The organism is Streptomyces sp. NPDC102437, from assembly GCF_044765565.1.
Taxonomy (GTDB): Bacteria; Actinomycetota; Actinomycetes; order Streptomycetales; family Streptomycetaceae; genus Streptomyces.
The window spans coordinates 1-44,996 of the sequence record NZ_JBIWKI010000045.1 but is presented as its reverse complement, the minus strand read 5'-3'; the positions used below and the strand labels follow the sequence as shown (position 1 = coordinate 44,996).

The window sequence follows — 44,996 nt, the reverse complement described above, 5'->3', positions numbered from 1 at the left end:
GCGGCGAAAGCCGGCGGACGTGAGGTGCCCGGCCTGGTCCTGGACATCGACGCCACGCTGATCACCTGCCATTCAGAAAAGGACCAGGCCGCACCCACCTATAAGGGCGGCTTCGGCTTCCACCCCCTGCTCTGTTTCCTGGCCAACACCGGCGAGGGCATGTCCGGGCGCCTTCGGCCCGGGAACGCCGGAGCCAACACCTCAGCGGATCACATCGCCGTGCTGGACGACGCTCTCGCACAGATCCCCGACGCCCACCGGCACGGCACCGACATCCTCGTCCGCACCGACAGCGCCGGATCCGCAAAGTCTTTCCTCACCCACGTCCGAGACCTGCGAACACGCGGAATCCGCACCTTCTTCTCGGCCGGATACGCCATCACCGAGCCGGTCCGCCGCGCGATCCGGGCCCTGCCCGAGCAGGTCTGGCACCCCGCCCTGGACCAGAACGGCACCCTCCGCGAGTCCGCCGAGATCGCCGAACTGACCGGCATGGTCGACCTTGCCGACTATCCGGACGGCACCCGCATCATCGTCCGCCGCGAACGTCCCCACCCCGGGGCCCAGCTCTCGCTGTTCGACCAGGACGAGGGCATGCGGCACCAGGTCTTCCTCACCGACACGCCGTTCACCTCCGGCTCGGCCCAGTTCCTGGAAGTCCGCCACCGCCAACACGCCGCCGTCGAGGACCACATCCGGTGCGGCAAGACCACCGGCTTCGGGCGCTTCCCCTCCCGCCGCTTCCCGGTCAACGCCGCCTGGCTCGAACTCAGCCTCGCGGCGATCGACCTCCTCGCCTGGACCCGCGTCCTCCTGCTGGACGGCGAACTCGCGGCTGCCGAACCCAAGAAACTCCGCTACCGGATCCTGCACGTCGCCGCCCGCATCACCCGGGGAGGCCGCCGCCTCCGCCTTCGGATATCGGCGACGTGGCCCTGGCGACATGAACTCGTAGCCGCATTCCACCGCCTGGCCGCACTGCCCCGCCCTGCCAGCTGACTCGCGGTTCCTGCCCACCTTCGACTCAAGGACCTTGGAGAACCCGACCCCGCGTCGGGCCCTCACCATGCCCACCGGCCGACACGGCCTGAAACAACCTCGCCCAGCCGCCCAGCAGACCCAACTGAAACGCCGAGGCTAACTGTCACCCAGGGAGCTGTCACGACTCTTTTCGGGCTTTTTGGTGGCTCCAGAACCTTGATGCCACTTCGCGAAGAAGCGTGACGAAAATCAGCCATAGTCCTGCAATGTAATGCCATCATGTGAACAAACTGCGTAGGTTCTGGGCTCGGTTCGGGATGTCCTGTGAAGCCCGACCGCAGAGTTCGTCCACTGGAACCGGAGGGGGAAATCGCATGGCTGACATCGACCTCGGCGTGGCGTCCGACTGGGACGAGGGGGACACCCACGGCCGCGTCAAGCTGCGGCAGAACCAGGTCTACCCGACCTCGCCGAAGAAGGACGTGCTCATCAGCTCCCCGGTGAGCATCGAGCTGTCCGTGAACACGAACCACTCCTCCTCGCAGGAGGCGGACAAAATCTACTTCACGACCCACCACGGCTCCACGAAGAAGATCATCGCGGTGCTCGACTCCGACGGCAACCTGCACATCGCCGGCCGACTGATCACCGAGCAGAAGGACCTCGGCTACTAGGCGGTTCCCTTCGGATCACCTCGCCGACCAAATGAAGATGGCGGCGATGCGGAGTCCGTCGAGGTAGATGGTGGCGGTCTCGTCGCATCGGGTGGCGAGGCCGCGCCACTGCTTGATCTTGTTCATGCAGCGCTCGACGGTGTTGCGCTGTTTGTAGGCGTCGCGGTCGAAGGCCGGCGGACGGCCACCGTGGCTGCCGCGGCGTTTGCGGTTCGCGGCCTGGTCGGCCGGGGAAGCCCCGCCCGTGAGTCCGTGACAGCTCTTCTCGCGCTGGGTCGGACGTGTTCGGCGATCACATTGCGCGACGCAGCCCTCGTCGCCGCCATCCCCCACGCAGAGCACCACGCCCTCATCGGGCACCAAAATGAGCTGGCCAACCACGCGCACCGACTGCTCAGCACCAGTACAGAGCGATACAAACGCGACAGCGCACTGGAGGCGCTGAACGCCTGGGGCCACGACACCAGCACCCTGGAAAACGCGAACGAGGTCGCCGCCCATGAACTTCGCACCCGCATGGCGGATCACGATCTGTGGTGGGCGAGCAACGGGACAGGCGACTGCGCCGAAGCCCCACTGTTCTGACGCAGAGAGGCCCAGTTCTCCACGCGTTAGTCGTCACTCAACGTATGCGCTTCACGGAAAAGTGAGCCTGAACCCGAGACATGACGTCGCGGGACGGGAGGAGTGTGTCCGAGATGCGGGTCAACGGGGCAAGGGGCATCACGCCAGGCTTCCCGTGAGGGCCGGGGCCGTCACGCCGTCAGACGGTCACCGCGATCGCGTACGCCGTCACCGCGATCAGCCCGGCCCAGATCACCACGACCAGCACCCGCCCCAGCAGCAGCCGGTCCGGCTGCTGGTAGATCCAAAACGGCTGTGCCACGACCGGTCGCCGGGGCTGCTCCACCGGCTCCGTCTCGGCCAGTTCCTGCGCCAGTCGGCGCAGCCGGGCGGCGAACTGTTCGGTCAGCTGCGGGTCCTGCTCGGACTCCGCGTCCCGCAGCTGCCGCATCAGCACGCCGAGCTCGCCCAGGGAGCCGGGCGGCACCGGGTGTGCGAGCAGTTGGTACAGCGTCTTGCCGAGTGCGCCCAGGTCGGAAGTGCGCGCCGGGGCGATCGTGCCGAAGCCGAGGATCTTCACGGCTCCGGTCGGGGTGAGCAGCAGGCGGGCGGGATCGATCCCGCTGTGCGTCATCCCGGCTTGGTGCGCGACCAGCAGGGCTTCCGCGACCTGGGCCCCGAAGTCGGCGAGCTGGGCCGGCCGGAACCAGCCGTCCAGCAGGTGGGCGTCCAGGGTGTACCCGGCGAGCCGCTCCATGGCGAGGAACGGCCTCCCCTCGTGCTCACCCACCGCGAGCACCGTGACGATCCCCGGGTGCCGCAACCTGACGGCCGGCCCCGGCACCTCGGCCAGCATCTTCACCACCACAGGCCGCCCCGACTCGGTGTCCTGCGCGAACCAGACCTCCCCCCAGCCAGCCCCGATCCGGTATCGCCCACCGACCACAGCGCCGATCTCCATGCTGCCCCCAACCCCTCGACCTGTCGCCGGGGAGTCCGCGCGAAGACCGTGGTGATCAGTGTGCCGCAACAGGTGCTGGACTTAACGCCCTCTGAAGGCTCCGAAGACCGCGCGAGACCGAGTGGGGCCCGGCACCGTGTGGTATCGGGCCCCACTCTTACGGTCGATCAGGACCGGGCGATCAGCCAGGCGATGACCAGGCCGGTCGCGAAGTCGCCGAGCCTGTACGCCACGCCGCACATGAAACTTGTGTGGACGCTCTGTCCACGGCTGACCAGCCATTTCCGCAGGTGGCGGGCAACTGGCCCCCGTCCTCTGTCCACGCTGAAACTGTGCTCGGGAGGTGGTTTCGCGTTACTCTGCATTCGGAGTCCTTCCGTCTTGCTGATGCTTGGACGCCGCGCAAGGAGCCCCCTCGACCCATGGCCTAGGAAACCGCGTCGAGGAAGCGGGGCTCCTTTTGCATTGATGAAGAGTGTAGTTGGACGGTGCGTCAGACCAGCGTCCTCTCAAGGGGACTTGACAGCACCCGGGGGAAATTCAGGACATTCTAGTACAGCGTTGGCTGAATTCCCTGGAACTGGGGATCGCCAGATCTTCCGAGAACTTCCGGGACTCACCGAAGCCCCAAGATTCGGCAGTGACGGTCATCACGTTTCCGTGCTGCTCTCACGAAGGGCGTGTCGTGGTACACGTCGGCCCTACCAGCCGAGGTGCTGGTGGGGCCGAAGTGGCTTGAGCAGGTCGGAGGAGTGCCTGCTCAAGCTCGGGTCCTGCGGTCTGGCGCCCGGGCTTGCGGTGGGTCATGCGGCTTCGCACGGCCTGGCCGGGGAGTGGGCGCGGGGACACCGGGGCTCCCTGGCCGGCCGTACGTTTCAATCGTGGAGCATGGGTAAGTTTGTCCGGGCTGCCACTTCCCCCGGGGGCGGCTTCGGGGAGTTCGACTTCGGCGCCGATGCCTGCCGCTCGGAGGCCAGCGGCAATCTCCTCGGCCCCGGCAACTGACCTTCGGACTACTGGGGGCACTTGGCGGTGAGCAAGGCGGGGGCTGCGGCTGCCATGTCGGTCAGGGTGGTGCACACCGGTACGCCGTGACGGCGGGCCACGAGATCAGGTACCTGTTGCGCTCCGGGTTGGGGCAGTCGGGCGGGCAGCCCAGCACTGCCCTGCCTGTCGGAGCGTCCAGGCCGAATTCCACGTTGGTGATCACGCCCGGCATGGTGCGCAGGTCGCGGGGGATCCAGAACGGGACCTGGACCAAGCCGAGTCCGAAAGCCGATCCAGACATCCACAACGGAGCTTTACTTTCTCTTTGCTTCGTGTGGGGGGTAATCCGAGCCAAGCTCACGGCGGCCGGGGGTACCTGGTTGGGCGCGATCGAACGTCAGCGGGCGCACTGCAGTTGCTGCCCGCCCCTTCTGATTCCTTGAAATCGGCGCCCCGGCGCCAATCCGGCTGCGGGTCGTCACTTGCCGATATCGGTCAGGAATCGGTCGATTCATCGTCAATCGTCTTGCTTCGCCACCGGGCGAGCTCGTGGCGGGCCTTCAGAGTGGCTGGGTGGTCGGGGCCCTGTACACGTAGCCGGTCGGCCAGCAGCTCCTCGAACGCGGCGGCAGCGCCCGCCGCGTCCCCCGCCTCACCCCGGAAGTAGGCGACGTTGTGCCGGGCGTCCATGGCGCCGGGATGGTCGGGCCCCAGCACACGCATCATGTCAGCCAGCAGCTCCTCGAACGCGGCCGCAGCACCCGCCGCGTCCCCCGCCTCACCCGACCAGTAGGCGAGACCATGGCGGGAGCTCAGAGTGGCTGGGTGGTCGGGGCCCTGTACGCGTAGCTGGTTGGCCAGCAGCTCCTCGAACGCGACGGCAGCGCCCGCCGCGTCCCCCGCCTCTCCCCACCACCGGGCGAGGTCTTTGCGGGCGCTCAGGGTGTCGGGGTGGTCGGGGCCCAGCACCCGCAGCCGGTCGGCCAGCAGCCCCTCGAACGCGGCGGCAGCACCCGCCGCGTCCCCCGCCTCACCCCACCACGCGGCGAGGTTGTGGCGAGCGCTCAGGGTGTCGGGGTGGTCGGGGCCCAACACGCGCAGCCGGTCGGCCAGCAGCCCCTCGAACGTGGCCGCGCCCCCAGCCGTGCACCCTGCCCTTACTCGCCACCGGGCGAGCTCGTGGCGGGCCGTCAGGGTGGCTGGGTGGTCCGGGCCCTGTACACGTAGGCGGTCGGCCAGCAGCTCCTCGAACGCGGCCGCAGCGCCCGCCGCGTCCCCCGTCGCACCCCGAAAGTAGGCGACGTTATGCCGGGCGTTCAGGGTGTCGGGGTGGTCGGGTCCCAGCACACGTAGCCGGTCGGCCAGCAGCTCCTCGAACGCGGCCGCAGCGCCCGCCGCGTCCCCCGCCTCACCGCGCCAGTAGGCAAGGTTGTGGCGGACGTTCAGGGTGTCGGGGTGGTTCGGACCCAGCACCCGCATCACGTCAGCCAGCGAGTCTTGCAACGCGGCGGCAGCACCCGCCGCGTCCCCCGCCTCGCCTCGGCACCGGGCGAGGTTGTTGCGGGCGGCCAGGGCGTATGGATGGTCGGGTCTGAGGTGGTGGGAGGTCGCCTCGGACAGGCGAGAGAAGTGGGCGGTGGCGGCGGTGGCCTGGCCGGCTTGGCTGAGGCTTTGGCCGGCGCGGAAGAGCACCCGGTGCGGTGCGGGCTGGTACAGAGCGTCTTCTGCGATGTGAATGAGGGCGTCTGTGTTGGCGCGCAGCGCCTGGGTGAGGAGGGTGTCTCGCTCGACGGCCGGCCATGCGGCGGTCAGGGCGTCAGCTGCAGTGTGGGCGAGAGGGGTGAGTTGGTTGGGGGCTACGGTGTCGCGGGTGGCGCGTTGGACGAGCTGGTGGACTCGGGCGGCCTGATGGAGGGTGTTGGGAGTGTGGTCAATCAGGCTGAGACGGTGCAGGGCTGACAGGGCGCCGACTGCGTCCTCGACTGTCACCTCAGCCGGTTCACGATCGACGGCAGCGCGGTGAGCGGTGAGATAGGCACGAGCGGGTTCGCTGGTGAGGACAGTGCGGGGGACGCCGTTGGCGTCGAGCATCGCGGCGAGCTGGAGCATAGGACGGGCCAGGCCTGCTGGGCGGAGCTGGTCGGCGCGTTCGATGGATAGGGACCAGGTGGCGGCCACGGTGGCGGTCTGGTCGTCGGGCAGTGCGCCGGGTTCTGGCAGCAGGTCGGTCAGCTTCCTGATCCGATCGGCCAGCAGCTCCCGGTAGGAGGCACAGGTCAGGTCCGCATCGATGGTGTGGGCGGCGGCCTGGGCCAGCGCGAGAGGCAAGTATCCGAGCTCGGAGGCCAGGCTGCTGATCTGGTCGGCCGGCTCGTGGCGGTCGTGCGCGGCGAGTACGGCGGTGAAGTAGGCGGCGGCTTCCTGGGGTGTGAACAGGCCCACGGTCACCCGGCGCCGTCCTGCTCCGGTCAGGGCGGCCTCGCGGCGCCGTGTGGTGACCAGGGCGCGGCCGTGGCGGCTGGTGGGCGGCCACCAGCCGCGCATATCGGCGGGATCCGCGACGTCGTCGAGTACGACCAGCCACCGGCAGGGTTTCTGGTCGGCTTTGGGTTCCAGCCAGGCCAGGAACGCTCGCGCGGCCTGCTCCGGGTCGCCGGGGTCGGCGGCAAGGACCTCTACGCCGGCCTGCGCGTATCCGGCCGTGATCGCTGAGCGGCTGCTCGCGGTGATCCATACCAGTACGTCGACCTCGCCGTTTTCCCATGTGGTGCGGGCGTAGTTGGCGGCCAGCTGGGTTTTGCCCACTCCACCGGTCCCGGTCAGGACCTGGGTGAGCACTGCGGTGCCCCCGCGGTCGACCGCTGCTCGCAACTGGTCGACTTCGGCCCGGTGCTGGAAGGACTGGGCGCGCGGCGGGAGCAAGCCAACTTGGTGTGGCCATGCGGCGCGTGTGCGAGGAGCGGCCTGCTGCACCAAGGTGAAGCGGTCGACCGCCAAGTACCCGGTGTTGGCCAGGCCGCCCTCACTGGCGGTGGCGTCTCCCGTATGACGCACGTGTACCGGGCCGGTGGTGCTTGGGGCCGGTCCGGTGTAGCCGGTCGCCACCGTGGCGCCGTCGCTAGCGTTGGCAGTGCCAGTGCCCACGGCGGTGACCGACGGCTCGCTCTTTGCGTCCGCGGCCCCGGGATCAACGTTGGGCTCCCTGTCCGGGGCAGGGCGGCGCTTGGGCCATCGCACCATCGGACAGAAACCTCCCACGTACTCTGACCATTCCAGCCCGGTCAGCTGAAGTCGATACCCGTGCTCGCGCTGCTGTCGGGCCCGTCCGCGATGGCGTCCCCCGTTCGCTCCGCCCGAACCGGACCATGCCCGGCCCCCTGCGGGCCGCGTACACCGCTGGACGCCCGGCCACCCCCGGTGGCTCTGGCCTTTCCGGTGTCGACCGCCGCGGCTCCGGGCTGCAGGCCGGCCGGGGACGGCACCAGCGCCCACGCCAGGGCGGCGATACCGGTAGCGCCCTGGACCGAAGCGGCGACCAACTGCCCAGTGTCCGGGTTGTCGAGCAGCCAGAAGAACGGTGTCGACACGGACAGCATCACCGCTGCCACCAGGACCATGATTTTCCTACGTCGTGACACCCCCACACTCCCTTCCCGGCAGCCAGCGACTGCCTGCCCTGGCAGGATCGGACGAACTTCACAGGTAGCACAGGACGGCTCTGCGTATCCACCGGTTCCCGTGCACTGACCCACCGTTCACACAACGCCCGGCACGGGCCGATCACCAACACCGCTGGGCAGCGCGGCGACTCCCCGCAGTTCGAGCCGGTCCTGGACAAGATCTGCGTCGCCCGCATGGGTTCGGGCCGGCCGCGGACCCGGCCCGACCGGGTCCGCGCCGACAAGGCGTACGCCTCCTGAAGAAACCGTGCCTGCCTGCGCAAGCGTGGCATCTGCTGCACCGTCCCGGACAAGGCGACCAGGCCCGCAACCGCAAGAAGCGCGGCTCGCGCGGCGGCCGCCCACCGACGACAAGATCGACTACCGGGCTCGGCACGCGTCGAGTGCGGTATCAATCGGGTGAGGTCGACTCGGGGCGCCCTGCTGGTGTCTCCACCAGTGGTTTCCCCGAGCCGCCTCCCGAACCCGGCGTGCCCGTCTCCGGGCACCGGGCTCTCCACAAATCCCGTTTCGGGGTGCTCAGTTGCTCATGCCGTAATGGGCCACGGAGCAGGAATGAGTTTTCCCCGGTATCGGTATCTGGCCGTGCTTACCTTTGCCGGGTTCAACAGTTCCGCTTCCTCCGTGACAGGCCACCAGCCCCCGTCGTAAGGGCCTTCCCCCGAACCGAACTGCCCCCAGCTTCAACCGGATTGCTACGACAATCCGGCGGTGAAGGTCTCTCACCTCACTCGATCCCATGGCGCCTCGTGGCGCACCCACGAGATACGACAAACTCGCGGTCTGCTGTGAGGCCACCGTCCTTAGCGTGGCCATCAACGAGTGGCTGTGCCCAGCACTTTCAACCAAGGTGCGGAGGCCATCAGCGGTGGCCCAGCACGTTAACCACCCTTCCGCTGGGGTCGCGGACGAAGAACCGCCGCACGCCCCACTCCTCATCCTGCAAGGGGTGCACGATCTCCGCGCCGCTGTCCCGCATGACCGCATAAGCCGCATCCACGTCGTCCACCTCGACACTCATGTCGGGGGTGACGGGCGCGGTCTTGTCACTGGTCATGACGCTGATTTGCGCTGCCGGGGTGAACGCGGAGGCGAACGGGGTGATCCAGCCGTGGTTCGTTTGGAGCCTCGGGGGCGTCTCTACAAGTACCGTGATCTCGAGCTGCACGTTGAGAGCGGTCTGTGGCGAACGGGTGCGTTTCAGCCAGGCCGCCGGGACGGCGGCGTGAGGAGTACGGCGTCGCCGCGTGCGCCCTCTGTGGCCACGGGCTCAATCAGTCCGGCCTCCCACTCGCGGGTTGACCGGTGTGAGAACTCCGAGTCGGTCCTCGATCGCCTGGGCCGCACCCAGGCACAGGTCCTCCCGGAACGCGCGCCCGACGATCTGTACTCCGCAGGGGAGCCCGTCGACCATCCCGGTCGGTACGGCCACACCGGGCACGCCCACGAAGCTGGTCACGGTGCACAGGCGCATTCCCGACCCGACACGGTCCCTACCTGACCTGTCACGCGACTCCAGCCCCGGCTCGACCGGTGGCTCGGTGAAGACCGGGCCGAGCAACAGCGGGTATTCGTCGAGGAATTCGGCCCACGAACGGCGGATGTTCATCCAGGTGCCCATCAACTTCATGAACTGCTCCGCGCTTACGGGCGGGGTCTGCTCCATCGCCATCTCGATAAAGCGGTCCCCGCCCTTGCCGAGCAGCCCGCGCACCACCGGCCAGGTCGGGGCGAACTCGGTCACAGTGATCCGGCCGTACGCCTCAAGGGCCTCGTCCATCCGCGGTACGTCGTGCTCCTCGCGCACGTCGTATCCGGCGTCGCGGAGCGCGTCGGCCGCGGACGCGATGGCTCCGCGAATCGCAGGGTGGACGCCGTGCCCGCCAGGGTCCGCCACGACCGCGACCTTCACGCGTCCGGGGAGCGGTTCGCCGTAGGCGGGCACCGGTACGGCCCGTGGGTCTCGCGGATCGGTCCCAGCCAGCGCCTCGTAAGCCAGCCGTAGGTCGCCCACGCTCCGGGCCAGCGGGCCGTCGGTGACCAGCATCTGGGACGCCGGGCCCGGGTCGTCCGGGCCGAGAACGCGATGGTCGGCGGGAAACCGGCCTGTGGACGGCTTCAGCCCGGCCACACCGCAGAACTGGGCCGGGATGCGCACTGACCCGCCAGAGTCGTTGCCGAGCCCGAGCGCTGCCATGCCCGTGGCAACGGCCACCGCGTCGCCTCCGCTGGAGCCGCCAGGGGTCCGGCTGCTGTCCCACGGGTTGACCGTGTCGCCGAACAGTTCGCTGCGCGTGTGCATCCCCGCCAGGATCAGGGTGGGGATGTTGCTGTGCCCGATGGGGATGGCTCCGGCTGCGCGCAGCCGTGCCACCGGGGGTGCGTCGGCCGACGCCACCAGATCGCGGAAGCGCCCCGTGCCGAACGTGGTCGGCACGCCTTCGACGGCGGTGCTCTCCTTCACCGTGAAGGGCACCCCCGCGAGGGGCCCCAGCGCTTCACCGGCGGCCCGCCGACGGTCTGTTCGTGTCGCGGCCTCGCGTGCCCGCTCCGCTAGGAGCTGCGTGACCGCGTTCACCTGCGGGTTGACCTCGGCGATGCGATCCAGGTGACTGTCGACCAGTTCGACGGCTGAGATCTCTGCGCTGCGTACAGCCTCCGCCTGCGCGGCGGCCGGCATCTTCCACAGGGCGTCCTGCATGGCTTCACCTTCCTCGTCCACGTTCCGATGCGCTTGCATCGGAACCGTACCCGGGAACCGATACGTGCGCATCGGATAAACTGCGCTGCGAAGCGGAGCGCTGTGAAACTGAGAGGCGATCGGACATGCCCAGGCAGGTGGACCACGTGAGCCGACGCCGTCTCATCGCCGAGGCCGTATGCCACCTCGCCGACGAAGGCGGACTGGAGGGCGTGACCCTTCGCGATGTCGCTGCCCGCGCGCAGGTGTCGATGGGCGCAGTTCAGCGGTGCTTCCGCACCAAGGAAGAGATGCTGGTGTTCGCTCTCGGGTACATCAGCGAGCGGATCAGCGAGCGTGTACAGGCCCGACTCCTCAGGAGCCCGGCCCAGTCGGCCAGCACCGCCCTGGGCCACGCGGCCGCCGAGATCTCACTGCTCCGGGAAGAGCGCCGCGCCGAGGCCAGGGTCTGGCTCGCCTTCGTCGCGCAGGCGGCTGTGAACAAGGCGCTCGCCAGGACGTTGACGGCGAACTACGCGCACCTGCAGGAGGCGTTCACCCGCCTCATCTCGGAAGCCGGCGAGGGCGCCGACTGCGCCGTGCGCCTCGATCCGCAGCTCGAGGCCCGCACCCTCCTCGCCCTCGCGGACGGCCTCACCGCGCATGCCCTCATCGGCCACCTCACCCCGCACGAAGCACACGACGTCCTCCACACGCACCTGGCCCGCCTCTGGGAGTAACCGGTCACGCGCACCCCTACCCCGGTGCAGAAACGCCCCACAGCAGTTCAAGGGCAGCCTTGCCGTTCTCGTCGTCCGCGACCGAAGCCAGCGGCCGGCCTACCCGTCACGGACATGTCTGCCACGCAAAGCGCCAGATCAGAACCCATGACGAGCCACCGAGCCATCCACAAGCCACTGCTTGCCTGTTCTCCACGGCTTTCCCGGCGAGGACGCAGGTGGCTCAGGGCTGACGGATCGTGATGCCGCGGATCCAGTCGCCTTCGATGAGCGGCCGGCGACTGGTGTGGCGGACTGGTCGGCCTCGGAGTCGGTGGCGAGGTTTCGGTAGGTGTCCAGGCACACGTGCCGGCTGTCGGGGTAGCGGGCAGCGAGAACAGACTTGCCGCAGCCCGGCGGTCCGATCGTCCAGCCCTTCCCAAGCGATCCTGAGTTTCTCGGTCAGCCACCCGGTGTCGTCGTCCGCAACGGGATCGAGGCGGCTCTCGATCGCGGTCAGGCGGCCGGCGTCCGGGAGGCTCGCGGCGAGGTAGGCGTCGGCACGTAGGAGCTCGTCGGCGGTGAACTCTTTCCTCAGCCGTGGTTCCACTCCGGCCTTGAGGGTGCCGCCGTAGCAGGCCATGCTGCGGATATCCACGGCCAGACGGGCGAGCTGCCAGTCGCTCCAGCCATCCTTGGCCCTGTGCTCGCGGAAGCTCATCGGCGGCCGCCCTTACGCAGGGTGATCCTCTCCGTTCAGGCGGCCCTGGCGGAGGCTCTGTCAGGCCTTCGTGGAAGACTGCGGCGCATGTCTCTCGCCGACCTCACCTTTGACCAGTGGCGGGTCATTCGACCTCTCGACCGCCCGCCAAGTCGCACAAGAGGCAGCTGATCGGGCAGGCGGCCTCGTGGCTTCCGTTGAGGCCGTCGAGCACCTCGACTCCCGGATGCACCGCGTCCTGATCAAACGGAATGCACAGGAATTCGCACTGGTGCCGGGTGGCACAGTGACGCTCGGATTCGATCTCGACACCTGGCGACCGACGTCCGAGCAGGCCGCCGACTACCAGGAGAGCCTGGAACAGGGCTTCGGGTATGGCCCCGATCTGCGGGCCCACCTTGCTCATTTGCTCAGCCCGCGCCGGCACGTCACCGTGGCGACGGTGCTCATGGCGGTGGAAGGCGAGAACCTGACCGAGCCTCCCACCGAAATGCCGGCTGTGCTCGCGGCTCGCGGCCTGCGGATGCCGAGCTCCGATGAGTGGGAACACGCCTGCGGGGCCGGTGCGAACACCCTGTTCCGATGGGGCAATGACTGTCCTCTCGACCGGACCCCCCCGACGATCACACCGGTCCACAGCATCGACCGAACGCGCTGGGCCTGCACATCGCCTACGACACGTACCGGACCGAGCTGACGAGCGATGTCACCGCGGTGCACGGCGGCGACGGCGGCGAGGCGGCGTGCGGCAGCTACGGCCACATGCTCGGGTGGCTGCCCCTGGCCACGGCCAACCGCAACCCCTTCTTCGCCGAGTTCGCGTACGGGCCGGATGGCGAAGACATGTACGAGGACTTCTCCACCCGGCCGATATTCGAGCTCTGATCGTCCAGAGCCCGCCCTGCGACCTCAGCCCGTCGCGGTATTCATGAGCGTCGTGCCACCTCGGCCGCATAGGCGTTCCTGTTGGCGCCTGCCGACCAGAACTGACCGCTCGCGATGCTGATACCCAGGAGCCATGGAGGACAGCGGGGGGCATCTGAGCGGCGAGGTCACTTCCTCGGCCTGGTGCTGTCCGAGGAGCTCGCCGTCCGTGACGACCGCCGTTTCCGCCAGGGCCTGCGACTGTCCCGGCTGCCGCACCACAAGACGCTCGATGAGTACGACTTTTCCTTCCAGCCGAACCTCGACCCGCGGAAGGTCAAGCGCCTCGCCACCCTCTCGTTCGTCGACGGCAGGACGAAGGGCGCGTGCTGCGCGTGGATCCGTTCCATGTCGGTACGGCTGCATACCGCCCTCTTCGGCACCTCCGCGCGCTTCCGCGGTCTTGAGCTGGATGTTCAGAGAAGGGATATTCTTGCTTCGGCCGGAGGCCGGACGAGAATCCCGGCCCGATTACGGCGGGCCGGGATTCTCTGGCATGCGCATCAGGCGGTTGCAGCTTTTAGTAACCGCCGAATTCGCCACCCTCGCCCTTCTCGTCGTGGTGGCGCTTGATGACGCGGAAGCTGGCGACGACTCCGTGCTTGACCTTCACTCCGTCACCCGTCTTCTCGTGGTGCTTCTTCTCGTGGTGCTCGCCCTTCTCGCAGTTCTCGTCCTCGTCGTCCTTGCCGGGGCGGATGTTGTTGGCGGAGCTGTAGCGGCCGACGGTGGCGATGGGCGCGCCGTTGTCGCACACGGCTCCGCGGAAGACCTCAACTTCGTTGCGGCTGTCGTTGCGGATGTTCAAGCTCTTGGCACCCAGGCCGCTGACGACGGTGATGCAGCCGTCGGGGCGACCGGCGTATTCGCGCTCGTTGATGTGGATCCGGCCCTCCTCGTGATGGCGCTTGCCCCCGCGCTCGTTGCCCCCGCGCTCGTTGCCGCCGCGCTCGTTTCCTTCGTTGCCCTTGCCCGTGTTGCCGCCCTCGCCACCCATGGGGGCCTGGGCGGGCAGGGCGACCGGGGCCACCTGGGCCTGGGGGGCGGAGACCGCGGAGGCGTAGGTGATACCGGTCGCGGTCAGTGCCGCGGCGGCCGCGACGGCCGTGGCGATCGCGTGGGAACGGGTCATGATCATGTCGCTTGTTCTCCTTCTCGGGCTCAGAGACAGTCTCGCTGTGACAGCCAGCGCATGATCGAACGTACTAACACCCCCCATTGCTGTCATATCAGGCAAATTGGGATCCCTGTTTTGCTGGGCCGATCGGGTCTGCAGAACTTCCTCACGCTGCTCCGACGATGAACTGATCCACCGTCAAACTTGCCTTGAGCGTGGGTGATTGGAAGACAATTAGCCCTTGCAGGTGATCTTCTGACGTCTAATCACCCGCTGGCAGCGCGAAATGTCGGCAAGTCGCTGCTTGACATGTGGCCTGTCTAGGTTCCAAGGAGACCTGCCGGCATACGGTTCCGGGTCCGGACTGGTAATCCCGTGGCGGGATGCACCTGTCGCGTATGGGCCGTGGGGCCGGATCTACGACCTGTTTCGCCGGTGGCAGCGGAACGGCACCTGGCAGCAGATCCTCACCCGGCTCCAGTCCCTGGCCGACGCGAAGGCGGCTGTCCACGGATGTGGTCGCACCGCTCTGCGGGTGAACGAACAACGAGATCGGGGCCGGTACGGAAACGGGCACCGGAGCGGGGCGGCGAACACATGATCAGCGAAGCCACGTTGGGATGAAAAAGGGTTCTCCGGGTGGCGTGGTCGGCGTGTGGCCGACAGCCTGTTGGCGTCCGTCCGGCAGGTCGCGGGATGCCGGGAGGCCGCCGCTGCGACGACGGACCGACCGGGGCTCCCGTCGCGTACGGGATTCGTGACCGTTCCGGCGCTCGGGCCGGCAGAGGGTGAGGAAGATCGTGACAGCTACCCCTCAGGACACGGGCCGGGCTCCCGTTTTCCCGATGGACAGGACCTGTCCCTACGGAATGCCTCCCGGATACACGGCGCTGCGCGAGCGGAGGCCGCTCTCGCGGGTGGCTCTGAGCGACGGGCGAGAGGTGTGGCTCGTGTCCGGGAACTACGAGGGGAGAGCTCTGTTGTGTGATCCCCGGCTGTCGTCCAACACCAGCCGTCCGGGCTTTCCTCGTCTGGCCGGGCAGGAGGTGCCAGAGCTCCCGCTGATCGGCACGGATGACCCCGTACACGCGGAGCAGCGCCGCTTGTTGGCGTCCAGCTTCGGTATCCGCCGGATCGCCCCTGCGCCCGCAGATCGAGCGCACCGCGGAGGAACTGATCGACGTCATGCTCGCCCGGGGTGCCAGCGCCGAGCTCGTCGGAGCCTACTCACTTCCCCTGGCGTGCGACGCGTCCTTCGCATTCCTCGGTGTACCGCGCGAGGAACGGCACCTGCTCAAAGATTTGGTGCGGAGCACGCTTGTGGGCTCTCCGGAGAACAAGACACACGCCTCTGGGCAGGCCTTCACCGGCATTCAGGACTATCTGCGGGAGTTGATCGCGCGAAAGGAGCAGAATCCCGGTGACGGGCTGATCGATGAACTCCTCACGAGCCACCCGCTCCGTGACGAGGCAGACCGGGACGAACTGGTGCTGCTCTGCACTGTTCTTGCGACCGGCGGGAACGAAACCACTTCGGCGACCATCGCCACCGCAGTCTTCGCCTTGTTCGAACACCCTGAACAGGCGGAGATGTTGAAGGGGGATTCCAGCCTGACGGTGGCTGCGGTCGAGGAGCTGACCCGGTTCATCTCGGCTGGTGACGCGCTTCTGCGAGCGGCCGTCGCGGACATCGAGATCGCCGGGCACACCATCAGGGCCGGAGACGGTGTGATCATCTCCACGATGCTGATGAACCGGGACCCGGGGGCGTGGGACGGTCCCGATGTCCTGGACATCCGACGCAGGGCCACCCGACATGTCGCCTTCGGTTACGGCATCCACCAGTGCGTGGGGCAGAACTTGGCCCGCGCGGTGATGGAGATCGCGCTGAACACGTTGCTGAGGCGCGTCCCCGCCCTCCGTCTGGCCGTCCCCGTCGACCAGGTGCGGAGCACCACTGCCACCACGCAGGAAGGCGTCGCCGAGCTGCCGGTCATCTGGTAGTGCGAGTCCAGGGAAATAAGGAAGGAAAGGAAGGAGAGACGCGAACGGATGCGTATCGACATCGACACCGACCGGTGCATCGGGGCGGCCAGGTGTGTGCAACACGCTCCCGGTGTCTTCACCCAGGACGACGACGGCGTGGTCGAGCTACTGCCGGACCACGGCGAGGAGGGGGAGGACCCACTGATCCAGGAGGCCGCGTTCGCCTGCCCGGTGCAGGCGATCGCATTGAGCCGGCGCTGAGGGTGCTCGCGAGGCCAGGAGGCCGAGGGATCTGGCCTGCCACGCCGCGCTGGGGCGAAAAGAGCCAGAGCCGGCTGGCAGGTGCCGCACCCCGCGGCGAGCAGGCGGCAGGTACCCCCGGCCCCCTCCACCATGCCTGCGCATCCGCGAAGGCATGGTGGAGATCGCCGTCTGGGGCACCGACCCCGCCCCGTCTATCCAGGAGCGACGGCCGTGGCGCCCTCGCTCCGGCACGCAGCTGCGCACCCCCAAAATCGACGCGCTGCGCTCGTGGTAGCCGACCAGGACGACGTCGCGCCCCCGGCGGCGGATCTCGCTCAGGAGCGGAAACGGGCCGTACTCCAGGAGTTCCCCAGGTGAGGTTGAGATCGGTGGGGCCGGCGCTGAAGCCGTCCGCGATCAGAACCGGGCGGTTGAGCCGGCGGTCGCCTCCCCTCGGTAGACCCAGTCGGTGGCGAAGGGGAGGTCCCAGGTGTCGTCGGGCGTGGGCGCGGTGCGGTCGGTCGTGCGCGGACCGGGCGCCAGGACGATCGGGAGACCGGACTCGAAGGCTTCGGCGGCCATGCCTCGGTGCAGCGGATACGGTCGGCGATCAGCTCGCTGCCCGAGGAGCCAAGGCGGATATCGAAGCGGAGAGTCCGGACCGTCTTGTGGCGGGCAGCCAGAACGCGCACAGCGGCAGGATGGCTCCTGTCTGAAAGGCGATCGCTCGTTCGTGGTAGCTCGGCATGAAATGACGGCTTCGTGACGAGTGTTCCATCGTCCATTGCGGACGGCCGAGCAGGGCAGCCCTCACGAAGGAAGTTGACCATGAGTTTCATTCAGACCGGCAAGATCAATCTCAGCTCGGACAACCCGATCGAGACGAGCGGCGGGAACACCTCGACCTTCACTCGCGTCACGTTTCCGACACCGTTCCCGGCAGGGGCGAACGTGGTCGTCCTCCCACTGACCCAGACATTCAACGGCCCGGAGACGCCGGGGATCCGGATCCACGACGTCACCAACACGGGCTTCCTCATCCGCCTGAACGAGGTGTACGCCGGCGCCACCAAGAGCGACGGCAAGCACACCACCGAGACCATCGGCTGGCTCGCCGCCACCGTCTGATCCCTCAGGCACGTGAAAGGGGCGATGGGGCCACCATGCGTGGGCCCCACCGCCCCTCCCTGTAATCGCGCCACCGGCCGAGAGGGTCTCCAGCGCGGCACGTTCCTTGTCGTCCGCGCTGAGCTTCCACCGCAGCTTCGTGGCGGTCCAGTCAGCTAGACAGGTGCACTTCGCGGACTCGGCCGGCGGCATCCACTCCGACGGGTCCGTGTCCGTCTCGGACCGGTTCGTCTTCGCGGTGCGGGACGCCACCATCGAGCTGAACCATCTCTACGGCTACAAGAACGGCGACTGGACCTACTCCCGCTGAGCGGCGACGGGGAAGCCCCGGAGTTGGATGGCGATCTCGTATAACCCGAACGGACATTGCCATACGTCCGGCAGGGGGGAAGGGCATGCCGACCCCGGAGGCCGGGTGCCCGTTACGGGGCCACCAAGAAGGCAATGGGGAACGAGGTATCCAGAGTTCCGGCGCAAGTCTCCGGGCTGCTCGTCGGTGTGTCGGTTGCTTCCGCTCTGTCCGTTGGACGATCCTCCGTCAGGGGATCGGCGGCAGCGAATGGAGCCCTTGGTGGGCTGGAGAAGGCGTCAACCGGGCTGGTCCCCCCGTACGCGGACGACTGCGGCGGCGCTGATCGGCTGTGTCCTGCTGGGGCCAGCCTGCTCGCCCACGCCCGATTCGGTTCCCGGTGCGGGCACGACGGCCGGGGCGTCCCGCCCGGCCGCCCACGGGAAGGACCCGGGGCAGTGCCGGCGCACCCTGGTCGGCGTGGCGCATCCTGATGACGACCTGTTCTTTCTGAATCCGGAGATCAGACAGACCATCCGCGCCGGGTGCCCGGTCGACACGGTGTATCTGACCGCCGGCGACGACGGCAAGAAGGACCGGGTCAAGGCGCTGGAGTACGTGGACCGCAGGGAGTACGGGGTGCGGGCGGCCTACGCGGAGATGGCGGAGGCGGCCAACCGCTGGGAGCGGTCGGATGTGCGGGCGGACAGCGTCCGGGTCAGGTCCTACCGGCTCGCCGACGACGCCAGAAACACCGATGTGCGGCTGACGTTCCTGGACCTCCACGACGGACTGCCGCACGGTCAGGAGGCGAACAGCCTGCTGAGGCTGTTCGACCGGGGCAAGCAGAGCATCGAGCCGTTCCAGAGCACCGCGAGCTACACGGAGGACCGGCTGCTCGCGGTGGTGTCCGCACTGGTCCGGCTGAGCCGGGCAGGGCGCATCCTGACGATGGATCACGACAATGCTTCGTTCGCCTTCGGGCTCGGCGGCGGTGTCGACCACGCCGACCACGGGGTCGGCGCCCGGTACTTCCGCAGGGTGGGCTACGCGCTCGGGGTTCCCGTGTCGGCCTACCTCGGCTACACCATGTCGCCGCTCACACCGAATCTCACCCCCGGAGCCTCGGCCGAGAAGGACGAGGTGGCACGCTGGTATCTCGCCCACCGGAAGTGCCGGGCCACCGGGACGTGCGCGAACGCCACCGCCTACGCAGGCCCGCTCCAGAAGGACTGGAGCCTGTGGATCCACCGGCAGTACCAGCAGATCCACCGGCCTCCACGCGCCGGGGAGATCCTCGGTGACATCGGCCGGACGACGTACTTCACCGGGAGGGATCCGTCACAGTGCCTCCACGCCACCACCGGGTCGGCGAACTCTGGTACGGCCGACATCCGCGGCTGTGACGGATCAGCCGCGCAGAAGTGGGACATGAGGAAGGACGGGACGATCAGGCCCCGACTCGACCGCGACTCCTGTCTGACCGCGAACTCGACAGTCGTCGGACTTGAGTGGTGCGGGGGAGGCCGCGGGAGCCAGCGCTGGGCCCGCGAGCCGTGGCAGAGCACGACCTGGAAGCGTGACGCCTGGCGGATCACGGGCGGTGACCATCGCTGTCTCTTCCAGGACGACCGCGAACTCCCCACCCGCTGGGACGACCGCGACCGGCAGAACCCCGAGTTGAAGCTCTCCGACTGCGGCACACAGCCCCGGCCCGAACTCTACTGGCGTTGGAGCGGCTGAGTTCCCGTAACCTCGGTCGGCACCTCACCGAAACGCGTCAGGGCCAGTGCTCCCACCGCCACCACCGCCACGAAACACGCGACCGCCGGCCACTGAGGCCCTCGCATGGCCGGTCGCCCAGCCGGGCGAGGGCCGACTGCGCCGGCACGGCCGGTTTCACGCGGCACCGTGCCCGCCGTCGCCACCGTGGCCGGACCGCGCTGAAAGCTCGGCCCGGCCCCGCGGAGCCGGTCCTCGACCAGGGAGGTGACGGTGAGACAGGTGGCGAGCGACTCGCCCACCGCGTGGATGGGAATGGACCGCAGGGCGACCGTCTGGAGCGGGATGTCCGCGGCTGCCGAGAGCAAGTCCGACGACGTAGCGCCACTGTCTCGGAGCGTGCAGCAGCAGCGCGGGGTCGACGCCGGAGCCGATGCCCGGTTCCGCGGCACTGGCCGCGACGGCCTGGAAGACGGAAGCTGAGCCGAAGCAGACTGCGGGAGCGAGTGCGCACACCGTCCGCAGTGACACAAGGACGCAGTGACGCAAGAGCGCAAGGACGCAAGGAAGGCCGGCTTGAAGGGCGGGCAAGGGATCATTGCTGTATCCGTATCCGGAGGTCAGTGCCCCGTCGTCAGCGGCCGGGGAGCACGTCGACCGAGCCGATATACTCCTGGCTCGCCACGTCCGGAAGCCGGACGGCCTGCGCCCAGGAGTAGATCAGCAGGCTGAACACGGCGGTGATCGCCACGTCCCACCACAGGGGAATGACGCCGGTCGCACCACAGGACACCTTCGACGCCGGTCCCCCGCTGCAGTAGCCACCCTGCCAGGAGATCAGGCCCAGCCCCACCAGATACACCGGCAGCCACTGGGCGGACCGCCAATCCAGATGCGGGACCCTCGGGTTGAGCCTGAGCAGTGCCGAGCCGCCCAGCAGCAGATATCCGAGGACGATCGCCAGGCCGAGCCGCCACAGGGTGTCCCAGCCGACCCAGTAGATGATCAGGTTGGAGACGATGAAGGCGACGGGAGACCAGAACAGACCGCCGGGGAGACGGTATGGACGGTACCGGTCCGGGTCCTGCTTGCGTAGACACCCGAGGGCGAGCGGCGCGCCCGCGTACATCAGCACGCTCGCGGAGGTGACGAAACCGACCAGCTTCTGCCAGGCGGGAAAGGGCAGGAAGACGATGAGCCCGACGAAGAACGCGAAGAGCAGACTGAACCAGGGAACCCCGCGCGCCGTCGTCCGTTCGAAGACCGCGGGCACGTAGCCGTTGCGGGACAGGCCGTACGAGACCCGGGAGGCGGCGGTCGTGTAGATCAGGCCGGTTCCGGTGGGGGACACGACCGCGTCGATGTAGATCAGTGCGGCGAGCCAGCGGAGCCCGGCGGACAGGGCGATTCCGGCGAACGGCCCCGCCTTGTCGGTAAAGGTCAGATCGGCCCAGCCGTGGGCGAAGGCGCTCTGTGGCAGGGCCCCGATGAAGACCACCTGAAGGGACAGATAGACAAGTGCGCCTATGAGGATCGAGCCGATCACTGCCCGCGGGATGTCCCGCGCCGGATTGCGGCTCTCCCCGGCCAACTGGTCCGCCTGTTCGAATCCGAGGAATGCGAAGATGATTCCACTGGTGCTGACGGCGGAGAGCACACCCTCGACGCCGAACGGGGCGAAGCCCTGGTGGCCGAAATTGCTCCCGTGGAAGGTGGTCCCCGCCAGCACGGCGATGGTGAGCACGGCGATGGGGGCGGCGACGAAGAACGCGGTCAGCAGGACCGCGATCCAGTTCTGGACGTGTTGCCGATAGACCGGCAACTCCAGGGCCAGGGCCGTCAGCACCAGCGTCAGCCCGGCCAGGGCTAGATTGAGAATCCAGGCGGCGCGTTTGCGCCGCCGCATGGTGATCGCCAGAAACATGGAGAGCACACCGGAGAAGAACCCGGCGGTCAGCAGATAGGGCGTGAAGAACTCGTCGTCGTTGTGCCGCCGGATGTCGTTCCCGAAAGACACCCACACGGCGCCGAGGAAGTTGAAGAAGGCAGCGGCCCGCAAATACCAGACCGCTGAGAGATATCCGCGCCGTGACCACTCACTGTGATCCGCACCGGGCTGCGGACTCCGTCGGACGCGCCCCATGCGAGCGACCCTAGAGGCTGAGGGGCCCTTGGAGGCGCTCAGCGGAGTGCGGTGAACGGGTGAACTCGCCAAAGGACCTTGACACGTTCAATGCCGCGTACCGGGCGGACAAGGCGGCAAAAGCCGTACACATCGGCGCGGAGCGTCGCGGACCGCGGTGGGCGGGGACGACCGACACTCCCCCGCCGTCCCCCCCGGCACGTCATCGACGACACCGCCCACAACGGCCCCGCGCAGCCGGTTGTCGGCCCCGAAACAGCCGTTCTCCGCCGGATCACCCCCCGGCGGCCGCGCCACGCCCGTGTGAGCCCGGTCAGTCGAACGCGCGCAGCACCAGGCGCGCAACTTCTGTGATCCCCCGCCCGATCCCCCTGAGCAGTCCCGTCTCCACCGCCACCTCGGCGGCATCCGCAGCCGCGTCCGCGCGGTCCTGCCCGGAACGGCACCGCGAACAAGAACGAGGCCAACTGCGCTTTTGCACACCGCACTTCTTGCACATCGCCATGCCCGCATTCTCCCCTGGCCGGGCTGCGGGCCTGCCGCCCCGTCACCGCGTACTCTTCGGCGCAGGCCACGGCAGGCCAGCGTCACCAGGTCCTCCTCCGGTGCGACGGTTTACTCGAACGGCACCGGGCCGCCGGCGCAACGAGGGGTGGAGGCCTGCAGCCACGGCGGCCTGAATGGCCCCAGGGCGTGGGCGACGTCGAGCAGTCGGGACGCCTGTGCCCGGCTCATGCCGGACGCACCCCTCTTGGAGCTCCCGCCCCGCTGACCACGTATTTTTCACTCAGTGACCAGCCAATCCTCACTGCTTGTCCAGCACCAGCGCCCGGCCATCACTGCTCAACGCCCCATAGAAACACCCGAACCGGCCCGGGCCGGCCCACAGCACCCAAGGTCGAACACCGGACTGAGAATCATCCCGGACGCGGAAGCGGGAACTCGCACGCATCCGGCGACGCGGACCCGCTCGAGTGAACGCAGCGCATTCGTGGCGTGGCGTTAAGTCTTCTGCTGACCACGGCAATGGACTGCCACCGCATGGCGGTGAACGACCCATGCGCCAAGCCACTGCAGAGCAAGGGAAGACATGTCGGACCACTGGCTGGTCTCTCGGCCAGATAGTCGTAGCCGGAGCTGCTCGGAAGCGGTTCGGTCCCCGCCCGGCACGGCCAGGCCCACAGCCGGGCGCACCAACATCGGCTTCGCCGCCTAGGAGCCCCCCTGTATGCCCACTTGAGCACCCGTCAGTTGCCCCGGTCCCATCCGGAGCGATTTGCGTTCGCCGCCCGGGGAGGCGTGCGGGCGCGCGGCCGGGTTCGGCGGGAGACAAGTCTTAGCCGCGGCGTTGCAGGATGTAGAGGTCCCAGGAGTCGGGGTCGCCGACGTAGACGAAGAGCTTCGGATGCTCGGGGTTCCCGAACACGTGCCAGGTGTCCATGGAGCAGTCGTCGACGGACACGTCCACCTCCTGGGACCAGGGTCCGGCACCCGGGTCGTACCCCCAGGTTCCGGTTCCGGTGCACTTGTGTACCTCGGAATCGAAGCCGAACGTCTCGACGCGGGTCGCCGTGGCCTTGCCGTCTGCTGTGAGGATGAGCGTGCCTCCCTTCCCGTCGGACCATGTCCCGGCGACCCGTTCCGCGCTCAGCTGCGGAGGCTCGTACCCGATCCCGAAGTACTGGCCGATGATGGCGAGCGTGCCGGCGGTGACGACAGCGAGCGTCCCGTACAACGCCACCCGCCCGAACATCGCGCCACCGGAGAGCTGCGGGCGGTCCGGCAGCAGTAGCCTGCGGGCGACCAGCGTCGTGGCGGCGAGCGCCGCCGTCGCAGCGAGCCACCCGCCGAGGCCCGCCAGGAGACCGGTTTCTCCGAGTACCGCCGCGGCCAGGGACGGCAGGGCAGTTGCGGCGGCTGCAAGCGCCGGGACCCACCACCACGCCTCGCGCCCCGGGAGCCTGCGGCTGAGCCATCCGGCCCCGACCAGGAGCGGCATCACGACGCCGACCGTCAGCAGGGCGGAGAGGACAGCTCCGGCCGCCGCCGCAAGCGGTGCCATCACGATCAGGACGAAGATCCCCATCGCGTTGTAGGGAAGGCCCGGGCTCTCTTGGGTCTGCCCCCACACGAAGAGCGCGATCGTCCCGATCACTGCCTCGACGAGCAGCATCGACATCGAAGCCGTCAGCACCGAGCACGTATCGCCCTCGCGGCCCTCTTCCCATACCCCGGGAGCGGTCGAGGGCACGCAGTGACGTGCTGATCACGGGGTCCGTTTCTACGTCGCTGCCTCCCGCGCCTTCCTCAGCTCGACCTGTTCCGTCGCCAGTCCGGCCAGAGCAGTCGCTGGAAGCACTGAACAGCGCGGACGGATCGGCAGTGGGGAACTGCTGGCACTCGGTCAGGCGCGGCGTGCCGGTGCCAGGCCGGCCTCGTACGCGACGATGGCCGCCTCCACTCGGTTGCGCGCGCCCAGCTTCGAGAACACCGCACTGACGTGGGCCTTCACCGTACCTTCGACCAGGTGCAGACTGCTCGCGATCTCTGCGTTGGACTGCCCAGCCCCGAGTCCGGCCAGTACCTGGCGCTCCCGTTCCGTGAGCCGCTCCAGCGAGCGGTGGGGGTGTGTCGTCCGATGGGCGCGCATCCCGGTGATGACGCGGCCGGCGACTCTGGGGGAAAGGTAGGCGCCACCGGCGCCCACCGCCCGTACACCGTTGAGCAGTTCCCTCGGGTCGTCGGCCTTCAGCAGGAAGCCGTCGGCGCCTTCCTCCAGGGCGCGGGTGATGTACTCGTCCTGGCCGAAGGTGGTCAACATGATCACACCCACCGTGGCCGGCTCCTGGCGGAGCCGCGCGACCGCCGTCAGCCCGTCCATGCCGGGCATCTGGATGTCCAACAGGACCACGTCCGGCCGGTGTCGGCGGGTGAGCGCGAGGGCCTCGTGCCCGTTGCCGGCCTCGGCGACCACTTCGACGTGCGGGTCCCTGGCCAGGACGGCCAGCACTCCGGCTCGGACCATCGCCTCGTCGTCGGCCACAAGGACCCGGACCTGGCGGCGGCTGGGCGTCGTTTCTTCCACGCGGCGAGCCTACGGCCGGTGCGTCACCGGGCGGACGTCGAGTGCCGCAGATCCGCCTGGGGGCGGAGGGCACCCCTGACGAAAGTCAGGATGCCGCTGCCGTTCGACCGGTGGGAGTGGGCGCCGCGGACTCCTAGCGTCGCTTCCGTACGGGAAACGGGGCAGCCGCTCCGGGCCGATCGCACGTCGGTGTGCGCCTGTCACCGCCGCCGTCACCTTGTCGCGAGCTGTGTTCCGCGGTCCGTGACCGACACGAAGGAAGTCCGTGATCACCCTCCGGGGACTGGCCAAACGCTACGGCGACACCCTCGCCGTGGACGAGCTGACACTCGATGTCCAGGCCGGCCGTGTGACCGGCTTCCTCGGCCCCAACGGGGCCGGGAAGTCCACCACCATGCGCATGATTCTGGGCCTGGACCATCCCACGCGCGGGCGGGCCCTGATCGCCGGGCGCCCTTACGCGGACCTGCGCAGACCGCTGCGCGCGGTCGGTGCGATGCTGGATGCCCGGGCCGTCCACCCGGCTCGTTCCGGCCGCACGCACCTGGTCACTCAGGCCCGGTCGAACGGCATCCCGCTGCGCCGCGTGGACGAGGTGCTGGAGCAGGTGGGCCTGGCCAAGGCCGCCTGTCGGCCCGCGGGCACGTACTCGCTCGGCATGAGCGGGCGGCTCGGGGTGGCGGGTGCCCTGCTCGGCGATCCGTCAGTGCTCGTCCTGGACGAGCCGGTCAACGGCCTCGACCCGGACGGCGTGCGGTGGATTCGCGGGCTCGTCCGGGACCAGGCGGCCGAGGGACGCACCGTGTTCCTCTCCAGCCATCTGATGAGCGAGATGCAGCTGACGGCCGACCATCTCGTCGTCATCGGACGAGGGCGGCTGCTGAGCGATACCTCCATGGCCGAGTTCCTGGATGCTGCCTCTCCCGCGTCGGCGCGCGCCGTGGTGCCCGACCCCGAGGAAATGGCGACGCTGGTCCGCCGCCTCATACCGGCCGACGGGGTGACCGTCGAGACCTCCGAGTCAGGCGAACTCACCGTCATAGGTCGCACCGCGGCCGAGATCGGCGACCTGGCCCACCACTGCCGAGTGCGATTGCACCAGCTGAGCGATGTCCGGGTCTCGCTGGAGCAGGCGTACATGGACCTGACCGCACGCAGCGTCGAGTACACGACGGGCAGCAGCGCCGCGGACACGACCGCCGCGTCCGCGGCTCCGGACGGAGGAGGACGACAATGACCGTCCCGACGACACCCGTCAGGCGGACGGGCCTGCCGCGGGCCGTCCCTGACGCTCCTGGCCGGGGCGCACCAGGAGGCTTCGCCGGGGCCGTCGCCGCCGAGTGGACCAAACTGTGGTCCGTCCGAGGTCCCTATCTGTGTCTTCTGGCGGGCCTTGCGATCACCGGTGTCTTCACCTACTACTACGCCTCGATCGCCCGCATCAACGAGCATCCGATGCAGCCTGTCGGGAACGCGGCGGCCTCATCCGCCGTCCTCGTCCAGTTCACCGTCGTCGTCCTGGCCACGATCGCGGTCACCTCCGAGTTCGACGGGCAGTGTGCGGACCTCCCTGCTGTCGGTGCCCCGCCGGCATCGGGTCCAGGGCGCGAAGGCGCTGGTGGTGGCCGTGGTCGCGTTCGTCGTCGGCACCACGTTCGCCGTCGTGGGTACGGCGGTTGCCTGGTTGGGGTTCGACGGGCGGGCCTCCTTCGCGGTCGGCCCGAGCCTCCTGCAGGTACTCGCGGTCGGTCTCTACGAGGCGTTGGTCGCTGTGCTGAGTGTCGGGGTGGCGTTCGCCACGCGCCATCCGGCAGGCGCTCTCTCGATCCTCGTCGCACTCCTGTGGGCACTGCCGAGCATCCTCCTGGGACTGGGAGGCCCGACACTCGCGGACGTCAACGATCGTCTGCCGCACGGTGCCGGGGACCATTTCATGCGCGTCGGGGCCGAGGCGCCGTACCCGCCGGTGACGGCGGTCCTGATCGTGGCGGCGTGGGCCGCCACCGCGCACCTGATCGGCCTGTACGTGCTGCGTCGACGGGACGCCTGACTCTGCCGCCGGTGGCAGCCCGAAACCCGCGCCGGGCCCACTCTCTCGCCGGGCGTCCGGGACCGTCCCACAGAATCGACCCGGAAAGGTGAGGACATGCACCAGAAGGACGGTCGACGCACCATGCCGTACATACACATGCCCCCGGTCAGAATCGTGTGCGGTGATGTGGCCCTGTGGATCGTGCTCGCCGCTGCCACCGGCTACGGGTTCCGGGACGCGGGCACAGCGGCCTCGCCGCTCGAAGACCTGTGTCTCCCGTTGGCCGTCCTGGCGGTGTCCTTGCCGCTGTCCCGCCGCCGGCCGGGGACCGCGGTCATCCTGGTCAACGGACTGTGCGCGCTGGGCATGGCCGACCCCGCGACCCCCGCCAACGCCTATGTCCTCTCGCTGGCCGCCCTGAGCTGTCTGCTGGGGGCCCGGGTCGCCGCGGCACGACGCCCGCTCCTGGTACTGGCCGGCTGCCTTGCAGTGGATCTCGCGACGTGCGCGGTGCTGCGGGCGGAGGCCGTGTGGTGGTTCTATGCGCTGGGTGTGCTGCCCGCCGCTCTCCTGCTGCCCTGGCTGGCCGGACGGCACTGGCGCGGCCGGCGCGAACTGGTGCGGGAGGGCTGGCGGCTGGCCCGGAGCCTGGAGGAGCGTCAGCACCTGGTTGCGGAGCGGGCGCGGCTGACCGAACGCGCGGACATCGCAGCCGACATGCACGACTCTCTCGGGCACGCGCTGAGTCTGGTCGCCCTGCGGGCCGGCGCCCTGGAACTCTCTCCCGACCTCACCGACCGCGACCGCGCCGATCTCGCGGAGCTGCGCGGGACGATCGCGGACGCCGTGGAGCAACTGCGCGAGACCGTCGCAGTTTTGCACGATCCGACCGGGACGGAACCGGGTGTGGGTCTGCCCGTCACCGACACCGTCGAGGACCTCCTCGGGCGGGCGGTGGCGTCCGGGGTGCCGGTGCGCTGGGAGCAGCACGGGGCGATGCCCGTGCTCTCCCCCCTGGTCCAACGGGGCATGTACCGGGCGGTGCAGGAGTCACTCACCAACGCGGTGAAGCACGCGCCGGACGGTGAGATCAGGGTGCGGATCTCACACGAGGCTGACCGTACCCGCGTGAGTGTCGTGAACGCCGCTGCGTCGGCTGACCGGCCGGCGTTCGCGGCCGAAGGCCCGACGGTCGGCGCCGGTGGCCGAGGCCTGACGGGGCTTCGGGAGCGGGTGACCGTACTCGGCGGCTCCTTGTGGACCGGCCCGTACCAGGGCGGATTCCGCGTCACCGCAGTCCTCCCGCACCAGGTCGCGGCCTGCCCGGGGACACCGACGTCGCGACCGGGGGCGGCGCCCGCACTCCGCGGGCTGCGCGCAGGGGCCGCTCGCCCGGCCCCGGGTACGGACACCGTCGCACCGGAGTCCGTCAAACGGCTCGCCTCCGTACGGAATGCCGCCCGTCGCCGCTCCGTCGCCGCCTTTGCGGCTCCTCTCGTCGCAGCCGCCTTCTTCGTACCCTCAGCCGTCTTCCTGGCCTGGCAGTTGACAACCAGCGTGCTGCCGCCGTCCCGGTTCGACGAGCTGCCCATCAACCGCCCGCGCGCCGAACTCGCTCCCTTGCTGCCGGCGCACCCCTACCCCTACCCGCCCGACCACGCCCGTTCCGCACCTCGGCCGCCCGGCGTCCGTTGCGAGTTCTACCGATCCGGCCGCGACCTGCTGACCGAGGTCGACCTCTACCGGCTCTGCTGGTCAGGCAACACGCTGGCGACGAAGGACACTGTGCCCGCAAGCCCGCCGGCAGCCCCGTGGTCACCTTCCGCACCGTCGAGGAGGGGCTGAACCGAAACGATCCAGGAGTGGTGGAGATCATTACCGGCCGGCAGGTGGAGCTACGTTGAGTGAGAGGACGAGAACTACGTGGATGTTTATGAAGCCGTGGACGGTCGCCGGGCTGTGCGGGCGTTCAGCGATGAGCCGGTGTCCCAAGAGGTTCTCGAACGAGTGCTGACCGCAGCAACGCGGGCTCCGTCGAGTGGGAACCTCCAGCCGTGGCATGTCTTTGTCGTGGCCGGCGAGCCCCTGGCCGAGCTGAAGAGGCGCGCGACGGCCAGGGCACTGGCGGGCGACCCGGGCGACGAGCGGGAGTATCCGATGTACCCGGCCGAACTGGCCTCGCCGTACATGGACCGCTTCGCCGCTGCGGCCGCCCAGCGGTACGAAGCGTTGGGCATCGAGCGCGACGACCCCGACAGGCCCATGAAGATCGCCGCCTTGAACTCGGAGGCGTTCGGGGCGCCGGTCGTGCTGTTCTGCTACCTCGACCGGGCGATGGGCCCGGGGCAGTGGGCGGACGCGGGGATGTATTTGCAGACGGTCATGCTGTTGCTGAGGGCGGAAGGGTTGCACAGCTGCCCCCAGGTGATGTGGACGATATATCGCAAGACCGTCAGCCAGGTGGTCGGAGCCGATGACGGGCTCGTGCTGTTCTGCGGTGTCTCGGTGGGATTCGAGAAGGAAGGCGTGCCACGGCTGCGCACCGGACGGGCGGGCATGACGGAAACAGTGAGCTTCATCGGAGTGTGACCATCAGGAGGTCAGGATCCGCAGGACCAGCAAGCGCGACCGGACCTGTTGGGCACCATCAGCTCGCACAGAGTCGGCGACCGGCTCACCGAACTGCACGACGAAGCACTCCTCTACGCCGACAGCGCACCGGCCCTCGACCTCCGAGAACGCATCACACACGCCCTCGGATAACCGACCGTTCCAACGTCGCCGTGTGGACCATCCAGCAGTGGCGGTGCTTCGCCGGGCAGCTGCCCGGCTTGACGCCGCCGTAGGCCTGAGCCGCGGCGGGCTCAGCCCCGCGGCTGCCCGCGGACTGGTCGCTGGCGGTGCGGCGCGATGCCGAGCGTGCTGCCGCTCTCGCTGAACCGCTGCGGCGCACTGCTCAGGTCAGGCGGGCGGCGCCCGGCACGGACTACCACCGGCTCTCCGCCGAGGAACACCGCTGGATCTCCGACGAACTGATCGTGCCGGACCTGCCGGCGCGCATCACGCCGCAGGAGCGCAGCCCGTCGTGCGGCTCTTCAGGGACTTCATGCGAGGTTCCAGAGCTGGATTTCGGTCGATGCGCTCTTGCTTGTGGTGGCGAGGGTTGTGCCATCCGGACTGAGCGCCAGCCAGTAGTGTGCGCTGTCGTCCAGTACGGATGCACGCCCGGTGGTGACGTTCCACACCTTGAGCCCTTCCTTGCCGGCGCTCGCGAGCGACTTTCCGTCGGGGCAGAACGCCACGGAGAACACGATCTCCTCGGTGAGCGTGGTGGTACGGCCGGTAGTGGCGTCCCACAGCCAGATGCCGCCACGGCCGGTACTGGCCGAGGCCTCGTAGCTGGATCCGTCGCAGCTGGCGAGAGTCTTGCTGTCGGGGCTGAACGCCACCGCGTTGGTGTAGGTCACGGAGTCGCGAAGGGCGGTGACACGGTGGCTCGAACGGTCCCAGAGGCGTACTCCGGACTCGCCGCCGGCAGCGATGGAGCGCCCGTCCGGGCTGAACGCCACGTGGAAAAAGGCCCCTTCGTGCCGGCCGTCAAGGGCCGCACCGACGGGACGTCGTCCTGACAGGTCCCACAGCCGGATCTGGCCCTCGCCACCCGTGTTGTAGTCCTGGCCGCTGACGGCGAGCGTCTTGCCGTCAGCGCTGAACGCCAGCGCGTTCGTCCAGGACCACGAATCGTCGTCGAAGTCCCACTCACGCTTGAGGGTGGTCTGGACTCGCCCCGTGGCCATGTTCCACAAGGTGACGCTGTCCGAACCAGCACTGCCGACGGCAAGCGTCTTGCCATTGGGGCTGAATGCCACCGAGTTCGGCAGAAAGTCCGATTCCCCGAGGGTCAGGGTGGAGAGCCGACGGGTCGCCATGTCCCAGAGCTGGATGCAGCCGCTGTCCCCTCTGTCGCCCGATCCGTCGTCCGTCGAGGCTCTGTAACTGGAAGCGGCGACTGTCCCGCCATCGGGACTGTACGCCGCCCCCACCACCCGAACCTTGCCGTTGAGCTCGCCTGCCGTGGGCCTCTTCGGTCCTGCCTTCCCCGACGCCTTCCCCGCTCCGCCCTGCTCTCCCGGACCCTTCTTGTCCCCGGGCCAGAAGACCACCGCAGGGACGACCACCGCGGCCGCCGCGACACCGCCGAGCAAGATGGCGCGCCGCCCCGGGCCGCGGCGCAGGCCTGACTTCCGTGATTCCGGTAAGGCAAGCGGTTCCGGTTGAGCAAGCGGCTCCGGTTGAGCAAGCGGCTCCGTCGGTTTCGGGGTGGCTCCCGGATCCGTGCGGATGTGGGGCGATGGTCCGGTGCGTTGCAGGATCTCGGCGATCTCCGGTCGATGCGCCGGCTCCTTGGCCAAGCACGCGGCAATCAGCTCGCGCAATGGGTCGGCGAGGCCGTCCAGACGCGGTGGCTCATCAAGGATCCGCCGTACGATCGCGGGAATGTTCGGGGCATCGAAGGGGCCACGACCATTCGCGGCGAAGGCGAGCACACAGCCGAGCGAGAACACGTCGCTCGCCGGGCCCACCTCCTCGCCTCGCACCTGTTCCGGGGACATGAACGCGTATGTGCCGATCGGTGCGCCCGTAACGGTCAGGGCGCTGGCGTTGCCGACCTGGGCGATGCCGAAGTCGATGATGCGCGGACCGTCATCCGCCACGATCACGTTGCCGGGCTTCAGGTCCCGGTGGACGAGACCACACGCGTGGATCGCGCCCAGGCCTTCGGCCAGACCCGCGCCCAACTCGCTCACCGCCTGAGGTGCGAGCAAAGTGCCGCCGTGCACCAAGTCCTGCAAGGAGGGACCGCTGATGTAGGCGGTCACCATCCATGGGGCCTCGGCATCCGGGTCGGCATCGATGACCTGCGCGGTGTGGAAACCGCCCACGCGCCGGGCGGCCTGCACCTCCGAGGCAAATCGCTCCCGGAAATGAGGGTTGCGGGCATAGTCGGGACGGATCAGCTTGACCGCGACCTTGCGGCCGCCGCCCGGGGAGAGTGCCAGGAACACCTGGCCCATACCGCCTGCGCCCAGCCTGGCTTGCAGGCGGTACGGGCCGATCCGGCGGGGGTCACCGGATTGCAGGGAGTCCATCCATACCACCCATCACCGAGGAGATCAGTTGCTCGCATTGTGCCAAGCAGCATCGGTTTCGGGAGCAGAACAGTAACGGCCGATCTGACGACCAAGAGAAGGGCAGGAAACCGGCCATGCCGTCCCACCTCCGGGCCCCGGCAAACCTGTGGACCTGCTGTCGGGGGCTGCACGGGCACAGGCTTGAGCGACTGATGATCTTTCGGCGGAGGGACCAAGTTACCGGCCTGCGTGCGTTGTTCAGTTCGAACGACCCCATCGACGCGAGCGAGGCGTTCACCAACCGCCAGGGCCAGTGGGACTCGTCGCCACCGCGCTCGCCGAACATTCGCAGCACATCACCGCCCCTGGCTTTGACCCCGCAGACCTGGAAGCGCCGCGCACCCATCTCGTCTTCCACGGCGTGGGCGGCGTCGGCAAGTGCACGCTCATGCGCAAACTCGAGACCGCGCTCGGCGGCACCCGACGCCTGCCGCCGGGCCGACGTCCGCCAGAGCATGAGCGCAGTGGGCAGCAGCGCGGACAACGCCGCCGCGGAATCGTTCAACGCGACCTTCAAAAGGAAGACGCTGAAGGGGCGACTTCACGGTGGACAGCAGGTGCGCGGGTGGCCGGCGGTGAGGCCCATCGCGGACAACGGCGCCGTCGTGGACACGCAGCGCCACCGGGTCGCGGTGGAGGACGTCGAGCACACCGCTTGACGACAGACCCGACGTCCCGCCGACGGCCGCGGAGAGCCACTGGCCGCCTCTTCATGGTCCCGCTACAACAGATGGCGGGCGAAGAAGATCCCCACCCGGCGTCGTACCTCAGCGAGGGTCACAACCGGGTCGCCGGTGCCGACGAGCGCGGCCCGCGTTGTCGCTGTCACAAGACCGGCGGTTTGGAGCCGCGCGACGAGCGAGCCGTAGTCGGTGAACGCCCAGTGGTTCGCGTCGGCGAGCAGCACGCGGCAGCCGGGAAGGCTCGCCCAGGAAGACTCGATACGGGCAGCACCCTCGAATCCGTCGGTGCGGAACAGCAGCAGCGGCCGGTCGACTTCGACCGGCGTCGGGTACAGGTCGAGGTAGCCCTCCAGGTTCGCCACCGCGCCGACCCGGCGGTCGTGGCGGGCTGCGTACACCGCCGCCGTGCCGCCTGCGGAGTGCCCGTACAAACCGATCCGGCAGGAGTCCATGACCGATGCGAGCGGCAGGTCGCCAAGCCGGTCCAGGACCAGCCGGAGATCCGCGATCCGGGTGTCCACCATCGTGCGGAAGGTCTCCGGGTCCGGCGGTCCGATCAGGACGGTCGTCCGCAACCCGGTCGGCAGCTCCACTTGAGAAGCGTCACCGGGGTGGTCGACGAGGACGACCACTCGGCCGTGGCTCGCCAGGTCCTCGGCGAGGGTTGTGCCGAGTGTGCGAGAGTCACCGCCGCCGGGTGAATACACCAGCACCGGCCGCCGGCCGGGCAGCGGCGACGCGCCCACGTACCCGTGGGTGAGGACCGCGCCCCAGTCCACCACTCCCGGCTCCGGCAGCCCCGGGTGGCGCCCCGGGACGTACTCGGCGAACGCCGCGGCCTCGTCCGGGGTGAGCTGCGGCGCACGGGAGAAGCCGCGTACCGATCGGGCCGGGTACAGGACGGTCAGCATCAACTCCCTCACGCCGCCCACCCACGGGTCGGTACGGGAAGGGTCCGTCAGGTGGACTGTCTGCATGCCGACGGGGTACGGCCCGGCGGGCGCGGGCAGCCGGAGGATCGAGCCGCCACCGGAGGCGGACGCAGCCGTGGGCAGCAGGGCGGCGGCACTCCCGAATAGGGTGCCTTTCAGAAGAGTGCGTCGAGAAGTCATACGAGCATCCTTGGGGCGGGGGCCCTCACGATGCGAAGGTTCAGGCCCTGGCCGAAAGGCTGGCCCCGGACGAGAGGTTGTGAGGGTGCTGCGAATCCACTTCACCGCGCAGGACTTCGCCCGGATCCGCTTCGCACCCCGCCCGGCGCCGCTCCAGGAACTGCATGCCGCCCTGACGACAGCCGTGACCCGGCATGGCGGGCCTCAGTTCGCGCCGTGGCGCGGCCGTGTCCTGCGCTCCCTCCCGGCCGCAACTGACCCGCTCGCCGACCTGGTTCCGGCGGGCCGCCCGCCCTCTTTCCTCGACGTCCTCGGCGACACCATGACCGACTGCTTCGAACAGATCCGCGCCGCCAACCCCGGTCTCGTCCGCTCCGAACTGGAGCGGGTCTACGGGTCGGTGCCCGCCCCTCGCTGGATTCGCGGCTTGCACGCCGGCGACGAGACGGCCTGGCGCACCCTGCACCGCGCCCAGCAGGCCGCGTACGAGACGGTTCTCGCCCCGGTCTGGTCCGTCGTACAGGATCTGCACCGCGAGGAGTTCACCCGCTACGCCCTGACGGTCGCCGAGCACGGCGTGGCCCCCACGCTGACCGGCCTGGCGCCGGGCAACCGACTCCACGAGGATGTGTGGGAATGGCCCGGCGCAGCGCCGGACCGCGCCGTCTGCCTCGACGGGCGCGGCCTGATTCTGCTGCCCACCTTCCACCACCCGGCGGGCCCACTTCTTCAGGACGCCCCGGGCCATCCCGTAGTTCTCACGTACCCAGCCGGTCCCGGGCTCCCGCCCACTGCGGGGCGCCCGGTCGTCCCCGCCGAGACCCTGGCCGCCGTCCTGGGCCGCACCCGGCTGGACGCCCTGCGCCTCCTCGCCGAGCCTCACACCACGACATCCCTCGCCTGCGCCCTCCACGTCAGCAACGCGACGGCCTCGTCCCACGCGGCGGCGCTCAGATCGGCAGGCATGGCGACGACAACCCGCACAGGCCGCTCGGTCACCCACCAGCGCACCGCCCTCGGCACGCTGGTTGCGGGCGCCTGACCGCGGTAGTTCGCCACAAGACAGCCCACAGGCCATGCGTTCGCGGCATCAGCGGAGGCGGTCGATGCCTGAGCGTTCCGCGCCCCGTGGTGGCGACCCGGGACCGGCGGCCCGCCCGGGGTCGCCTCGGCCTGAGCTCTGAACGCATGGCCTGCGGTTCCCGAAGCGGGACTGGAGGAGATCTCGCAGAAGTACGCGTGCCTCAAGCTGACTCAGCCCCCGCCTGATTCGGTTGTCCGTCAAAGCGGATCTAGCCCAGTGGCGCCTGGTGAGAAGACCCTCGGCTGCCGCCCCGGAACCGGCTCGCAACATCGGGTTCCGGGCGAATATTCCGACGCAACAGCTCTTCGGCGCGTGGTGGACCTCACTCACCAGGCATAGTTCATCGTTCAACCATTCGGGGTTAGTGTCTTCAATGCCAGCAAGGCAAACACGCACTAACTCGCCCATGTGCATCACAGGGTGGAGAAAGAGGGGAAATCATGACAAGCAGCATCGTTCGTCGGACTGTCGTCGCGATCGCCTCGACCGCCATCACCGCAGCCGGGCTTCTCGCCACCGGTGGCACCGCCTCGGCGGCGACGCACCCGAGCAGCACCCAGCCGGGCGCCGTATCCATCGTCCGGATCACCGACCACCACGACGGGGACCGGCACAACCACAACGGAGACCGGCACGGCGCATTCGGCGGCCGGGGCGGCGACGGCCGGGGCCACTGGAAGCAGGATCGCGACGGAGGCCGCCACTGGATCCGGCACGACGACCGCCACGGTCACCAGGCGCGAATCGACGTAGACCGTCGCCAGTGGGTCCTCGACCAGATCCGCTGGGCCGAGGACCACGGGCACACCTACTGGGGCAGCCTGGAGCACCACAACCGTTCACACCGCTGAGAATCGCGGGGATCAGGGCCATCACCGCCCGGTCCGCCGCACACGACGGGCAGGTGACACGGCCCGAATCACATGCGGGCGGGCATCCCGAAACAGTGGGGGCGCCGCAATCACCGTCACCACAGGCCAGGCGCCGCCCCGGCCCCGAACCAAGACAAAGCCATGATCACTTGCGTAGACGGCATGCTCGACATGGAGCTCGTGTCGCCCCTGGGCGCACGGTTCCCGGTACCGGCCCATCTGCTCTACAGGTCGCAGGACCCGCTGGTGGTGGAGTTCCTCTTCCATGACCTCGTCCGAGGGCCCGTGCCCTGGGTCATCTCACGCGAGCTGCTCGCCCGGGGAATGCTGGCACCCAGCGGAGAGGGTGACGTGCGGATACGGCCTACCGGGACCGGCCCGGACGCCCTCCTGCACGTTCTCCTGAATTCTCCGGGCGGCTCCGCCCACCTCGTCGCTCCGCTCCCGGCCCTCAAGCACTGGCTGCTGCGCACCTACCAGCTGGTGCCCGCCGCCCAGGAGGCCGAGGCGCTGGACCTGGACGGCCACCTCGACCGGTTCCTGAACGGGGCGTCTTGAACCGATCAAACGAGCGGCGCAGCGCCGTCGCGGATGAAGGATGAGGCGGGAGCCGGAAGCATGACAGCACATGTCCTTGCGCGTGGTCAGGGCGTCGCCGTGTGGTGGCGGGATTCGGGCCGGGCCTGGTGGCCGCGAGTCGTGGGGTCGGTTCGGCCTGCGGCAGTATGGTCCGCGGCGGTGCGGCCGACAGGGGTGCGGACCGTCAAGGTCCTGATTGCGGCCCTGCTGGCCTGGCAGGCGGCTTCGTGGTGGTTGCCGGGGGAGCAGCGGTATCTCGCTGTGGCCACAGCGCTGGCCATGGTCAGTGCCCCCAGCGTCTACCGGTCGGTGACGCAGGCATTGCGCAGTGTGGGTGCTCGGGCGGCTGGGCTGGCAGTGGCTGTGGGCGTGGTGTGGCTGCTGGGTCCGGCGGCGGGGAGTGCCGCTGCCATTCCGGCGATTGCGCTGGTAGTGGCCGGGCGGCGAGGTTCGGACGGTCGTGTGCAGGTCGCTTCGACAGCGGTGCTGGCTCTGGCTGCGGCGACGGCCGTTCCCGTGGGTCATGTGGTCGCGCTGACGCTGGCGGCGTTGACCGGGGCTGTGGTGGGAGTCGCGGTGAACGCCTTTGTTCTGCCGCCCGTGCAGCTGAGCGCCTCCGGTTCTGCGGTACGCGGTCTGGCCGTGGCCACGGGAGAGCTGCTGGTCGACATGGGCCGGGGGCTGACGGAGCGGCAGCACGCCGACCGCGCGGACACCTGGCTGGAGAGGGGCAGGCGTCTGGAGGACCTGGCGGTGCGGGCGCACGAGGACGTCCGTGAGAGCCAGGAGAGCCTGCGCTGGAACACGCGGTGCGTCGCGGTACGCGGACGACGCGAGCCCTCGGGCCACGGCGAGGCCCTGCGCGCTCTGCACCGGATCACCTTCCAGGTCCGCGGCATCGCCCGGACGCTGGCCGACACCGTCGACGACCACCGCCCGGGGCAGATGTTCCTCGACCGCTACGCGGCGACCCTGCAGGCGGCGGGCGAGGCGGTGACGTACTTCGCCGCCCCCGGCCCGGCTGACGGCCCGGCCCGGGACGAAGCCCGCGAGCGGCTGCGCAGGGCCATCGACGACGCCACCCAGTGGCACACGATGATGACCCGCGAGATCGAGCACGGCACCCTGCCCGAGCCCGGCGCCTGGCACGTATACGGATCACTGATGACCGACGCCGAACGCCTGCTCGCCGACCTCGACCGTGCACCCCGCTCCGCCGCACCCCCCCGAAATGATTGAAGTTTCACACATCAGCTACTGTAAGGCATATGCTTGAACTCTCAAGTAAGATTCGTACTTCTCAGAAAGATCCGTTCAACATGGCTTCCGCACTCACCCGTTCCCTCGATTCCCGCCCCGGCGTCACCGAGGGCACCTCGCCGCACGCCTACGACGTCGGACTGCTGATCATCCGCGTCGCCCTCGGACTGACCGTCGCAGCCCACGGTGCGCAGAAGCTGTTCGGCTGGTTCGGTGGCGGAGGCCTCAAGGGCACCGGCCAGTTCTTCACGATGAGCGGCTACCCCTCGGGCGAGACGATGGCCGCCATCGCCGGACTGAGCGAGGTCCTCGGCGGGCTCGGCCTGGTGCTCGGCCTGCTGACGCCGCTCGCCGGCGCCGCCGTCCTCGGCACCATGATCAACGCCCTCGCCGTCAAGTGGGGCGGCGGCTTCTTCGCTCCGCAGGGCATCGAGTACGAAGTCCTGCTGGCCGCCGGTGCCGCCGGACTCGCCCTCACCGGGCCGGGCAGGATCGCCATCGACCGATTCCTGCCCGGCCTGCGTGCACACCGGCTCGCTTACGGGGCCGCCGCCGTGGCACTCGCCGTGGTGCTCGCCGGCCTCGTCCTGCTCATCCGCAACTGAGTGCCGCCGCTGCCCGCAGCGCCTCCTTCAGCCGGAGCACCCAGGCGTAACGCGGGTACGGCAGACAGAGCCGACCGCGCGGCGGCGTGGTACGGCGAGAGTTGGCTTTATCGCGACACACGGCTCTGGCACAGCTGCTGGGTTCTGTCGCGGCTGTGACCAGCGGCAGAACGAAACCGCGGAACGGGTCCGTCAACACGCCTCCCTGGCTCCGCGTACTGCTCTCGTCCGCGGGACGCGAGTTGCTCGCGCTTTGCGAGGACTTCGGCGAAGAGCTCGTCGCCACGCTGCGGTGGCTCCGCACGACAGGCCATTAGCGATCACGCCCCGAACCCGGTGGCGGGCGGGCTGGCGGCACGGCTGAGGGCAGCTACGGACGGCGCCGGGCGAACAAGCCGGGTTCGGCCAAGGGCGCCGAGACCGAACCCGGCGCTCGAGCTTGCGCCGGGTGCCCTCGATGTTCTTCGGCGTGACGGCGAGATCGAGGCGCTCGCGCAGGTCGCGGGCGCGCATCGGGCCGACGGCTTCGGCGAATGAGTCGAGGATCTGTTGGTGGGCCGGGTGAGCCGGCAGGACCGGCGGCGGATCGGTCGGTTCCGGAGCGATCGGCGGCCGCCAGAGGCCGACGACGGCGCCCGCTCTTCGCCCCGAGGCAGTGCCGCCGGTGAGCGTGACCAACGGCGGCCATGGCCAGGCCTCGGCTCTGCCAGTCGTTGCGGACCATCTACGGGATCTTGAGACCACCAGCAGCCCATGGCAGGCTCATGCCGCATGATCGATGAATTCGCGAAAGACAACCTGCACGGGAGACTGCGGCGGGACCGCAAGGCTCTGCTCTGGAAACTCGACGGCTTGTCCGAATACGACGCCCGCCGACCTTTGACAGCGACCGGGACCAACCTCCTCGGCCTGGTCAAACACGTGGCCACCGTCGAGGCCAGGTACTTCGGCGAGGTCTTCGACCGCCCTTCCCCGGAACCGCTGCCCCGGTGGCAGGACTACAACGGCAGCGATCTGTGGGCGACCGAGGACGAGACCCGCGAGCAGATCATCGGGTTCTACCGGCGCACATGGGAGCACTCTGACGCGACGATCAACGAGCTTCCCCTCGACGCCCCCGGCCACGTGCCCTGGTGGCCGGAGCATTGTCCCAACACGAACCTGTTCGCCGTCATGACCCATGTCCTCGGCGAGTCCAACCGGCATGCCGGGCACGCCGATATCCTGCGTGAGGGCCTCGACGGGCGGACCGGGGTGCGCCCCGAACACGAGCAGCAGATCGACGAGGAAGTCCGTGCAGCCTACTGCGCGAAGATCGAGCAGGCCGCCAGGGCGGCCGCACCAATCAAGGCTTAGTTAGACATACCAGGCAGCCTGATCCGCTCCCCTACCGGCTCTTGCGATTTCCGAGCACCCGGCCACCTGATATGCCCGCGTCACCCAGCGGGCGCAGGGCGCCGGCGGCCGGGGTCGAGGTGGTGAAGCTGTAGCGGCCGAGCACGTTCAGGTTGCGGTGCTTGAGCGGGGAAAGCCGGGTGATCTCCTCCTCGCGGATCCATCGTCTGAACGGGTTCTGGCAGCCGGACAGAACAGTCGCAGGACAGCCCAGCAGGACGTCAGTCAGACTCTGAGCCACGACCACCGGAACCCGCTACGAGTATCAATGTCAGACCTGCCTGGGAGGCTTCAGGCATGGAGATGCAGGCATGGAGATGACAGTGCAGCTGACGATCGACTGCTCCGATCCGCAGAGAATGGTGGCGTTCTGGGCCCGGGCCCTGGGCTATGCGCCCGAGCCGCCGCCGGACGGGCACGCCACGTGGCGCGCCTACTGGGAGGCGATGGGGGTGCCTGCGGAAGAGCTGCCGACGGGGGCCGGCGACATTCCAGAGTCCATCGTCGATCCGGCGGGGCGCGGACCGCGCGTGTGGTTCCAGCAGGTTCCGGAGCCGAAGACCGCCAAGAACCGGTGGCACTTCGACCTGAAGGTCGGTGGCGGCCGTGACGTTCCGCTGGACGCCCGCGCGCGGCGGGTCAGGGCCGCGGTGGACCAGCTGGTCGAGGCCGGTGCCACCGTGCTGAGGATCAAGGACGAGCCGGACCTGGGGCTCTACGCCGCCGCCATGCAGGACCCCGAGGGCAACGAGTTCGACGTCGTCTGAGGGCCGTTGCGATGGTGCCGGTCACAGCCACTCGTTCACGGCTGTGACCAGCACAGTCGCCTCGTAGCGGACCGAGAGCCCGTCGTAGCGCGTGGCGACAGCGCGGTTTCTCTTGAGGCGGTTGATGCCGCACTCGACCGCAGGGCGTTCGCGGTAGTCGGTCGGGTCGAAGCGCCGCGGGCCCTCGACCCGTTCGGCAACAACGGCTCCAACACCGCCCGCTGCTCGTCCGTGAAATCTCCCCGGCCCATGAACCGTGATCATTCACAGCCCGAGACCACTTTCGATTACACGGCCTAGACGGGTGGTGGCGGAGGGTTGCCCGGAAGGGTCGGATTCTCCGGATGCCGTACGTCGCCGCTGCCGAGCAGGACGCGGGCCCGGACCCGCATCGGCTCGTCGCCGCGCCGGGAGAGCAGGACCAGCCCGTCGACCAGGGCCGTCATGGGGCCGAGGAGGGCCTCTGCCTTGCGGGCGAGGGGGTGTGGGTCCGGGGTACGGCCGAGGGACAGGTGCGGGGTGTAGCCGTGCGAGTGCGATCCGCAGAGCGGGAAGCGGAGCTCCAGGGACTCCCGCAGCCGCGCCCAGGGTTCGTGGTCGGCGGCGGCCGGGTCGAGCCAGACGGTGGCGTCCTCGCGGTGTCCGAACCAGTGGATGCCCGCCAGGCGAGCGGTGAACGGCGGCGTCTCGGCGAGCGCCGCGGCGACCAGCGGCAGGGCCCGGGTGAACTCGGCCTCGGGGACGAAACCGAAGAGCACGTTGACGTGCGGCGGCCAGCGGCGGATCTGCCGGTCGTGTTCGCGGCGAATGTGCTGGATCGGCGGCCACAACTCCGCCGGCGGCAGCCAGGCGACGGCGGTGCGGTTCGTCGACGGGACGGCGAGGACGTCGCCGGGTGCCGGGGCCGGCACGGGACCGACCTGCCCGACGAGGGTCTCGTCGAGTCGGTCGATGCCGGAGGCGCGGTCCCAGACGACCTGGCCGTCCGCCTCGAAGAACACCACCCGGTGCCAGGGGATCTCCCCGCCCGGTACGAAGTCGCCGAGCAGGACCCGCTTCGGCGGGGCCCCGCGCTCGGCGATCCCCATCACGAACCGCTCGGGGTCGAAGCGCGGGTCCCAGAGCACCCGGTGGTAGATTTCGTCGCTGGTGTGCACGTCAGCACCTGCCCTCAACCATCAGGGTGACGCGCGCCCGGTCGGCCCTGCAATTCAGCGCCCGGCCCGCCATGCGCCGCCCGAAGCTCGCCCGCCGGCCCACAGGGCGGGGCATCATCCGGGGCATGGTGTCCATCACCGCGCGCCCCGCCGCGGTCGAGGACCGCAAGGTTCCCGGCCATCGGGAGGGCGACCTCGTAATGGGCCCTCGTGATGGGCACCCGGCCCTCGGCCATCGCCACGCTCGTCGAGCGCACCAGCCGCTGCACAGCCATCGTTGCGCTGCCGGACGGCATCAAGGCCGAGCAGGTCACTCGCACCTCACCAGGAGTCTCCTCGGCATCCCGCCCCCAGCTACGACGAACGCTCACCTGGGACCGGGGCCGGGAGATGGCCGAGCACCAGGCCATCACCGCCGAGACCGGGAGGCCTGTCCACCTCTGCAAGCCGCGCAGCCCGTGGCAGCGTGGCACCAACGAGAACACCAACCGGCTGCTTCGGCAGTACCTCCCCGAGGGCGCGGAACTCCGCACGTTCAGTCAGGCCTGTCTGGACGCCATCGCCCACGACCTCAACCATCGCCCGCGCAGGACCCACGGCTATCGCACTCCGGCAGAGGTCTACGCTGGCCTACTGAACAGCGGTGATGCGCTGACCGCTTGAGCTCGCCCTTGTTCCCGGTACTTGTCCATTGCGGCTGGTGACGGCGTTCTTCCCTCGCCGTCGGCCGAACCGCTGAACAGCGAAGACGTACCTACTTTGCGCCTGGTGTCCGAAGCAGGAGTTCGGGTCCGGGACGGTGCCCGTGCGCGGTGACGTCCTGCCAGTTCTTGAACCCGGCCTTGTGCGCGCGCCCCCGGACGATGTCGTTGACCGCGTCCCCGGTCAGGTGGTCACCCCGCCCGGTCGCGGTGGACCGGTTCTGCAGGGTGCCGGTCACCGTCAGGGCGCGCAGCATTTGAAGCTCGCTGGTACGGGCAAGGGTTCCCGGACGGCCGGTCCGATACCCTGCGCGGACTGGAGGGTCCGGTCGACGGCGGAGGCCCAACACTAATGATCACCGGATTCACCAGGGAGCCCGCAGCATGACCGGCACCACGGAGGCCCTCGGCGGGTCGGCTGCGGTCGACAATGCAGCACGCAGTGTCACGCGCCCCTTCTACGTATACGCCGTGCTCGCCAACACGCTGTTCCAGCGCGGCCTGTTCGTCCTCTTCCTTCAGCAGCGAGGCTTCTCCGCCGGGCAAGTGGCCCTACTGCAGACACTGCTCTACCTGGTCAGTGGACTTGCGGAGTTACCGACGGGAGTCATCGCCGACCGAATCGGCAGGCGTGCCAGCATCGTGATCGGCCAGATGCTGATAGCTGGATGTCTGCTCGGTCAGGTGGCGTTCTCCAACTACTGGGTATTCCTGGCGCTGTTCATCGGGCAGGGCGTGGGCATGGCATGTGTGTCCGGTTCGGACACCGCCCTGCTGTACGACCTGCTCGTGCGTCGTGGTGCAACGGCCGGCTACGTCAAGATCAGGTCCCGGTTCACCATGCTCGGGACGGTCACCTCGGGAGCCGCCATCGTCCTCGGCGGCCAACTGCAGCAGATTTCCTGGGGAGTCGTCTACGTCGGTTCGGCGGCGTGCCTCGCCCTGTCCGTGGTGGTGCTGATGTCACGGGTGCCCGAGATCCGCGGCGCGGACGCGGTGGACGAGCAGGACGGAGCCGAGGAGGAGCACAGCGACGCCACAGCATGGCGGGCGATGCTTCGGGTCGCCACGCCGGCGCTCGTGACGCTTGTCGTGGTGTCCGGATTGATGCATGCGACTTTGACGCCGTACATCATTTTTACGCAGAAGACCCTCTCTGATCAGGGAGCGGGCACCGCATTGGTCAGCGTGGTCATATCGGCGGGATTCTTCGCCGGCGGGATCACTCCGCTGCTGTCGGACCGCGCGGACCGGCGCATCGGGTATCGGGTCGTAGTCCCGGTGTCTCTCCTGACGCTCGCCGCGGCACTCGGCCTGAGCGGCTTCGGCCTTGTCTGGGTCACCATCGCCGCGTTCCTGGCCCTGGTCGGAATTCCCGAGATCACCGCCGTGATCGTGGACAACGTGTTCAACGAGGCCGTGCCGTCGCGCCACCGGGCGAGCCTGCTGTCGATGATCGCATTCGTGGAGTCGGCGCTCATCGGCATCGGCTATCTCGTCCTCGGCACGCTCATGGACGGGCTGGGCTCCAGTGCGGGCATGGCCACCTACGCCGCGGTCCCCCTGCTGGCATGTCTCCTGTGGCTCCCGGTGCTCTTCCGAGGAGCACGGGCGACCACCGAGATCGAGAAGCCCGCCGACCACAAGGCATCCTGAAACAGACCATCTCGAGCAACGCCCTGCCCGATGGCAGGGTGTTGCTCGTTGACATGTCGCTCCCAGTCGGCGACGGATCTGTCATCGCGACGATCAACTGGATGAACGCCCTGGCAACTTGATTCCGCTGGCCGTGGGGCGGGCGCGGGGATGTGTATTGCTGTCGCTTACCCCGCTCCGGCGCATGCCTCCGCCTCTGCCAGATACCGTGCCACCGGGCCCAGGGTCACCATTGCGCTGGCGGCGCCGGCGTGTTCGGCAGGGGCATCGCGCAGGGCAGCCTGGGCGCGTGCGGCGATTCCGCGCTCGCCGAGGCGTACGGCGGCGCGGACGGTCAGGCACCACATGGCCTCCTGCATGTGGTCATGTGGTGGTTCGGGTATCGCGGCAAGGGCGGTACGGGCGTCCTCACCCCGGTCCTGGGCGAGGAGCACCAGGGGTCGCGCCCAGGGTCGGAACGGGCCCCAGTCGAGGTGCGGGTCGGTGGGCGCCGGCCGGTCGTGCAGCAGGCGCAGCCCCAGCAGGGCGAGCGGAAACAGGCCGCGGTGCAGCCCAGGCATGCCGGCCGTTTGGAGGGCGTCCTCCGCAGCGCGGTACTGCGCCGCGGCCGTGGCGGCGGTCGGTCCGCCGGGTTCGGCGCTGCGGGCGGCCGTGGCCCGGGCCCTGAACCACCCGGTGAGGACGGGGACGAGGGGCGCCTCGGTGGTGGCGGCGAGCTGATCGGCTGCGTCGGCGTGCGAGGTCGCAGCGTCGAGGTCGCCGAGGGCCGAGGCGGATTGCAGGCGAACGAGTCGGCCGAGTACGGCGAAGCTCGGCAGGTCGTGCCGGGTGGCCAGGTCGAGGATCTCGGCGCCGACCCTGTCCCGTGCCGCCGCGAGCCCGGGGCGGGTGAAGGACTGCAGGAACACACCGTTGAGGGCGAAGGCCAGCAGGGCGGGGTCGGCCAGGTGCCGTGCCAGCGCTTCAGCTTGCAGTGCCGCCTGCTGTGCGTGCTTCAGCTCGGTCCCGGACAGGTCGGCGCTGCGGCTTTCGACGGCGACCGTGGACAGGAGGCGGGCGCGCAGGTCGGCGGGGCCGTCTGGGCCGAGCCCGGTGAGCGTACGCTCGGCAGCCGCGACGACGGCGCGGGACTGTTCGGGGTCATCGGCCCGGCTCCAGATGGCAGGCACGTCGTAGGCGCCGATGATCCGGGCGGTCAGGGAGGGCCTTGCCCCCGAAGAGTGGACACCTGTTCGTATCGTTATGCGGCAAGTGTCAGGGTAGCTGACTGCTGCTCGTAGACGATCGGCGCCTGCTG

Annotated in this window: 43 protein-coding genes and 4 pseudogenes; 26 read left to right on the top strand and 21 right to left on the bottom strand. The window is 69.1% G+C overall.

Annotated elements, in window-relative coordinates; genetic code table 11:
• Together ACIRJP_RS35280 and ACIRJP_RS35275 are read left to right on the top strand one after the other, a co-directional pair.
• The coding region (locus tag ACIRJP_RS35280; RefSeq protein ID WP_404183414.1) for an IS1380 family transposase at positions 1-999 on the top strand (999 nt) is incomplete at its 5' end.
• A gap of 356 nt (positions 1,000-1,355) precedes the next feature.
• Positions 1,356-1,655: a DUF6342 family protein gene (locus tag ACIRJP_RS35275; protein ID WP_327162597.1), complete on the top strand. Its 300-nt coding sequence runs from the start codon at positions 1,356-1,358 to the stop codon at positions 1,653-1,655.
• A gap of 15 nt (positions 1,656-1,670) precedes the next feature.
• On the opposite strand, the pseudogene ACIRJP_RS35270 reads toward ACIRJP_RS35275, so the two are convergent.
• From ACIRJP_RS35270 to ACIRJP_RS35235, 8 genes and pseudogenes are all read right to left on the bottom strand, one after another.
• A pseudogene (locus tag ACIRJP_RS35270) lies at positions 1,671-1,880 on the bottom strand (IS5/IS1182 family transposase); the annotation flags it as partial.
• A gap of 538 nt (positions 1,881-2,418) precedes the next feature.
• A complete protein-coding gene (locus ACIRJP_RS35265) occupies positions 2,419-3,180 on the bottom strand; it encodes a hypothetical protein (protein ID WP_404183411.1) in 762 nt (253 codons plus the stop codon).
• Positions 3,181-3,347: 167 nt separating this feature from the next.
• Complete coding sequence (locus ACIRJP_RS35260) at positions 3,348-3,503, bottom strand: hypothetical protein (RefSeq protein ID WP_404183408.1); 156 nt, start codon at positions 3,501-3,503, stop codon at positions 3,348-3,350.
• Between the two features lie 743 nt (positions 3,504-4,246).
• Complete coding sequence (locus ACIRJP_RS35255; protein ID WP_404183405.1) at positions 4,247-4,390, bottom strand: hypothetical protein; 144 nt, start codon at positions 4,388-4,390, stop codon at positions 4,247-4,249.
• A gap of 272 nt (positions 4,391-4,662) precedes the next feature.
• Positions 4,663-7,089: an FxSxx-COOH system tetratricopeptide repeat protein gene (fxsT, locus tag ACIRJP_RS35250; protein WP_404183402.1), complete on the bottom strand. Its 2,427-nt coding sequence runs from the start codon at positions 7,087-7,089 to the stop codon at positions 4,663-4,665.
• Positions 7,090-7,448: 359 nt separating this feature from the next.
• The gene (locus tag ACIRJP_RS35245; RefSeq protein ID WP_404183399.1) at positions 7,449-7,805 is read right to left on the bottom strand and encodes a hypothetical protein; all 357 of its coding nucleotides are present in this window, start codon (positions 7,803-7,805) and stop codon (positions 7,449-7,451) included.
• 904 nt (positions 7,806-8,709) lie between these two features.
• Complete coding sequence (locus tag ACIRJP_RS35240) at positions 8,710-9,015, bottom strand: VOC family protein (protein WP_404183396.1); 306 nt, start codon at positions 9,013-9,015, stop codon at positions 8,710-8,712.
• A 102-nt stretch (positions 9,016-9,117) separates the two neighbouring features.
• On the bottom strand, positions 9,118-10,548 hold the full coding sequence (locus ACIRJP_RS35235) for an amidase (RefSeq protein WP_404183393.1): 1,431 nt from the start codon (positions 10,546-10,548) through the stop codon (positions 9,118-9,120).
• 125 nt (positions 10,549-10,673) lie between these two features.
• On the opposite strand from ACIRJP_RS35235, the gene ACIRJP_RS35230 reads away from it, so the two are divergent.
• Positions 10,674-11,267: a TetR/AcrR family transcriptional regulator gene (locus ACIRJP_RS35230; RefSeq protein ID WP_404183391.1), complete on the top strand. Its 594-nt coding sequence runs from the start codon at positions 10,674-10,676 to the stop codon at positions 11,265-11,267.
• 223 nt (positions 11,268-11,490) lie between these two features.
• Here ACIRJP_RS35230 and ACIRJP_RS35225 read toward each other — a convergent pair whose 3' ends face one another.
• On the bottom strand, positions 11,491-11,967 hold the full coding sequence (locus ACIRJP_RS35225; protein WP_404183389.1) for a hypothetical protein: 477 nt from the start codon (positions 11,965-11,967) through the stop codon (positions 11,491-11,493).
• A gap of 87 nt (positions 11,968-12,054) precedes the next feature.
• On the opposite strand from ACIRJP_RS35225, the pseudogene ACIRJP_RS35220 reads away from it, so the two are divergent.
• Positions 12,055-12,852 (top strand): annotated as a pseudogene (locus ACIRJP_RS35220) (hypothetical protein).
• 171 nt (positions 12,853-13,023) lie between these two features.
• Positions 13,024-13,218: pseudogene (locus tag ACIRJP_RS35215) on the top strand (ATP-binding protein); the annotation flags it as partial.
• 193 nt (positions 13,219-13,411) lie between these two features.
• On the opposite strand, the gene ACIRJP_RS35210 reads toward ACIRJP_RS35215, so the two are convergent.
• Positions 13,412-14,029: a hypothetical protein gene (locus ACIRJP_RS35210; protein ID WP_404183386.1), complete on the bottom strand. Its 618-nt coding sequence runs from the start codon at positions 14,027-14,029 to the stop codon at positions 13,412-13,414.
• 265 nt (positions 14,030-14,294) lie between these two features.
• Here ACIRJP_RS35210 and ACIRJP_RS35205 point away from each other — a divergent pair, with 265 nt between their 5' ends.
• The 3 genes from ACIRJP_RS35205 to ACIRJP_RS35195 all read left to right on the top strand — a co-directional run bounded on the left by ACIRJP_RS35205 (position 14,295) and on the right by ACIRJP_RS35195 (position 16,255).
• The gene (locus tag ACIRJP_RS35205) at positions 14,295-14,609 is read left to right on the top strand and encodes a transposase (RefSeq protein ID WP_404183383.1); all 315 of its coding nucleotides are present in this window, start codon (positions 14,295-14,297) and stop codon (positions 14,607-14,609) included.
• Between the two features lie 473 nt (positions 14,610-15,082).
• Positions 15,083-16,012 carry a cytochrome P450 gene (locus ACIRJP_RS35200; RefSeq protein ID WP_404183380.1) on the top strand — a complete coding sequence of 310 codons (930 nt, stop codon included), beginning with the start codon at positions 15,083-15,085 and terminating at the stop codon, positions 16,010-16,012.
• A 48-nt stretch (positions 16,013-16,060) separates the two neighbouring features.
• Positions 16,061-16,255, top strand: coding sequence for a ferredoxin (locus ACIRJP_RS35195; RefSeq protein ID WP_404183377.1), 195 nt, complete (start codon positions 16,061-16,063; stop codon positions 16,253-16,255).
• Between the two features lie 399 nt (positions 16,256-16,654).
• Here ACIRJP_RS35195 and ACIRJP_RS35190 read toward each other — a convergent pair whose 3' ends face one another.
• Positions 16,655-16,819 carry a hypothetical protein gene (locus ACIRJP_RS35190; RefSeq protein ID WP_404183374.1) on the bottom strand — a complete coding sequence of 55 codons (165 nt, stop codon included), beginning with the start codon at positions 16,817-16,819 and terminating at the stop codon, positions 16,655-16,657.
• A 246-nt stretch (positions 16,820-17,065) separates the two neighbouring features.
• On the opposite strand from ACIRJP_RS35190, the gene ACIRJP_RS35185 reads away from it, so the two are divergent.
• The 4 genes from ACIRJP_RS35185 (at position 17,066) to ACIRJP_RS35170 (ending at position 19,859) form a co-directional block, all read left to right on the top strand.
• On the top strand, positions 17,066-17,365 hold the full coding sequence (locus ACIRJP_RS35185; RefSeq protein ID WP_404183371.1) for a hypothetical protein: 300 nt from the start codon (positions 17,066-17,068) through the stop codon (positions 17,363-17,365).
• 163 nt (positions 17,366-17,528) lie between these two features.
• Entirely contained in the window at positions 17,529-17,675 is a 147-nt protein-coding gene (locus tag ACIRJP_RS35180; RefSeq protein ID WP_404183368.1) for a hypothetical protein, read from the top strand.
• 459 nt (positions 17,676-18,134) lie between these two features.
• Positions 18,135-19,397, top strand: a complete 1,263-nt coding sequence (locus ACIRJP_RS35175; protein WP_404183365.1) for a ricin-type beta-trefoil lectin domain protein — start codon at positions 18,135-18,137, stop codon at positions 19,395-19,397.
• A 252-nt stretch (positions 19,398-19,649) separates the two neighbouring features.
• Positions 19,650-19,859 (top strand): hypothetical protein, encoded by a 210-nt coding sequence (locus tag ACIRJP_RS35170; RefSeq protein ID WP_404183362.1) that lies wholly within the window; start codon positions 19,650-19,652, stop codon positions 19,857-19,859.
• 151 nt (positions 19,860-20,010) lie between these two features.
• Here ACIRJP_RS35170 and ACIRJP_RS35165 read toward each other — a convergent pair whose 3' ends face one another.
• From ACIRJP_RS35165 to ACIRJP_RS35155, 3 genes are all read right to left on the bottom strand, one after another.
• Positions 20,011-21,519 carry an amino acid permease gene (locus ACIRJP_RS35165; protein WP_404183359.1) on the bottom strand — a complete coding sequence of 503 codons (1,509 nt, stop codon included), beginning with the start codon at positions 21,517-21,519 and terminating at the stop codon, positions 20,011-20,013.
• A 1,336-nt stretch (positions 21,520-22,855) separates the two neighbouring features.
• The gene (locus ACIRJP_RS35160; protein ID WP_404183356.1) at positions 22,856-23,713 is read right to left on the bottom strand and encodes a hypothetical protein; all 858 of its coding nucleotides are present in this window, start codon (positions 23,711-23,713) and stop codon (positions 22,856-22,858) included.
• Between the two features lie 210 nt (positions 23,714-23,923).
• Positions 23,924-24,604: a response regulator gene (locus ACIRJP_RS35155; RefSeq protein WP_404183353.1), complete on the bottom strand. Its 681-nt coding sequence runs from the start codon at positions 24,602-24,604 to the stop codon at positions 23,924-23,926.
• A 265-nt stretch (positions 24,605-24,869) separates the two neighbouring features.
• On the opposite strand from ACIRJP_RS35155, the gene ACIRJP_RS35150 reads away from it, so the two are divergent.
• The 4 genes from ACIRJP_RS35150 (at position 24,870) to ACIRJP_RS35135 (ending at position 29,225) form a co-directional block, all read left to right on the top strand.
• Positions 24,870-25,841 carry an ABC transporter ATP-binding protein gene (locus ACIRJP_RS35150; protein ID WP_404183350.1) on the top strand — a complete coding sequence of 324 codons (972 nt, stop codon included), beginning with the start codon at positions 24,870-24,872 and terminating at the stop codon, positions 25,839-25,841.
• 321 nt (positions 25,842-26,162) lie between these two features.
• The gene (locus ACIRJP_RS35145; RefSeq protein ID WP_404183347.1) at positions 26,163-26,654 is read left to right on the top strand and encodes a hypothetical protein; all 492 of its coding nucleotides are present in this window, start codon (positions 26,163-26,165) and stop codon (positions 26,652-26,654) included.
• 123 nt (positions 26,655-26,777) lie between these two features.
• The gene (locus ACIRJP_RS35140) at positions 26,778-28,481 is read left to right on the top strand and encodes a sensor histidine kinase (RefSeq protein WP_404183417.1); all 1,704 of its coding nucleotides are present in this window, start codon (positions 26,778-26,780) and stop codon (positions 28,479-28,481) included.
• A gap of 78 nt (positions 28,482-28,559) precedes the next feature.
• Positions 28,560-29,225, top strand: a complete 666-nt coding sequence (locus ACIRJP_RS35135; RefSeq protein ID WP_404183344.1) for a nitroreductase — start codon at positions 28,560-28,562, stop codon at positions 29,223-29,225.
• A 515-nt stretch (positions 29,226-29,740) separates the two neighbouring features.
• Here the strand turns inward: ACIRJP_RS35135 and ACIRJP_RS35130 are convergent.
• Positions 29,741-31,786 carry a WD40 repeat domain-containing serine/threonine protein kinase gene (locus tag ACIRJP_RS35130; RefSeq protein WP_404183341.1) on the bottom strand — a complete coding sequence of 682 codons (2,046 nt, stop codon included), beginning with the start codon at positions 31,784-31,786 and terminating at the stop codon, positions 29,741-29,743.
• A gap of 506 nt (positions 31,787-32,292) precedes the next feature.
• Between ACIRJP_RS35130 and ACIRJP_RS35125 the strand changes: the two genes are divergently transcribed.
• On the top strand, positions 32,293-32,487 hold the full coding sequence (locus tag ACIRJP_RS35125; RefSeq protein WP_404183423.1) for a hypothetical protein: 195 nt from the start codon (positions 32,293-32,295) through the stop codon (positions 32,485-32,487).
• A gap of 62 nt (positions 32,488-32,549) precedes the next feature.
• Here the strand turns inward: ACIRJP_RS35125 and ACIRJP_RS35120 are convergent, their stop codons facing one another.
• Positions 32,550-33,623 carry an alpha/beta hydrolase family protein gene (locus tag ACIRJP_RS35120; protein ID WP_404183338.1) on the bottom strand — a complete coding sequence of 358 codons (1,074 nt, stop codon included), beginning with the start codon at positions 33,621-33,623 and terminating at the stop codon, positions 32,550-32,552.
• A gap of 85 nt (positions 33,624-33,708) precedes the next feature.
• Here ACIRJP_RS35120 and ACIRJP_RS35115 point away from each other — a divergent pair, with 85 nt between their 5' ends.
• The 6 genes from ACIRJP_RS35115 (at position 33,709) to ACIRJP_RS35090 (ending at position 39,379) form a co-directional block, all read left to right on the top strand.
• On the top strand, positions 33,709-34,665 hold the full coding sequence (locus ACIRJP_RS35115; RefSeq protein ID WP_404183335.1) for an ArsR/SmtB family transcription factor: 957 nt from the start codon (positions 33,709-33,711) through the stop codon (positions 34,663-34,665).
• 482 nt (positions 34,666-35,147) lie between these two features.
• On the top strand, positions 35,148-35,558 hold the full coding sequence (locus ACIRJP_RS35110) for a hypothetical protein (protein ID WP_404183332.1): 411 nt from the start codon (positions 35,148-35,150) through the stop codon (positions 35,556-35,558).
• A 162-nt stretch (positions 35,559-35,720) separates the two neighbouring features.
• The gene (locus ACIRJP_RS35105; RefSeq protein WP_404183329.1) at positions 35,721-36,137 is read left to right on the top strand and encodes an SsgA family sporulation/cell division regulator; all 417 of its coding nucleotides are present in this window, start codon (positions 35,721-35,723) and stop codon (positions 36,135-36,137) included.
• A gap of 180 nt (positions 36,138-36,317) precedes the next feature.
• Positions 36,318-37,397, top strand: a complete 1,080-nt coding sequence (locus ACIRJP_RS35100; protein WP_404183326.1) for an aromatic acid exporter family protein — start codon at positions 36,318-36,320, stop codon at positions 37,395-37,397.
• Positions 37,398-37,477: 80 nt separating this feature from the next.
• Complete coding sequence (locus ACIRJP_RS35095) at positions 37,478-38,023, top strand: DoxX family protein (RefSeq protein WP_404183323.1); 546 nt, start codon at positions 37,478-37,480, stop codon at positions 38,021-38,023.
• 771 nt (positions 38,024-38,794) lie between these two features.
• The gene (locus ACIRJP_RS35090; protein WP_404183320.1) at positions 38,795-39,379 is read left to right on the top strand and encodes a DinB family protein; all 585 of its coding nucleotides are present in this window, start codon (positions 38,795-38,797) and stop codon (positions 39,377-39,379) included.
• Between the two features lie 31 nt (positions 39,380-39,410).
• On the opposite strand, the gene ACIRJP_RS35085 is transcribed toward ACIRJP_RS35090, so the two are convergent.
• Positions 39,411-39,659, bottom strand: coding sequence for a hypothetical protein (locus ACIRJP_RS35085; protein ID WP_404183420.1), 249 nt, complete (start codon positions 39,657-39,659; stop codon positions 39,411-39,413).
• Positions 39,660-39,729: 70 nt separating this feature from the next.
• Here ACIRJP_RS35085 and ACIRJP_RS35080 point away from each other — a divergent pair, with 70 nt between their 5' ends.
• Positions 39,730-40,185: a VOC family protein gene (locus tag ACIRJP_RS35080; RefSeq protein WP_404183317.1), complete on the top strand. Its 456-nt coding sequence runs from the start codon at positions 39,730-39,732 to the stop codon at positions 40,183-40,185.
• A gap of 21 nt (positions 40,186-40,206) precedes the next feature.
• On the opposite strand, the gene ACIRJP_RS35075 is transcribed toward ACIRJP_RS35080, so the two are convergent.
• Together ACIRJP_RS35075 and ACIRJP_RS35070 are read right to left on the bottom strand one after the other, a co-directional pair.
• On the bottom strand, positions 40,207-40,449 hold the full coding sequence (locus tag ACIRJP_RS35075) for a hypothetical protein (protein ID WP_404183314.1): 243 nt from the start codon (positions 40,447-40,449) through the stop codon (positions 40,207-40,209).
• Positions 40,450-40,481: 32 nt separating this feature from the next.
• Positions 40,482-41,342 carry an RNA repair domain-containing protein gene (locus ACIRJP_RS35070; RefSeq protein WP_404183311.1) on the bottom strand — a complete coding sequence of 287 codons (861 nt, stop codon included), beginning with the start codon at positions 41,340-41,342 and terminating at the stop codon, positions 40,482-40,484.
• A gap of 213 nt (positions 41,343-41,555) precedes the next feature.
• On the opposite strand from ACIRJP_RS35070, the gene ACIRJP_RS35065 reads away from it, so the two are divergent.
• Entirely contained in the window at positions 41,556-42,005 is a 450-nt protein-coding gene (locus tag ACIRJP_RS35065) for an IS30 family transposase (protein WP_404183308.1), read from the top strand.
• Positions 42,006-42,096: 91 nt separating this feature from the next.
• On the opposite strand, the gene ACIRJP_RS35060 is transcribed toward ACIRJP_RS35065, so the two are convergent.
• On the bottom strand, positions 42,097-42,300 hold the full coding sequence (locus ACIRJP_RS35060; protein ID WP_404183305.1) for a hypothetical protein: 204 nt from the start codon (positions 42,298-42,300) through the stop codon (positions 42,097-42,099).
• A 127-nt stretch (positions 42,301-42,427) separates the two neighbouring features.
• On the opposite strand from ACIRJP_RS35060, the gene ACIRJP_RS35055 reads away from it, so the two are divergent.
• Complete coding sequence (locus tag ACIRJP_RS35055; protein WP_404183302.1) at positions 42,428-43,699, top strand: MFS transporter; 1,272 nt, start codon at positions 42,428-42,430, stop codon at positions 43,697-43,699.
• 167 nt (positions 43,700-43,866) lie between these two features.
• Here ACIRJP_RS35055 and ACIRJP_RS35050 read toward each other — a convergent pair.
• Positions 43,867-44,996, bottom strand: a pseudogene (locus tag ACIRJP_RS35050) (SARP family transcriptional regulator); the annotation flags it as partial.

Excerpts from the sequence above, each read along its gene's own strand:
- ACIRJP_RS35275 (WP_327162597.1), top strand. The coding sequence starts at position 1,356 with ATGGCTGACATCGACCTCGGCGTGGCGTCCGACTGGGACGAGGGGGAC.
- ACIRJP_RS35265 (WP_404183411.1), bottom strand. The coding sequence starts at position 3,180 with ATGGAGATCGGCGCTGTGGTCGGTGGGCGATACCGGATCGGGGCTGGC.
- ACIRJP_RS35235 (WP_404183393.1), bottom strand. The coding sequence starts at position 10,548 with ATGCAGGACGCCCTGTGGAAGATGCCGGCCGCCGCGCAGGCGGAGGCT.
- ACIRJP_RS35230 (WP_404183391.1), top strand. The coding sequence starts at position 10,674 with ATGCCCAGGCAGGTGGACCACGTGAGCCGACGCCGTCTCATCGCCGAG.
- ACIRJP_RS35225 (WP_404183389.1), bottom strand. The coding sequence starts at position 11,967 with ATGAGCTTCCGCGAGCACAGGGCCAAGGATGGCTGGAGCGACTGGCAG.
- ACIRJP_RS35210 (WP_404183386.1), bottom strand. The coding sequence starts at position 14,029 with ATGATCATGACCCGTTCCCACGCGATCGCCACGGCCGTCGCGGCCGCC.
- ACIRJP_RS35205 (WP_404183383.1), top strand. The coding sequence starts at position 14,295 with ATGTCGGCAAGTCGCTGCTTGACATGTGGCCTGTCTAGGTTCCAAGGA.
- ACIRJP_RS35200 (WP_404183380.1), top strand. The coding sequence starts at position 15,083 with ATGACCCCGTACACGCGGAGCAGCGCCGCTTGTTGGCGTCCAGCTTCG.
- ACIRJP_RS35195 (WP_404183377.1), top strand. The coding sequence starts at position 16,061 with ATGCGTATCGACATCGACACCGACCGGTGCATCGGGGCGGCCAGGTGT.
- ACIRJP_RS35190 (WP_404183374.1), bottom strand. The coding sequence starts at position 16,819 with ATGGCCGCCGAAGCCTTCGAGTCCGGTCTCCCGATCGTCCTGGCGCCC.
- ACIRJP_RS35185 (WP_404183371.1), top strand. The coding sequence starts at position 17,066 with ATGAGTTTCATTCAGACCGGCAAGATCAATCTCAGCTCGGACAACCCG.
- ACIRJP_RS35165 (WP_404183359.1), bottom strand. The coding sequence starts at position 21,519 with ATGGGGCGCGTCCGACGGAGTCCGCAGCCCGGTGCGGATCACAGTGAG.
- ACIRJP_RS35140 (WP_404183417.1), top strand. The coding sequence starts at position 26,778 with ATGCCGTACATACACATGCCCCCGGTCAGAATCGTGTGCGGTGATGTG.
- ACIRJP_RS35130 (WP_404183341.1), bottom strand. The coding sequence starts at position 31,786 with ATGGACTCCCTGCAATCCGGTGACCCCCGCCGGATCGGCCCGTACCGC.
- ACIRJP_RS35120 (WP_404183338.1), bottom strand. The coding sequence starts at position 33,623 with ATGACTTCTCGACGCACTCTTCTGAAAGGCACCCTATTCGGGAGTGCC.
- ACIRJP_RS35110 (WP_404183332.1), top strand. The coding sequence starts at position 35,148 with ATGACAAGCAGCATCGTTCGTCGGACTGTCGTCGCGATCGCCTCGACC.
- ACIRJP_RS35105 (WP_404183329.1), top strand. The coding sequence starts at position 35,721 with ATGATCACTTGCGTAGACGGCATGCTCGACATGGAGCTCGTGTCGCCC.
- ACIRJP_RS35095 (WP_404183323.1), top strand. The coding sequence starts at position 37,478 with ATGGCTTCCGCACTCACCCGTTCCCTCGATTCCCGCCCCGGCGTCACC.
- ACIRJP_RS35090 (WP_404183320.1), top strand. The coding sequence starts at position 38,795 with ATGATCGATGAATTCGCGAAAGACAACCTGCACGGGAGACTGCGGCGG.
- ACIRJP_RS35080 (WP_404183317.1), top strand. The coding sequence starts at position 39,730 with ATGGAGATGACAGTGCAGCTGACGATCGACTGCTCCGATCCGCAGAGA.
- ACIRJP_RS35075 (WP_404183314.1), bottom strand. The coding sequence starts at position 40,449 with ATGATCACGGTTCATGGGCCGGGGAGATTTCACGGACGAGCAGCGGGC.
- ACIRJP_RS35065 (WP_404183308.1), top strand. The coding sequence starts at position 41,556 with ATGGGCACCCGGCCCTCGGCCATCGCCACGCTCGTCGAGCGCACCAGC.
- ACIRJP_RS35060 (WP_404183305.1), bottom strand. The coding sequence starts at position 42,300 with ATGCTGCGCGCCCTGACGGTGACCGGCACCCTGCAGAACCGGTCCACC.
- ACIRJP_RS35055 (WP_404183302.1), top strand. The coding sequence starts at position 42,428 with ATGACCGGCACCACGGAGGCCCTCGGCGGGTCGGCTGCGGTCGACAAT.